This is a genomic window from Ramlibacter sp. AN1015, assembly GCF_037726105.1.
Classification (GTDB): domain Bacteria; phylum Pseudomonadota; class Gammaproteobacteria; order Burkholderiales; family Burkholderiaceae_C; genus Ramlibacter.
Window position 1 is genome coordinate 336,764 of record NZ_JBBJUM010000002.1, and the last position, 56,489, is coordinate 393,252.

Annotated in this window: 52 protein-coding genes (2 of these 52 running past the window's edge); 28 read left to right on the top strand and 24 right to left on the bottom strand. The window is 68.9% G+C overall.

Going from position 1 to position 56,489, the window contains the following annotated elements; translation table 11 throughout:
* A protein-coding gene (locus WG922_RS04285) for a hydantoinase/oxoprolinase family protein (RefSeq protein ID WP_340280921.1) crosses the window boundary here: on the bottom strand, positions 1–674 show its 5' portion. Its footprint begins 1,414 nt before the window's first position; the window shows 674 of its 2,088 coding nt (coding positions 1–674); the start codon lies at positions 672–674; its stop codon lies beyond the left edge, outside the window.
* Between the two features lie 129 nt (positions 675–803).
* Between WG922_RS04285 and WG922_RS04290 the strand changes: the two genes are divergently transcribed.
* The 3 genes from WG922_RS04290 (at position 804) to WG922_RS04300 (ending at position 3,087) form a co-directional block, all read left to right on the top strand.
* Positions 804–1,796: a LysR family transcriptional regulator gene (locus WG922_RS04290; protein WP_340280922.1), complete on the top strand. Its 993-nt coding sequence runs from the start codon at positions 804–806 to the stop codon at positions 1,794–1,796.
* A 226-nt stretch (positions 1,797–2,022) separates the two neighbouring features.
* Positions 2,023–2,424, top strand: coding sequence for a hypothetical protein (locus WG922_RS04295; protein ID WP_340280923.1), 402 nt, complete (start codon positions 2,023–2,025; stop codon positions 2,422–2,424).
* Between the two features lie 246 nt (positions 2,425–2,670).
* Entirely contained in the window at positions 2,671–3,087 is a 417-nt protein-coding gene (locus tag WG922_RS04300; RefSeq protein ID WP_340280924.1) for an RNA polymerase sigma factor, read from the top strand.
* Between the two features lie 126 nt (positions 3,088–3,213).
* On the opposite strand, the gene WG922_RS04305 is transcribed toward WG922_RS04300, so the two are convergent.
* Positions 3,214–3,723, bottom strand: coding sequence for a type III secretion system chaperone (locus WG922_RS04305; protein WP_340280925.1), 510 nt, complete (start codon positions 3,721–3,723; stop codon positions 3,214–3,216).
* A gap of 207 nt (positions 3,724–3,930) precedes the next feature.
* Between WG922_RS04305 and WG922_RS04310 the strand changes: the two genes are divergently transcribed.
* Both WG922_RS04310 and WG922_RS04315 read left to right on the top strand, forming a co-directional pair.
* Positions 3,931–4,107, top strand: a complete 177-nt coding sequence (locus tag WG922_RS04310) for a hypothetical protein (RefSeq protein WP_340280926.1) — start codon at positions 3,931–3,933, stop codon at positions 4,105–4,107.
* A gap of 10 nt (positions 4,108–4,117) precedes the next feature.
* Positions 4,118–5,830, top strand: a complete 1,713-nt coding sequence (locus WG922_RS04315; protein ID WP_340280927.1) for a hypothetical protein — start codon at positions 4,118–4,120, stop codon at positions 5,828–5,830.
* A 104-nt stretch (positions 5,831–5,934) separates the two neighbouring features.
* Here WG922_RS04315 and WG922_RS04320 read toward each other — a convergent pair whose 3' ends face one another.
* Complete coding sequence (locus WG922_RS04320) at positions 5,935–6,867, bottom strand: SDR family oxidoreductase (protein ID WP_340280928.1); 933 nt, start codon at positions 6,865–6,867, stop codon at positions 5,935–5,937.
* Positions 6,868–6,913: 46 nt separating this feature from the next.
* Between WG922_RS04320 and WG922_RS04325 the strand changes: the two genes are divergently transcribed.
* The gene (locus WG922_RS04325) at positions 6,914–7,996 is read left to right on the top strand and encodes a CDP-6-deoxy-delta-3,4-glucoseen reductase (RefSeq protein ID WP_340280929.1); all 1,083 of its coding nucleotides are present in this window, start codon (positions 6,914–6,916) and stop codon (positions 7,994–7,996) included.
* Between the two features lie 24 nt (positions 7,997–8,020).
* On the opposite strand, the gene WG922_RS04330 is transcribed toward WG922_RS04325, so the two are convergent.
* Positions 8,021–9,514: a tetratricopeptide repeat-containing glycosyltransferase family protein gene (locus tag WG922_RS04330; protein ID WP_340280930.1), complete on the bottom strand. Its 1,494-nt coding sequence runs from the start codon at positions 9,512–9,514 to the stop codon at positions 8,021–8,023.
* A 102-nt stretch (positions 9,515–9,616) separates the two neighbouring features.
* Here WG922_RS04330 and WG922_RS04335 point away from each other — a divergent pair, with 102 nt between their 5' ends.
* Entirely contained in the window at positions 9,617–10,588 is a 972-nt protein-coding gene (locus WG922_RS04335) for a Bug family tripartite tricarboxylate transporter substrate binding protein (protein ID WP_340280931.1), read from the top strand.
* 360 nt (positions 10,589–10,948) lie between these two features.
* Positions 10,949–11,545 carry an outer membrane beta-barrel protein gene (locus WG922_RS04340; protein ID WP_340280932.1) on the top strand — a complete coding sequence of 199 codons (597 nt, stop codon included), beginning with the start codon at positions 10,949–10,951 and terminating at the stop codon, positions 11,543–11,545.
* A gap of 112 nt (positions 11,546–11,657) precedes the next feature.
* On the opposite strand, the gene WG922_RS04345 is transcribed toward WG922_RS04340, so the two are convergent.
* From WG922_RS04345 to WG922_RS04380, 8 genes are all read right to left on the bottom strand, one after another.
* Positions 11,658–12,374 (bottom strand): ABC transporter ATP-binding protein, encoded by a 717-nt coding sequence (locus WG922_RS04345; protein WP_340280934.1) that lies wholly within the window; start codon positions 12,372–12,374, stop codon positions 11,658–11,660.
* 1 nt (position 12,375) lies between these two features.
* On the bottom strand, positions 12,376–13,176 hold the full coding sequence (locus WG922_RS04350) for an ABC transporter ATP-binding protein (RefSeq protein WP_340280935.1): 801 nt from the start codon (positions 13,174–13,176) through the stop codon (positions 12,376–12,378).
* A 14-nt stretch (positions 13,177–13,190) separates the two neighbouring features.
* Positions 13,191–14,279, bottom strand: a complete 1,089-nt coding sequence (locus WG922_RS04355) for an ABC transporter permease subunit (RefSeq protein ID WP_340280936.1) — start codon at positions 14,277–14,279, stop codon at positions 13,191–13,193.
* Positions 14,280–14,302: 23 nt separating this feature from the next.
* On the bottom strand, positions 14,303–15,232 hold the full coding sequence (locus WG922_RS04360; RefSeq protein WP_340280937.1) for a branched-chain amino acid ABC transporter permease: 930 nt from the start codon (positions 15,230–15,232) through the stop codon (positions 14,303–14,305).
* 225 nt (positions 15,233–15,457) lie between these two features.
* Entirely contained in the window at positions 15,458–16,780 is a 1,323-nt protein-coding gene (locus WG922_RS04365) for a replication-associated recombination protein A (RefSeq protein ID WP_340280939.1), read from the bottom strand.
* 43 nt (positions 16,781–16,823) lie between these two features.
* Positions 16,824–17,471 (bottom strand): outer membrane lipoprotein chaperone LolA, encoded by a 648-nt coding sequence (gene lolA, locus WG922_RS04370; RefSeq protein ID WP_340280941.1) that lies wholly within the window; start codon positions 17,469–17,471, stop codon positions 16,824–16,826.
* Between the two features lie 71 nt (positions 17,472–17,542).
* A complete protein-coding gene (locus WG922_RS04375) occupies positions 17,543–19,885 on the bottom strand; it encodes a DNA translocase FtsK (RefSeq protein WP_340280943.1) in 2,343 nt (780 codons plus the stop codon).
* Positions 19,886–19,931: 46 nt separating this feature from the next.
* Positions 19,932–20,606, bottom strand: coding sequence for a Crp/Fnr family transcriptional regulator (locus WG922_RS04380; RefSeq protein WP_340280944.1), 675 nt, complete (start codon positions 20,604–20,606; stop codon positions 19,932–19,934).
* A gap of 175 nt (positions 20,607–20,781) precedes the next feature.
* Here WG922_RS04380 and trxB point away from each other — a divergent pair, with 175 nt between their 5' ends.
* The 3 genes from trxB (at position 20,782) to rpmG (ending at position 22,349) form a co-directional block, all read left to right on the top strand.
* Complete coding sequence (gene trxB / locus WG922_RS04385; RefSeq protein ID WP_340280945.1) at positions 20,782–21,732, top strand: thioredoxin-disulfide reductase; 951 nt, start codon at positions 20,782–20,784, stop codon at positions 21,730–21,732.
* A gap of 194 nt (positions 21,733–21,926) precedes the next feature.
* A complete protein-coding gene (gene rpmB / locus WG922_RS04390; RefSeq protein ID WP_066704677.1) occupies positions 21,927–22,160 on the top strand; it encodes a 50S ribosomal protein L28 in 234 nt (77 codons plus the stop codon).
* An 18-nt stretch (positions 22,161–22,178) separates the two neighbouring features.
* Positions 22,179–22,349, top strand: coding sequence for a 50S ribosomal protein L33 (gene rpmG / locus WG922_RS04395; protein ID WP_180682613.1), 171 nt, complete (start codon positions 22,179–22,181; stop codon positions 22,347–22,349).
* Between the two features lie 103 nt (positions 22,350–22,452).
* Here rpmG and WG922_RS04400 read toward each other — a convergent pair whose 3' ends face one another.
* The 3 genes from WG922_RS04400 to purN form a co-directional block, all read right to left on the bottom strand.
* On the bottom strand, positions 22,453–23,667 hold the full coding sequence (locus WG922_RS04400) for a DesA family fatty acid desaturase (RefSeq protein ID WP_340280946.1): 1,215 nt from the start codon (positions 23,665–23,667) through the stop codon (positions 22,453–22,455).
* A 118-nt stretch (positions 23,668–23,785) separates the two neighbouring features.
* On the bottom strand, positions 23,786–25,051 hold the full coding sequence (locus WG922_RS04405; protein WP_340280947.1) for an RsmB/NOP family class I SAM-dependent RNA methyltransferase: 1,266 nt from the start codon (positions 25,049–25,051) through the stop codon (positions 23,786–23,788).
* Positions 25,052–25,057: 6 nt separating this feature from the next.
* Positions 25,058–25,639, bottom strand: coding sequence for a phosphoribosylglycinamide formyltransferase (purN, locus tag WG922_RS04410; RefSeq protein WP_340280948.1), 582 nt, complete (start codon positions 25,637–25,639; stop codon positions 25,058–25,060).
* A 93-nt stretch (positions 25,640–25,732) separates the two neighbouring features.
* Between purN and WG922_RS04415 the strand changes: the two genes are divergently transcribed.
* The 3 genes from WG922_RS04415 (at position 25,733) to WG922_RS04425 (ending at position 29,556) form a co-directional block, all read left to right on the top strand.
* Positions 25,733–26,914, top strand: coding sequence for an acyl-CoA dehydrogenase family protein (locus WG922_RS04415; protein WP_340280949.1), 1,182 nt, complete (start codon positions 25,733–25,735; stop codon positions 26,912–26,914).
* Positions 26,915–26,938: 24 nt separating this feature from the next.
* Positions 26,939–28,054: an acyl-CoA dehydrogenase family protein gene (locus WG922_RS04420; RefSeq protein WP_340280950.1), complete on the top strand. Its 1,116-nt coding sequence runs from the start codon at positions 26,939–26,941 to the stop codon at positions 28,052–28,054.
* A 110-nt stretch (positions 28,055–28,164) separates the two neighbouring features.
* Complete coding sequence (locus WG922_RS04425) at positions 28,165–29,556, top strand: alpha/beta fold hydrolase (RefSeq protein ID WP_340280951.1); 1,392 nt, start codon at positions 28,165–28,167, stop codon at positions 29,554–29,556.
* Between the two features lie 60 nt (positions 29,557–29,616).
* Here the strand turns inward: WG922_RS04425 and WG922_RS04430 are convergent, their stop codons facing one another.
* Positions 29,617–30,174 (bottom strand): HNH endonuclease, encoded by a 558-nt coding sequence (locus WG922_RS04430; RefSeq protein ID WP_340280953.1) that lies wholly within the window; start codon positions 30,172–30,174, stop codon positions 29,617–29,619.
* Between the two features lie 134 nt (positions 30,175–30,308).
* Here WG922_RS04430 and WG922_RS04435 point away from each other — a divergent pair, with 134 nt between their 5' ends.
* The 4 genes from WG922_RS04435 to WG922_RS04450 all read left to right on the top strand — a co-directional run bounded on the left by WG922_RS04435 (position 30,309) and on the right by WG922_RS04450 (position 36,539).
* Complete coding sequence (locus tag WG922_RS04435) at positions 30,309–31,307, top strand: bifunctional riboflavin kinase/FAD synthetase (protein ID WP_340280954.1); 999 nt, start codon at positions 30,309–30,311, stop codon at positions 31,305–31,307.
* Between the two features lie 127 nt (positions 31,308–31,434).
* Positions 31,435–34,287 (top strand): isoleucine--tRNA ligase, encoded by a 2,853-nt coding sequence (gene ileS, locus WG922_RS04440; RefSeq protein WP_340280955.1) that lies wholly within the window; start codon positions 31,435–31,437, stop codon positions 34,285–34,287.
* Between the two features lie 62 nt (positions 34,288–34,349).
* Positions 34,350–34,814: a signal peptidase II gene (gene lspA, locus WG922_RS04445; protein WP_445322792.1), complete on the top strand. Its 465-nt coding sequence runs from the start codon at positions 34,350–34,352 to the stop codon at positions 34,812–34,814.
* Between the two features lie 60 nt (positions 34,815–34,874).
* Positions 34,875–36,539, top strand: coding sequence for a Na/Pi cotransporter family protein (locus WG922_RS04450; protein ID WP_340280958.1), 1,665 nt, complete (start codon positions 34,875–34,877; stop codon positions 36,537–36,539).
* Between the two features lie 24 nt (positions 36,540–36,563).
* Here the strand turns inward: WG922_RS04450 and WG922_RS04455 are convergent, their stop codons facing one another.
* Together WG922_RS04455 and WG922_RS04460 are read right to left on the bottom strand one after the other, a co-directional pair.
* Entirely contained in the window at positions 36,564–36,938 is a 375-nt protein-coding gene (locus WG922_RS04455; RefSeq protein ID WP_340280959.1) for a response regulator, read from the bottom strand.
* Positions 36,939–37,165: 227 nt separating this feature from the next.
* Complete coding sequence (locus tag WG922_RS04460) at positions 37,166–38,149, bottom strand: quinone oxidoreductase family protein (RefSeq protein WP_340280961.1); 984 nt, start codon at positions 38,147–38,149, stop codon at positions 37,166–37,168.
* Between the two features lie 104 nt (positions 38,150–38,253).
* Between WG922_RS04460 and WG922_RS04465 the strand changes: the two genes are divergently transcribed.
* The 4 genes from WG922_RS04465 (at position 38,254) to WG922_RS04480 (ending at position 42,676) form a co-directional block, all read left to right on the top strand.
* The gene (locus tag WG922_RS04465) at positions 38,254–38,862 is read left to right on the top strand and encodes a CesT family type III secretion system chaperone (protein WP_340280962.1); all 609 of its coding nucleotides are present in this window, start codon (positions 38,254–38,256) and stop codon (positions 38,860–38,862) included.
* A gap of 351 nt (positions 38,863–39,213) precedes the next feature.
* Positions 39,214–40,182, top strand: coding sequence for a hypothetical protein (locus WG922_RS04470; RefSeq protein ID WP_340280963.1), 969 nt, complete (start codon positions 39,214–39,216; stop codon positions 40,180–40,182).
* A 248-nt stretch (positions 40,183–40,430) separates the two neighbouring features.
* Positions 40,431–41,378, top strand: a complete 948-nt coding sequence (locus tag WG922_RS04475; protein ID WP_340280964.1) for a DMT family transporter — start codon at positions 40,431–40,433, stop codon at positions 41,376–41,378.
* Positions 41,379–41,452: 74 nt separating this feature from the next.
* Positions 41,453–42,676, top strand: a complete 1,224-nt coding sequence (locus WG922_RS04480) for an ABC transporter substrate-binding protein (protein WP_340280965.1) — start codon at positions 41,453–41,455, stop codon at positions 42,674–42,676.
* A gap of 271 nt (positions 42,677–42,947) precedes the next feature.
* On the opposite strand, the gene WG922_RS04485 is transcribed toward WG922_RS04480, so the two are convergent.
* The 6 genes from WG922_RS04485 to WG922_RS04510 form a co-directional block, all read right to left on the bottom strand.
* The gene (locus tag WG922_RS04485) at positions 42,948–43,745 is read right to left on the bottom strand and encodes an SDR family oxidoreductase (protein WP_340280966.1); all 798 of its coding nucleotides are present in this window, start codon (positions 43,743–43,745) and stop codon (positions 42,948–42,950) included.
* A 280-nt stretch (positions 43,746–44,025) separates the two neighbouring features.
* Entirely contained in the window at positions 44,026–44,970 is a 945-nt protein-coding gene (locus WG922_RS04490) for a DMT family transporter (RefSeq protein ID WP_340280967.1), read from the bottom strand.
* A gap of 256 nt (positions 44,971–45,226) precedes the next feature.
* Entirely contained in the window at positions 45,227–46,741 is a 1,515-nt protein-coding gene (locus WG922_RS04495) for a tripartite tricarboxylate transporter permease (RefSeq protein ID WP_340280968.1), read from the bottom strand.
* Between the two features lie 22 nt (positions 46,742–46,763).
* Positions 46,764–47,252: a tripartite tricarboxylate transporter TctB family protein gene (locus WG922_RS04500; RefSeq protein WP_340281170.1), complete on the bottom strand. Its 489-nt coding sequence runs from the start codon at positions 47,250–47,252 to the stop codon at positions 46,764–46,766.
* A 149-nt stretch (positions 47,253–47,401) separates the two neighbouring features.
* Positions 47,402–48,163, bottom strand: a complete 762-nt coding sequence (locus WG922_RS04505) for a spermidine synthase (RefSeq protein ID WP_340280969.1) — start codon at positions 48,161–48,163, stop codon at positions 47,402–47,404.
* A 10-nt stretch (positions 48,164–48,173) separates the two neighbouring features.
* Complete coding sequence (locus WG922_RS04510; protein ID WP_340280970.1) at positions 48,174–49,004, bottom strand: TatD family hydrolase; 831 nt, start codon at positions 49,002–49,004, stop codon at positions 48,174–48,176.
* 99 nt (positions 49,005–49,103) lie between these two features.
* On the opposite strand from WG922_RS04510, the gene WG922_RS04515 reads away from it, so the two are divergent.
* The 6 genes from WG922_RS04515 to WG922_RS04540 all read left to right on the top strand — a co-directional run.
* The gene (locus WG922_RS04515) at positions 49,104–50,093 is read left to right on the top strand and encodes a S1C family serine protease (protein ID WP_340280971.1); all 990 of its coding nucleotides are present in this window, start codon (positions 49,104–49,106) and stop codon (positions 50,091–50,093) included.
* 59 nt (positions 50,094–50,152) lie between these two features.
* Entirely contained in the window at positions 50,153–51,172 is a 1,020-nt protein-coding gene (locus tag WG922_RS04520) for an AAA family ATPase (protein WP_340280972.1), read from the top strand.
* A complete protein-coding gene (locus WG922_RS04525) occupies positions 51,153–52,154 on the top strand; it encodes a DUF58 domain-containing protein (protein ID WP_340280973.1) in 1,002 nt (333 codons plus the stop codon). The genes WG922_RS04520 and WG922_RS04525 overlap by 20 nt, the downstream gene beginning before the upstream one ends.
* A 27-nt stretch (positions 52,155–52,181) precedes the next feature.
* Entirely contained in the window at positions 52,182–53,222 is a 1,041-nt protein-coding gene (locus WG922_RS04530; RefSeq protein ID WP_340280974.1) for a VWA domain-containing protein, read from the top strand.
* Between the two features lie 485 nt (positions 53,223–53,707).
* Complete coding sequence (locus WG922_RS04535; RefSeq protein WP_445322788.1) at positions 53,708–55,507, top strand: thiamine pyrophosphate-requiring protein; 1,800 nt, start codon at positions 53,708–53,710, stop codon at positions 55,505–55,507.
* Between the two features lie 3 nt (positions 55,508–55,510).
* Positions 55,511–56,489, top strand: the 5' portion of a protein-coding gene (locus WG922_RS04540) for an FAD-binding and (Fe-S)-binding domain-containing protein (RefSeq protein ID WP_340280975.1). Its footprint extends 1,946 nt past the window's final position; only the first 979 of its 2,925 coding nucleotides appear in the window; the start codon lies at positions 55,511–55,513; the stop codon falls past the right edge of the window.

Sequence of the window (56,489 nt, forward strand, 5' to 3'; positions counted from 1 at the left end):
TCCTCCAGGCGGCTGAGGTAGCGCGCGGTGACCGGCTTGGCGTAGGCGTTGAGCGTGGTGGTGGTGGTGCGCTCGTACTCCTTCATCTCCGGCAGCACGTCGCTCGACAGCGTCACCGCCATGGTGGGCGCGAGTTCGCGCACGATCTCCGCCACGCGGCGCTCGTGCGCCGGATTGGCATAGGAATGGATCAGGCAGATGGCCACCGATTCGCAGTCCTGCGCCAGCAGCGCCTGCACGGCCGCGCGGGCCGAGGCTTCATCCAGCGGCTGCAGCACCGCGCCCGTCGCGTGCAGGCGCTCGTCGACTTCCATGCGCAGGTGCCTGGGTACCAGCGGTTGTGGAAACTCGATCTGCAGGTCGTAGGCGTCGAAGCGCTTCTCGCGCCCGATCTCCAGCGCGTCCCGAAATCCCCGGGTGGTGATCAGCCCCGTGCGGGCGCCCTTGCGCTCGATGACGGCGTTGATGACCAGCGTGGTGCCGTGCACCATCACATCGATGTCCCGGGCCGTTGCGGCGCGGCGTGCGGTCAGTTGCCTGACCCCCTCGTCGATCGCCAGGGACGGATCGCCCGGCGTGGTGAGGCACTTGTATACCGCGACGCGGCCGGTGCTCTCATCGACCTCCACGAAATCGGTGAACGTGCCGCCGATGTCGCTGCCGAGCGTGATCATGGATGTCCTCCGCTGTGTTCCATGCAAATCAGTCTAGGCACCGCCACCCGGATCGGTAAGTCGTCGCCGATCAAAATGCGCTTTAACATTTGGTTGAAGCCCAGACCGACCGCATGTGGAGGACTCCCGGTGGACAAGCTCCGCGCCCTCGAATATTTCATCGCCACGGCCCAGGCCCGCAGCTTTTCGGGCGCGGCACGCGAGCTGGACGTCAGCGTCCCGGCGATTGCCCGGCTCGTCTCCGCGCTGGAGAAGAGCCTGGGGGTCAACCTGTTCGAGCGCACGCCGCAAGGCATCAAGCTCACGGCCGACGGCGCCGCCTACCTCGACATGTGCCAGCCGCTGCTGCGCCAGCTCACGGTGGCGGACGAGGCTTTGCGCGGCGCGGCCTCGCGCCCGCGCGGCACCCTGGTGGTGGGCTGCCCCACCATCCTGTCGCAGCGCTGCATCGTGCCGTGGCTGCCCGAGTTTCATGCGCTCTATCCCGACATCCACATCGACATGCGCACCGTCGATAAGCCCACGGCGGTCGATGCCGATGTGGCCGAGGTCCAGGTGCTCTACGGTTGGCCCGACCAGCCCGGACTCATCCGCAAGCGTCTCGCGAACACGCGCCTGCTCATCTGTGCTTCGCCGAGCTACTGGCGCACCCACGGGGTGCCCGCCCGCATCCGGGATCTCGAAGCGCACCAGTGCCTGCTGTTTCGGGACCACGAAGGGACGGTGATCGACTTCTGGGAGCATGAGCGCGACGGGCAGAAGGAGTCCGCCTCGGTCAGCGGCTGGCTCGTGAGCACCCACCGCGACGACATCCTCGATGCGGTGATGAACGGCCAGGGCGTGGCCCGCTTCACCGATCTCTCCATACGCGAGCCCCTGCGCAGGGGCCAGCTGGTCCCCGTGCTGCTGGAGTGGGAGTCGCGGCACTCACCGCCGGTGAACCTGCTCTACCGCAGCAGCCAGCGGCGGCTGCCTCGCGTGCGCCTTTTCATGGACTTTCTCGCCGCCAAGTTCCGGCGGATGGAAGAAGAGCGCGAACCCGAACTGGCCGTGCACATCACTCCCGAACGGCCTGACTGGTACCGTCGCCGGCATGGCAGGGCGTCTGCGACGCCGCGCTGAGCGCGGGCACGTCGAGTCCGCGCCTGCCTGAGGAGCGCGCAGACCTGTCGATGCCGCGCACCTGCTCGGCACCGGCGCGCGAGGCGTGATCGGGTCCTGCCGTTCTCGGTGGCGGGCGCACTGGCATCCTGCCGTGCAAGCAAACCGGAGGAACCGCGGACCCGTGGCCGCTACTCACGCAGGTCACCGTTTTTCGCGAGAGTGAACTCGTCGCCGCCACCCCCTCATGAGCCTCATCGAACGTCGCGCCTATGAAGGCTCCCCCGATCTCCGCGGTGTCGATGCGCTTCCGGCGCGCGCCGAGGTCGGCGCGCCCCACGAGAGCGCGAGCAGCAGTCATGGCGCCCAGCCCGGCGCCATGTCCGTACGCTGGATTCCCGGCGACAGCTGCGACACGCGCATGCTCCTCGGCGCGCTCGAGCAGGCCTTCGGCGGCGGCATCACCCAGGCCGTGGCCGACGAGTTCGGCCTCACGGCGCATCCTGACGTACCCCTGAGCGCGCGCAAGGTGCAACTGGCCCTCGATGCTGCAGAAGTCGGCGCGCAGGCCATGGCCGGGGTGCAGTTCGCCGCATCGCTACTGAACCTGCCCCCTGCGCAATCGGCCACCCGGGTCGCACACGGGTGACGGCGCGGCCGCACAAGCTGCTCCACGCATAGCGCCTCTGCCGTGCAGGCGGGAATCGATCACCCGCCGCTCCACGCTGCCCGCCGGGCGCAGCCATTGCACCCACGCCCTCCGCAACCACCGCGGCCACCGCAGCCAAAAGGACGAATGCCAATTCCTTACCGCAAGGTCAGATCACTACCACTATTGACTAATTAGCTACTCTGGTGCAACGTGGCGGCTCTACAGTAGTTCCTTGGAGCTCCCTTGATCGCCCAAACCACTGAAAACCAGACACGTTTTGCCGCATTTCCAGGCGCCGAAACACTCCAGGACCTCCCCTCCGTTGCTGACGAGGCCGACGCCGACGCTCCCACGGAACCGCGCACCTTCCGACCGGAAGACGAAGCGCTGTTTCGGCAGCTCGTCCTTGCACACCGCCACCGCCTCTACCGTTTCATCGTCAAGCACATCGGTTGGGGCTCCGATGCCGAAGAGCTGACGCAGCAGGCCTTCGTGCAGGCCGCGCACAGCTACGCGAGCTTCAGGGGCGCGTCGGAGCTCTCCACCTGGCTCTATGACCTGCTCGCCGGCCGCGACGGAGCCCCCCGCAATCAGGTCCGGTTCAGCAAGCGCCTGCTTCCGGTCCCGCCGGCCCGCGGGCCTGAACCTGTGCGGCCCTGATCGCGGCAAGCGCTCTGCGCCGTGGCTGCTGCTGCGCGCGCCCTGCGTGCCATGCCGGTGCCCCCGTGCGGCATTGCCGCGCGTGCGTCGCAGTCTTGGCTGCCCAGGTGCCGATGCCGATGCCGATCAGGCCAGCGAACGCCGGAAGGCGCTGGCGAGCGGAACATTCGGTGGGTGGGACCCCTCAGCGATGGGATCCATCGGGGCCGCAGAGGCCGCCCCGGCCTGCAACACCGAAAGTCGCAGGCGCTCGCGCCAGCTGGCCGCGGTGCTCACCAGTGCCTGCACCGCTGCGAGCAGGCTGCGCTCGTCGCTCTCCTGCACGGACAGCTCCCACTGCAGGCAGGCGCGCCGGTCGGGTCCGATGGCGAAGGTGGCACCGCCGGCGCCCCGCCCCATGAAGCTCGCCTCCAGCATCGCGCTCAATGCCGCCGCCGCGAGCGCCTGCGTTGCGCCGGCATCCGCCAGCGGGCAGTACAGCACGATGCGCTGCGGTCGCGGCTGGAACACCAGCGTCACACGCCATTCGTCGTCGATAAGCAGCTGGCAGCAGCCGTCGCGATCGGCGCAAAGTCCGTCGATGTCCAGCAGCGCACCCAGGCCGGACAGCAGCGCGTCGGGAAAAGGTCGGTTCATGCGGTTTCACCGCTCCGCGGCACAGGCGGAACACATCCCTAGGTTCACCAATGCGGCAGTCCAAGTCAACCATAGTCTTCGCGCGAAAGCACGGCGGGCGGCAGCGCGTGCAGTCCGGCTCCGACACCAGGAACGGCAGCACGCCGACGTGGCGCGACGGCATCGCCGATAGCCTTGCGCCAGAACTTCAGCCGCGCCCTCGACACCATGCACCACCGATCAATCCAGCGACGGCGTGGCCGGGTGGCTCGGCACCTGCGCCGCTTCGGCGTCTTCTGGCTCGTTGCGCTCGCCCTGCTGATCGCCTCCCAGATGCTGTGGCAGTGGCACACATGGCCGGTGCGCGACCTGATGGACGCCGTGAGCACGGGCGCGCAGCCATGAGGAGCAGGCCGTGAGCGAACGCCGTGCGTGGTTCGCCCGATTGCGCCTGCAGCACGTGCTGGCGGTCCTGCTGGCCGCCTGGGCATTGGGACTGGCGATCGCCGCGATTCGCCTGCAGCCCTGGCAGCAGGAGGTCTCGCGCGTGCTGATCCAGCTGCGCGCGGACGACTTGCTGCGCTCCAGCGTGCGGCAGTGGGACCAGGTCCATCCCGAGTGGTATCGCAAGCGTGCGCTGGCCTTGCTCTCGGCGGTGGAACGGCTGCGCCACGATACGGCCTGGTCGCTGGTGATGCCGGGCTCCTGGCGCCTGTTCGACGACCTCGAGGAACGCGCCGCCGAGCGCATCGACTCCGCCTTCGCGAGCGTCGTGGTCGAAACGATCCGGCGTGAGCTCGACAGCCGCGCCGCCTTGTTGGCGGGCCTGCCGCAACACCCGGCGACCGGAGAGATCGACACCGGTGCGCAGTGCAGCGCACCCACTCTGCGGGGGGCAGGCCCGCAGCGCACCGTCGCGTCCACCGAGGGCGACGCCGAAGATGCCGCTTTGCTGCAGCACCTGCAGGAGGTGCAGCAACTCGACCAGGCCGTGGCGGCGCTGCTGGCGCTGCGCGATCCGGCAACGGCCCGGGCCGAGGACATGCGCATGCTGGTGCGCTACAGCCTGCGCGCCGAGCTGTCGGGGCCGGCATCGCGCGGGCTGCGGCTGTTTCATGCGCACGCCGCGCTACCTGCGCCGCAGGCCGAGGCGCTGGTCGGGCGCTTGCGCTGGGCCGTGTGGTGCAGCGTCACCAAGGGCGCCGAGGCGGCGCAGGCCCGCTGGTTCGAGCGCAACGAGCTGCTCGCACTCGAGGAGCGCCTGAACGGCATCCGCGCGTCCACGCTCTTCGCACCCAGCAGCGCCGTCGGGCTGGCAGCGAGCCGTGAGCGCCTGCGCAGCACCGCCGCCCTGATCGCCCGCCAGCAGGCGTTGCTCGCTCGGGGCAGCCACCAATGGATGCGCAGCGACACGCTGCCGCCGTCTTCCGTGCACGTGGAGCTGGTTCGCCGGGTCGCGCAGACGCATCTTCTCGGACCAGACCTCGCGGCCCGTTTGCAGGCCCAGGCCCACGTCGGCCACGCGCAGTTCCGCAAGCGCTTCGACGCGCACTTCGCGCGGCCCGACGCCGGGCTGGCCTGGCATCCGCTCTCGGGCCGCTACGCACTCGCGCCGCAGCGCGCCGCGCTTGGCGAAGGCCTGGCCTTGCTGGTGGCGCAGCCCTTCATGGCCGATGCCGAGCCAACGAGCGCCGTCCTTCCTGCCGGCTACGGCAGCTTCGCGAGCGCTGCAGCAGCCGACACCACGCCATCCGAACTCTCGGAGCTGGCACAGCAGCGCAGGCGCTTCATGCGCGAGACGCTGCCGGTCTTCCCGAAGCCGTGGCACGCGCTGGTTACCCGCTATGTCGAAGACCGCGTGCTGCAGCGTGCCTATGAGCAATCGGCGCGCTTCGTAGCCGCGGGCGCCGCCGTCCCGCCGCCGTTCATGGCGCCGATGGACGTGGCATGGCAGCGTGTTCGCCAGGTGGAAGCCGCGCTGCAGGATGCCGGATCGCCCCGCATCGCGGGGCAGGTGCGCGAGCGGCTCGAGCGCGAGGTGCTCGCGCCGCTGGCGCTGGCCTCCGCCGCTGCGCGGCCGCCGACGCAGGTGCTGCTGCCCGCGCCCGTTCCGCTCTACGGCAACTAAGCGATCGCCAGGTCGCTGCGGACACCGGCGTTCGGCGCGTGACTGGCAGAGCGCGGGCAACTCGCGTCGCCCTCCGCACCGCAGATGTGCGCCGTCGCGCCGCATCAGCCCGTCGCCTGCAGGCCTTCGAGCACCGTCGGATAGCGCAGGCGCAGGCCCAATTCCCGGGTGAGCCGGTCGTTGCGCAGCCGGCGCGATTCACTCATGAAACTCAGAAGGACCAGCGGCAGCGCATCGGCCGCGCCGGTGCGTGCGATGCGCGGAGGTCTCGGCATCCCGTACAGATCGGCTGCCGCGTCGAAATAGTCGCCCATCTTCAGCGCGCTGTCGTCGCAGACGTTGTAGCTGCGCTGCGGGCGGCCGCGCCACAAGGCCAAGAGCACGGCGCGCGCGAGGTCATCGGCATGGATGTGGTTGGTGTAGACGTCGTCCTGCGCCCTCAGCACCGGCGTGCCGCGCTGCAGGCGTTCGCGTGGCGTGCCGCCCTTGCGGTCGGGTGCGTAGATGCCGGGGATGCGCAGCACGCAGGTGCGCACGCCCACCGCGCGGCCGAGGTGGCGCACCAGCGCTTCGGCATCGGCGCGTCGCTGCGCGCGCGGCGTGGACGGCGCGATCGGCCGGGTTTCCGCGACCCAGTCCCCGGCGCAATCGCCATACACGCCGCTGGTCGAGCCATACACCAGCGAGCGCGGCGCAGTGCGCCTGCGCAGCGCGCGCGTGAGCGCCAGGGTGCGCGTGTCGCGCCACCAGGCGCCGGGCGCGTCGGGGGGCGGCGGCGCAAGGTGCACCACGCGCGTCGCCAGGCCGGCAAGGCGCTCCAGCGTGCCTGGCCGGTCGAGGTCGCCGGGCAGCGGCGTGATGCCGCACGCGCGCAATTCGGCGACGCGCTCGGGCGAGGACGTCAGGGCCAGCAGGCGCACGCGGGCTCGCTGCTCGCGCGCGAGCCGCAGGCCTACGTCGCCGCAGCCGACGATCAGGAGGCGCTCACGGCGAAAGCGCGCCGGCAGCGCGCCGAGGGGGGTCTGGTTTGAAGGCAAAATCGCAGGAACCGAGCAGACGACACAACAGGCAAGGATAGCGAAGATGACGAGTGCCACGGCCCAGGCGGGCCCCTTCCAGGTGACCGTGCAGCCGAGCGGACGCAGCTTCAGCGTCGAGCCCGGCGAGACCATCCTGGCGGCCGGCATACGGCAGGGAGTGGGGCTGCCCTACGGGTGCAAGGACGGTGCCTGCGGCTCGTGCAAGTGCCGCAAGCTCGAAGGCGAGGTGACGCATCGTGCGCACCAGAGCAAGGCGCTCAACGCGGGCGAGGAAGCGGTCGGCTACGTGCTCACCTGCAGCGCCACCGCGCAGAGCGACGTGGTGCTCGAGTCGCGCCAGGTCACCGACGAGAGCGCGTTCCCGATCCGCAAGATGCCCTCGCGCGTGCAGTCGCTCGAGAAGAAATCTCACGACGTGATGATCGTGCGCATGCAGCTGCCGGCCAACGACGCGATGCGCTACCACGCCGGCCAGTACGTCGAATTCATCCTGCGCGACGGCGACCGGCGCAGCTACTCCATGGCAAACGCACCGCATACGCTGGTGCGAACCGACGGCCCCACGCCCGCCGCGCCCGTGATTGAACTGCACATCCGCCACATGCCGGGCGGCAAGTTCACCGACCACGTGTTCACCGCCATGAAGGAAAAGGAGATCCTGCGCCTCGAGGGCCCCTACGGCAGCTTCTTCCTGCGCGAGGACTCCGACAAGCCCGTGGTGCTGCTCGCCTCGGGCACCGGCTTCGCGCCCATCAAGGCGGTGATCGAGCACATGCAGTTCCAGGGCATCACCCGCCCGGCCGTGCTGTACTGGGGCGGCAGGCGCCCGCGTGACCTCTACCTCGACGACTGGGTGCGCGCGCGCTGCGCCGAGATGCCGAACCTGCGCTACGTGCCGGTGATCTCGCACGCCCTGCCCGAAGACAACTGGACCGGCCGCACCGGCTTCGTGCACAAGGCCGTAATGGAGGACCTGCCCGACCTGTCGGGCCATCAGGTCTATGCCTGCGGTGCGCCGGTGGTGGTCGATTCGGCGCGCGCCGATTATTCGGCGCACGCCAAGCTGCCTCCGGACGAGTTCTACGCCGACGCCTTTACCACCGAGGCCGACAAGCACCGCGACTGAGCACCTGGCGCGGATGCTCGCGGCTCACGCGGGCGTCCCTGCCCAGGCATGCGCCAGTTGCTGCAAGCCGCTGTGCACCTGCGCCAGCACCGGGGGCCACTCCCTCTCGGGTCCTTGGCGCAGCAGGCGGGCCGAGGCATACCAGGGGCAGCGCTCCCCGTGCATCAGCCATCGACAGTCGGGAGAATATGGAAGCAGGATCCACACCGGCTTGCCCAGCGCCCCCGCCAGGTGGGCCACGCTGGTGTCCACCGCGACCACGAGGTCCATCTGCGCGCACAAGGCGGCCGTATCGCTGAAGTCGCGCAGGCGGTCGCCGAAATATCGCACGCGGGGCGTTGCCGCAAGGGCGCCTTCGTCCGTCGTGCGCAGCTCCTTTTGCAGGCTGATGTACTCACAGCCCTCGGGCAGCGCCGTGAGGAATCGCTCGAGGGTAATGGAGCGCCTACGATCGCGGCTGTGCTCGGGATTGCCCGACCAGGCGAGACCCACGCGAGGACGGTCGGCTGGGCCCAGCTCCGCGGCCCAGGCAGCCGCGCGCGCAGCATCCGCGCGCAGGTAGCCCGAACGCCCCGGCACCGTCTCCACGGTGAGTTGCAGGGCGGCAGGCAGCGAGAAGAAAGGGCAGTGCACATCGAAATGCGGCAGCGGCTTTCCGTGCGCCACGACTTCCGTGACGCCTTCCACCCCCCGCGCCAGTTCCACCAGCGTAGGAGCGACCGCCAGGATCACGCGTGCGCCCTTGGCCGCGACTTCGGTGGCGAAACGCATGTTCATGATGCCGTCGCCCAGTGCCTGATCGTTGTGCAGCAGGATGGTTACCCACGAGGCGAAAGAATCGCCGCCTCGCCAGAGCGGCCGCCCGAACCGGTCCGGGGAGATGCCCAGCGCAGCGAATCGCTGCTCGTACAAGGGCCAGCCGCGCGCCCACTCGCCCTGCAGCAGCAGCAGTCCGGCCTTGCTGAACGCCGCCCGTGCATGCGCGGGCGACTGGGCCAGCACCGCGTCGCAGTCGGCGAGCGCGGCCTGCAGTTCCCCGCGGTCGCGCCGCAGTCTGCACCGATTGAGCAGGGCAACTTCGTGGCCCGGCGCGATCTCCAGGGCTTGGTCGAAGCATCGCGCCGCCTCGTCCGATCGATCCAGGGCGTGCAGCGCGGTAGCGCGGCCGGCGAGTGCGTCCGCGTTCATCGGCTCGAGCGACAGCGCGCCTTCGAAACAGGCCAGGACTTCGGGCCAACGCTCGAGATGCGCCATGGAGCCACCCAGAAGGACCCAGGCGCGCAGCTCCTGCGGCCGCAAACGCACGGCCTGCTCCAGCTGCCCGATGGCTGCCGCGTGGGCGCCCTGCGCGTGCAGCAGCGTGCCCAGCAGAAAAGGTACATGCGGCTGCCGGGGGTGCATCTGCAGGACCTGCTCGTAGAGGAGGCGGGCCCGCTCCAGGTCCTGGCCGGCGTGCGCCTCGACAGCCTGCGACAACAGCTGCGCGATGCGCTGTGGAGAAGCGACTTCTTCGGGCATGTCATGAGTCAATGCAAAGGATATAGCCGCATCCGGCGAGTAGGCCGGAAGAGTTAGAAAGCCGCATTTAGCCATGCTCAGCGGGTCGGCACAATAGCGGCCATGCAAAGACGATCCGCCCTCCTCCTGTCGGCCGCCGCCCTGGCAGCCCCCGTGTCCACGTTCGCGCAGTCGCCGGCCAAGCCGATCCGGCTCGTGGTGCCCTATGCGCCGGGAGGCCCGATCGACATCACCGCACGCGTGCTGGCCGAGCGGGTCAAGGACAGCCTGGGCACCATCATCATCGAGAACCGTCCTGGAGCGGGCGGCAATATCGGCGTGGATGCGGTGGCCAAGGCGGCCCCCGACGGGCTGACCATCGGCATCGCGGCGGTGGCCACGCACGCCATCAACCCGTGGCTGTTCTCCAAGATGCCTTTCGACGCGGGCCGCGACTTCGCCCCCATCACGCAGATGGTGCGGGTGCCCAACGTGCTGGTGATGAACGCCGAGACCGCCGCACGCCTGAAGATCAACACGCTGGCGGACATGATCGCGTACGCCAAGGCCAACCCGGCGCGCCTGAACTACGGCAGCGGCGGCAACGGCAGCGCGGGTCATCTGGCCGGCGAGCTGTTCAAGCGCGACGCCGGCATCTTCGCGGTGCACATTCCCTACAACGGCGGCAATCCAGCGCAGCTCGCGCTGCTGTCCGGGCAGGTCGATTTCAACTTCGACAACCTCGCGACGGCCGCGCCCAACATCCGTTCGGGCAAGCTCAAGGCGCTGGCGGTGACGACGCAGCAGCGCTCGCCGTACCTGCCCGAGATCCCGCCGGTCGCCGACACTCTCAAGGGTTTCGCGATCGATACCTGGTGGGGACTGGTTGCGCCGGCGGGCACGCCTCGCGAAGTGGTTCAGCGCCTGAACCAGGCCTTCGTCGCGGGGCTGCAGACGCCGGAGGCGCGTTCGCGCTTCGCCCAGCTGATGGCCGAGCCCGTCACCAACACGCCGGACGAGTTCGCCGCCTTCATGCGCGCCGAGCTCGCCAAATACGAGCGGGTGGTGAAGGCTTCGGGCGCGAAGGTCGATTGAGCTCCGAGGCCGGCTCGCCCGGATTGGGTGCGTAGGCCGACTCTCCGCGACGCCACATTCGAGTGTGGTGTCGGTTCGCGAGCACGGAGCGCTGGGCCCGCAGCAGTGTCTCGACCCAGGCGCTGACGCAGGCCGGCAGGGTCGGCGATGCCGGCGGTGGCAGCGGGTTTCTTGTCGCTGCCTCCGCGGCCCGGTGCTTCTGTCTGGCGGCACTCGCTGGCGCAGGCGCCCCCGAGTCATCTGCCAGGGCATGCGCTTGTTACGCCCTCGCCCGGTCCTACGGTCGTGTAAGCCGACGCCGACAAGCGCAAGGTCGGCAGTTCGCTAGATTGGAGCTTCGCACACCAGCTCCAAAAGACCATGAAAGCCCACCGCATCCCCACCACCCGGGCCGCCTTGGCAGCACTGGTGCTGGCCCTGCCTTCCATCGCGGCGGCGCAGGCGGACGGCGATGCGACGCTGCGGCCCGGCAAGGGGCGCCACGCGGTCGGCTTCAGTCTCGGACACACCGATTTCGGCGCCGCCTGCGGGCTGCTTCCCGGCTGCGACGACGGGGCGCGCTACACACGCCTGGTGGGGCGCGGCATGTTCAGCGAGCGCTGGGGCGCCGAACTCGGGCTGCTCGACACCGGGCGCATGGACCTCGGCGGCGGCAGCACGCGCGCGCACGGGGTCACGCTGAACGTGGTGCGGCAACTGCCGCTGTCGCAAGCCCTCTCCGCCTACGGGAAACTGGGGACGACCTACGGGCACACCGCCACGTCGGCCTTGCCGGGTTCGGCCCTGCAAGCCGGCGGCGGCCGCGGCTTCGGCCTGTCCTATGGAGCCGGCGTGCAGTGGCAGCTCTCGTCCGGGCTGTCGGCCGCACTCGAGTGGGACAGCCAGGGCTTTCGCCTTGCGAACGGCGGCACCGAGCCGATGCGGTCCACCCGGCTCGGGCTGCAGTGGCGGTATTGAAGTACGCGCCGGCACAAACACCTGCGCATGCCCGCGACGCTAGCTCTCGCGCAGGTCCTGCGACGCCAAGCCGCCCTTGCGCGCGCTCGCTCGCCACAATCCGCCCCGACCGCTACTCGCCGAGATAGGCGGCGCGCACCTTCGGGTCGCGCAGCATCTCGCGGCCCTCACCGCTCATGGTCACCAGGCCGGACTCCATGACGTAGCCGCGGTCGGCGATCTGGAGCGCACGGCTGGCGTTCTGCTCGACCAGCAGGATGGTGACGCCCTGGGCATGCACCTCGCGCACCACCTCGAAGATCTTGTCGACCATGATGGGCGACAGGCCCATGGAGGGCTCGTCCAGCAGCAGCACGCGGGGACGGCTCATGAGGGCGCGCCCCATCGCCAGCATCTGCTGCTCGCCGCCGGAGAGCGTGCCGGCAAGCTGGTCGCGGCGCTCGCGCAGGCGCGGGAAGATGGTGTAGACCTTCTCCAGGTCGGAAGCGATGCCGGCCTTGTCCCGGCGGATGTGGGCGCCCATCTGCAGGTTCTCGGCGATGGTCATGCGGGTGAACACGCCGCGCCCCTCGGGCACCATGGCCAGGCCACGGCGTACCAGGTCCCAGGCGCCCTGCCCCTTGACGCTGGCTCCCAGGTATTCGATGTCGCCGCCAGCCAGCGGCAGCGTGCCGGTGATGGCCTTCATGGTGGTGGTCTTGCCGGCGCCGTTGGAGCCGATCAGCGACACCAGCTCGCCTTCGCGCACTTCGAAGTCCACGCCCTTGACGGCCTGGATGCCGCCATAGGCCACCTGCAGGCCCCGCACCTTGAGCAGTACGTCCGCCATCTCAGTTTCCTTCCTGCGGCGCGCCGCCGTCGCTCGCATGCCCCTGACCGAGGTAGGCCTCGATCACCTTCTCGCTGCGCTGCACCTCGGCCGGGGTGCCCTCGGCGATGCGCTTGCCGTAGTCGAGCACGGTGACGCGGTCGCACAGGCCCATGACCAGCTTCACGTCGTGCTCGATCAGCAGGATGGTGCGGTTGTCGTTGCGGATGCGATCGATCAGCTCGCGCAGCTGCACCTTTTCGGTGGCATTCATGCCGGCCGCCGGCTCGTCGAGTGCGATCAGCTGCGGATCTGTCGCGAGCGCACGGGCGATCTCCAGGCGCCGCTGGTCGCCGTAGGAAAGCGTGCGCGCCTTGTAGTCGGCGTACTTGGCGATGCCGACGTATTCGAGCAATTCGTAGGCGCGCTGCGCGATGGCCGCCTCTTCCTCCTTGAAGCGGCGGGTGCGGAAGACGGCGCCGGCCAGCCCCGAGCCGGTGCGCACGTGGCGGCCGACCATCACGTTCTCGAGCGCGGTCATTTCGGAGAACAGGCGGATGTTCTGGAAGGTGCGCGCGATGCCGGCGCGGGCGACCTCGTGCACGGCGCTCGGCTTGTACGGCTTGCCGGCCAACTCGAAGCTGCCGCTGTCGGGCGCGTACAAGCCGGTGATGACGTTGAAGAACGTGGTCTTGCCGGCGCCGTTCGGCCCGATGAGGCCGTAGACCTGGCCACGGTGGATGGTGACATCGACGTCGGACAGTGCCTGCAGGCCGCCGAAACGCTTGGAAATGCCGCTGACGCGCAGGACGGGATCGGTCATGTGCTGCGCTCCGTTCACCGGTTGCCCAGCGCCTTGCCGTGTTCCGGCGCGGGCCACAGCCCCCGCGGGCGCATCAGCATGATGACGATCATGGCCAGCGCGATCAGCAACTGGCGCAGGATCGCCGGGTCGAGCCGGCCGCCGGTGAGCAGCTGGAGATCGAGCGCGCCGGACACCCACCGCAGCACCTCGGGCAGCGCAGACAGCAGCACGGCGCCCAGGATCACGCCCGGCAGGTGGCCGATGCCGCCCAGCACCACCATCGCGACGATCATGATCGACTCCATCAGCGCGAAGGATTCGGGCGAGACGAAGCCCTGGAACGCGGCGAACATCGCGCCCGAGACGCCACCGAAGGTGGCGCCCATCGCAAAGGCAAGCAGCTTCATGTTGCGCGTGTTGATGCCCATGGCCTTGGCCGCGATCTCGTCTTCGCGAATGGCCATCCAGGCGCGGCCGATGCGCGAGAGCTCGAGCCGGTGGCTGATGATCACCGCGAAGACGACCAGCACGAGGAACAGGTAGTAGTAGAGCGTGACCGAGGAGATGCTGTAGTCGCCGATGTCGAGGCGCCGCCCGAGGTTCAGCCCGAACAGGCTGATCGATTCGATCTGGCCCACGCCCTTGGGTCCGTTGGTGATGTTGACCGGATGGTCGAGGTTGTTCAGGAACACCCGGATGATCTCGCCGAAGCCCAGGGTGACGATGGCGAGATAGTCGCCCCGCAGGCGCAGCGTGGGCGCCCCCAGGAGCGCCCCGAGGACGGCGGCGAGCAGCGCCGCGAGCGGCACGATTAGCCAGATGGAAGAGTGCAGCCCGTCGGGGAAGGTCTGGGCGAACCACGCGAAGGTGTCGCTCAGGTGGGGCGAGGCCATCAGCGCGTACATGTAGGCGCCGATGGCGAAGAAGGCGACATAGCCCAGGTCGAGCAGGCCGGCGTAGCCCACCACGATGTTCAGGCCGAGCGCGAGCAGCACGTACAGCAGTGCGGTGTCGGCGATGCGCACCCAGAAGTTGCCCATGTACTGCAGCGCGAGCGGCAGCAGCAGCAGCAGCACGGCCGATGCGATGAGCGCGCCCTTGTGGTCCTTGAAGTTCGGCATGGTGTGGTCCGTTTCCCTGCGGGTCAGGCGCGGTCGGCCACGCGCTCACCGAGCAGGCCCGAGGGCCGCAGCGTGAGGATGACGATCAGGACGATGAAGGCGAAGATGTCGGTGTAGTGGCTGCCCAGCACGCCGCCGGTGAGCGCGCCGATGTAGCCCGAGCCGATGGCTTCGATCAGGCCGAGCAGGATGCCGCCGACCACCGCGCCGGCCAGGTTGCCGATGCCACCGAACACGGCCGCCGTGAAGGCCTTGAGGCCGGGCAGGAAGCCCATGGTGTGCTGCACGGTGCCGTAGTTCGACGCGTACATCACGCCCGCAATGGTGGCCAGCACGGCGCCGATGATGAAGGTGGCGGAGATGACGGTGTCGGGGCGCACGCCCATGAGCGCGGCGACCCGCGGGTTCTCGGCCGTGGCGCGCATCGCGCGGCCGAGGCGGGTGTAGTTCACCACGTACATCAGCACCGCGAGCGACACCGCGGTGAGGCTGAGGATCATGATCTGGGTCGGCGTGATCACGGCGCCGCCGATCTGCACCGGCGTGGTGGGCAGCAGCGAGGGATACGGCTTGTAGTTGGGCTTGAAGATGATCATCGCCAGCGTCTGCAGCAGGATGGACATGCCGATGGCGGTGATGAGGGGCGCGAGCTTGGGGCTGTTGCGCAGCGGCCGGTAGGCGACCTTCTCGATGGTGAAATTGAGCACCGCGGCCACCACGCACGAGATCACCAGCGCCAGTATCAGGATGATCCAGCCGGGCGTGCCCGGCATGGCCTCCTGCATCGCGACGATGATGGCCCAGCTCGTGAGAGCGCCCACCATGAGCACCTCGCCGTGCGCGAAGTTGATGAGGTTGATGATGCCGTACACCATGGTGTAGCCCAGGGCCACCAGGGCATACATGCTGCCCAGGACCAGACCGTTGATGATCTGCTGCAGCAGGATGTCCATACGCGCTCGCTCCGTTCCTTGGTTCCCGATGGTCTTGTGAACCGTCTGGCAATGCACTAGCAAAAAACCCGCCATGGCTCAGCGGGTTTGGTGGTGGCAAATTTTAGCGATGAGCTTGTGTTGCCCGAGTCGCGCCGACCCGGGGTTTTCCCGGGCGGAAGACACGCGGGCGACTGCATGGCGAGCCGCTTCGGGACAGCGCGCACTTGCAGCCGGCACGGCGCTTCAGCCTGGCTCGGGCGGCGCAGCCTGCGCGTCGAGCTGGCGCAGCGCCCGCAGCTTCTCGGCGATGCGGATTTCCAGGCCGCGCTCGACGGGCTCGTAGAAGCGCGTGCCGGCCAGGCCCTGCGGGAAGTAGTCCTCGCCGGCCGCGTAGCCGCCCGCTTCGTCGTGCGCGTAACGGTAGCCCTTGCCGTAGTCGAGCTCTTTCATGAGCTTGGTCGGTGCATTGCGCAGGTGCAGCGGCACCGGCCGGGTGCCGTCCTTGCGCACCAGCGCTCGGGCCTGGTTGTAGGCGGCGTACACCGCGTTCGACTTGGGCGCCACGGCCAGATAGACCACGCACTCGGCCAGCGCCAGTTCGCCCTCGGGCGAGCCCAGGCGCTCGTATACCTCGGTCGCGTCGAGCGCGAGCCGCAACGCCCGCGGATCGGCCAGGCCGATGTCCTCGGCGGCCATGCGCACCAGCCGCCGCGCGATGTAGCGCGGGTCGGCCCCGCCGTCGAGCATGCGCACGAGCCAATAGAGCGCGGCGTCGGGGTCGGAGCCGCGCACGCTCTTGTGCAGCGCGCTGATGGTGTCGTAGAACTGCTCGCCACCCTTGTCGTAGCGGCGCATGCGCTCGCCGAGCACCTTGAGCAGCCAGGCATCCGTGATCTCGCCGAGCTGCTGCGCGGCGGCCGCGACGCTGAGCGTCTCCAGCGTGTTCAGCAGCCGGCGCGCGTCGCCGTCGGCATAGGCCAGCAGGCGTTGCAAGGCCTCCTGTTCGAGCGCCGGCACCGCGCCGATGCCCTGCGCCCGCTCGACCAGCTGCTGGAGTTCGGGCTCGCCCAGCGGCTGCAGCACGTAGACGGCCGCGCGCGACAGCAGCGCCGAATTGACCTCGAACGAGGGGTTCTCGGTGGTGGCGCCGATGAAGGTGAAGAGCCCCGATTCGACATGCGGCAGGAAGGCGTCCTGCTGGCTCTTGTTGAAGCGGTGCACCTCATCGACGAAGACGATGGTGCGCTGGGCCTGCAGCCCCGAGACCGCGGCCTGGGCCTGTTCCACCGCCTCGCGGATGTCCTTGACGCCGCCGAGCACGGCGCTGATGGTGATGAACTGCGCGTCGAAGGCGTCCGCCATCAGGCGTGCGATGGTGGTCTTGCCCACGCCCGGGGGCCCCCACAGGATGCAGCTGTGCGGCTGCCCCGATTCGAACGCAATGCGCAGAGGCATGCCCTCTCCCAGCAGCTGCTGCTGGCCAATCACCTCGGACAGCGTACGCGGGCGCAGGCGCTCGGCCAGCGGGGCGTGGGCGGGTGCGTTCGAGGTGGTGCGTGGTCTCACGGGGGCAGTGTAGAAGGCCGGGCGCCCCGCGAGGCGGTGCGCGCTACTGGCGAATCACGTCGGCGCCGCGCGGCGGGGTGAACTGGAAGGTGGTCGGCGGCAGTGCGGGGTTGAGTTCCATGCGCTCGAAGCGGATCAGCGAGCGCTGGCCGAAGCTGTCGAGGATTTCCAGTGCCGCCAGCTGGTCGCCCTGGAAGCCCACCAGCACGCGGCTGAGCTGGCCATCCTTGTTGCGCGGCATGGCCTGCACCCAGGCCAGGCCGTCGCGGTCGGGCGCGGGCGAGAGGTCGAAGTCACGCTGCAGCGCCTGCAGATCAGGTGCGGCGGCGATGATCGCAGCCGGCGTGGAGCCCAGCACCTGCGCCTGGGACCGTGCGGTCACCTGGTTGAGGTCGGGGTCGTGCATCCACAGGGTCTGGCCGTCGGCCACCAGCGTCTGCTCGAACGGCTTGCGGTAGTCGAAGCGGAAGCGGCTCGGCCGCTGGAATTCGAAGGTGCCGGTGGAGGTGCGCGGGCGCACCGCCTGGCCGTCGCGCGCCGGCGGTGTGACCACCTGGGTGAAGTCGGCGCGGCCGCTGCGGGCGTTGCGCATGAAGGCTTCGAGGCTCTCGAGCCCGCCGGCCCAGGACGGCAGCGCGGAGGCGGCGAGTGCGGCAGCGCACAGCAGGGGTGGAAGGAAAGATCGGGTCATGGGTGCTTGGGTCCGGCCGAGCCGGCAAAGTTCGCGGGCGGCGCGGGGCCGCGCCTCGCGTGCCTCGGCCACTACTCGACCGCCCGATTGGGAGCGAGGATGTCGCGCTGGCCGGCGCCGTTCATGGCGCTCACCAGGCCCGCCTTCTCCATATCCTCGACCAGCCGCGCGGCCCGGTTGTAGCCGATCTTCAGGTGCCGCTGCACCAGGGAGATGCTGGCCTTGCGGTTCTTGAGCACGATCTCGACGGCCTGGTCGTACATCGGGTCCTTCTCGCCGCCCTCTCCATCGCCGTCGCCGCCGATGCTGCCGCCCTCGTCATCGACGGTGCCGCCTTCGAGCACCCCCTCGATGTAGTTGGGTTCGCCCCCCTGCTCCTTGAGGTAGGCCACCACGCGGTGCACCTCTTCGTCGCTCACGAAGGCACCGTGCACGCGCACCGGCAGGCCGGTGCCGCTGGCCATGTAGAGCATGTCGCCCATGCCCAGCAAGGCCTCGGCTCCCATCTGGTCGAGGATGGTGCGGCTGTCGATCTTGCTGGAGACCTGGAAGGCGATGCGCGTCGGGATGTTGGCCTTGATGAGGCCGGTGATCACATCGACACTGGGCCGCTGCGTCGCGAGGATCAGGTGGATGCCGGCGGCACGCGCCTTCTGGGCGAGCCGCGCGATCAGCTCTTCGATCTTCTTGCCCACCACCATCATCAGGTCGGCCAGCTCGTCGATCACGACCACGATGTGCGGCAGCCGCTGCAGCGGCTCGGGGCTGTCCGGCGTGAGGCTGAAGGGATTGCTGATGAACTGCTCGCGCGCGGCCGCCTCGTCGATCTTGACGTTGTAGCCGGCGAGGTTGCGCACGCCCAGCTTGGACATGAGCTTGTAGCGGCGCTCCATCTCGGCGACGCACCAGTTCAGGCCGTGCGCGGCCTGCTTCATGTCGGTGACCACCGGCGCCAGCAGGTGCGGAATGCCCTCGTACACCGACATCTCCAGCATCTTGGGGTCGATCATGAGCAGTCGCACGTCGCGCGCCTCTGCCTTGTACAGAAGCGACAGGATCATGGCGTTGATGCCGACCGACTTGCCCGAGCCGGTGGTGCCGGCGACCAGTACGTGCGGCATCTTGGCGAGATCGGCCACCACCGGGTTGCCCACGATGTCCTTGCCCAGGCCCATGGTCAGCATGGACCTGGCCTCGTTGTAGACCTGCGAGCCCAGGATCTCGGACAGCCGGATCGACTGCCGCTTGGCGTTGGGCAGCTCCAGCGCCATGTAGTTCTTGCCGGGAATGGTTTCGATCACACGGATCGACACCAGGGACAGCGACCGCGCGAGGTCCTTGGCAAGGTTGACCACCTGCGAGCCCTTCACGCCGGTGGCGGGCTCGATCTCGTAGCGCGTGATCACCGGGCCGGGCTGCGCCAGCACCACGCGCACCTCGACGCCGAAGTCCTTGAGCTTCTTCTCGATGAGGCGGGAGGTCATCTCCAGGGTGTCGGGCGAGACCGTTTCCTGGCGTGCCTGGGGGCCGTCGAGCAGATCGACCTGCGGCAGCTTGCTGTCGGGCAGCTCCTTGAACAGCGGCTTCTGGCGCTCCTTGACCACCCGCTCGCTCTTGGGCACCTCGGCCACGACCGGCTCGATGAGCACGGGCGTGGGATGCTGCTCCTCGATCTCGATCCGCTCTTCGAGCACGATCTCCTCGCGCTCGCGCGCGGCGCGCTGGCCAAGCGCCAGGTCTTGCTGGCGTTCGCGCTGCTCCCGGCGCGACACGAAGAAGCCGTCGATGTGGCCACCGATGGCTTCGGCCAGGCGCCCCCACGAGAAGCGGAACACCACGGCCACCGACAGCACCACGAGGGCGATGCCGACAAGCCCTGAGCCGGTAAAGCCCAGCCAGCGGACCGCCAGCGGCCCCACCAGGAAACCCAGGGCGCCCCCGGCATGGTCGGGCAGGCTGGTCTCGAAGCGATAGAGGCGGGACCACTCGAGCGCGCTGCTCGCGACCAGCAGCACCAGCAACGCTGCCCAGAAGGCCGTGCGGGTGGCGCTGAACTGGCTGCGGTCGATGTCGGGGTGAAGCTCGGCGCGCGTCCAGCGCGAGAGCGCCGACAGCCAGGCGCGCAGCCCGGCCGCCAGGCACCACCACACCGAGAACCCCAGAAGCATGTAGCTGCCGTCGGCCAGCCAGGCTCCCAGCCGGCCCGCCCAATTGGCGATGCCGTTGCCGGTGCCGGAGTTCGAGAACGCCGCATCCTGCGGGGAATAGCTCAGCAGGGCGATCAACCAGAACAGCCAGGCCACCGCGCCGATCGCCAGGCCGAACTCGTGGGTGAAGCGGCGCAGGCCCGAACGGACCGGCGATGTGCGGCCGGCGGCCGTGCTGCCGCGGAGGGTATTGAGGGAATAGGTCATGGAATCTCGCGCCGCCCCGGGGCGGCGCCGGGGTACGGACGAGATACTAGCCCAGGGTGCTGAGCCGATCCTTGATCAACATGGAGCCGTCGTCACGCGTCTCGATGAAGCCACGGTCTTCGAGGTCCTTCATCACGCGGCTGACCATCTCGCGCGACGCGCCGACCATCTTGGCGATGTCCTGCCGGGAGATGCGCTCGCGGATGCTCATCTGCCCTTCGCGGTCGGGCGAGGCGAACTCCAGCAGGGCCCGGGCCACCCGGCCGTACACGTCCATCAGTGCCAGCGATTCGATCTTGCGGTCGGCATTGCGAAGCCGCTGCACCAGTCCCTTCATGATGGCGTAGGCCATGGAGCTGTTCTCCGGCAGGCAGCGTGCGAACTCGGCGCGTCCGAGGCACAGCATGTCGGTCTGCACTTCGGCGCGCACGGTGGCCGAGTGCGCCTCGTTGTCGATCAGGCTCATCTCGCCGATGTAGTCGCCCGGCTGCAGCGTGGCGAGGATCACCTCGCGACCGCGCTTGTCCGCAGTGATGACTCGGGCGCGTCCGGTGAGGATGATGAACAGGGTGTTCGACTTGTCGCCCTGCTCCACGATCACTTCGCCGCGCTTGAAGCGGCGCTTGACCACGGCGTCGGCCACGGACTCGGCCTGGGCGGAGGTCAGCAGCGCGAACAGCGGCACGCGGCGGATCAGCTCCAGGTTGGAAAGCATCGACATTTCATCCCTCCGGGCGGGGCATGCCCCTGGGCCGCTGTGCTCAGCCCTCGGTTCTTACAATCACCTCGATTGATTTCCGGCGCGCACCGCGCCGGGGAACCCGGTGGATACTTCGCCGACGTGGCTCGGAATGTACACCGCGCGGAAATAGTGCCGCATCAGAAATAAGCGAAAGATGACTACCCAACACGCCCAGGTCCTGATCCTTGGTTCCGGCCCCGCCGGCTATACCGCCGCCGTCTACGCCGCGCGCGCCAACCTCCACCCGCTGCTGATCACGGGCATCGCTCAAGGCGGCCAGCTGATGACCACGACCGAGGTCGATAACTGGCCGGCAGACGTCAACGGCGTCCAGGGGCCCGAGCTGATGCAGCGCTTCATGGAGCATGCGGAGCGCTTCAAGACGCAGATCGTGTTCGACCATATCAACACCGTCGATCTCGGCAAGCGACCGTTCACCCTGGTCGGAGACAGCGGCCGCTACACCTGCGATGCGCTGATCATCGCGACCGGAGCCTCCGCGCGTTACCTCGGCCTGCCGTCCGAACAGCGCTACATGGGCAAGGGCGTGAGCGCCTGCGCGACCTGCGACGGCTTCTTCTATCGCGAGCAGGTCACCTGCGTGATCGGCGGTGGCAACACGGCCGTGGAAGAGGCGCTGTACCTCTCAAACATCGCCAGCAAGGTCTACCTGGTGCACCGGCGCGACAAGTTCCGGGCCGAACCGATCCTGGTGGACAAGGTGATGGAGAAGGTCAAGGCGGGCAAGATCGAGCTCAAGCTGTTCCAGACCCTCGACGAGGTGCTCGGCGACGAGGTCGGCGTGACCGGCGTGCGCCTGAAGGACACCCGCACCGGCGCCACCGAAGACCTGCAGCTGCAGGGCTGCTTCATCGCGATCGGCCACTCGCCCAACACCGAGATCTTCCAGAACCAGCTGGAGATGAAGGACGGCTACATCCTCACGCGATCCGGCCTCAACGGCTTTGCCACGATGACCAGCGTGCCGGGTGTGTTCGCCGCCGGCGACGTGCAGGACCACATCTACCGCCAGGCGATCACCAGCGCGGGCACAGGCTGCATGGCAGCGCTCGATGCCCAGCGCTTCCTGGAACAGCAGGAATAGGCCCGCCGCGGCTGCAGTGGCCCATGGCGCCACCAGCCGCGGCAGGCAGCGGGACCGGAGTCGGGGGCTATAATCGCGGGCTTTGCCGCCACCGCCTGGGAAGGTGCGGGCGTCGAAGGGGCTACCGCCACCCTGCCTGGCGAGGTGAGGCGCTCACGATGTGACCGCCGTTCTTACTATTCATGGAGTGCTTCATGGCACGCGTCTGCGAAGTCACGGGTAAAGGCCCGATGGTCGGGAACAACGTTTCCCACGCCAACAACAAAACCAAGCGCCGGTTCCTGCCGAACCTGCAATACCGCCGTTTCTGGGTCGAGAGCGAGAACCGCTGGGTTCGCCTGCGTGTGTCGAGCGCCGCGCTGCGCCTGATCGACAAGAACGGCATCGACAGCGTGCTCGCGGACCTGCGTGCCCGCGGCCAAGCCTAAACCCGAAGGAGCAGCATCATGGCGAGCAAAGGCGGACGCGAAAAGATCAAGCTGGAGTCCACTGCGGGCACCGGCCACTTCTACACCACCACCAAGAACAAGAAGACCATGCCCGAGAAGATGGCCATCATGAAATTCGACCCGAAGGCGCGCAAGCACGTCGAATACAAGGAAATCAAGCTCAAGTGACGCAGCCCGTCACTCCGCCTTCGGGCGGAGGAGCTGAAAAAAAAGCCCCGCGATGCGGGGCTTTTTGCTGGGCGCCCCGAACAGGCGACCTGCGCGACCTGACTCAGGCGTGCGCCGAGCGCAGGCCGACGGCGAACTGCTGAAGCCGCGCGATTCCGCTTTCCTCGGCGCGCCTGCACCACGCCTGCAACTCGGCAGTGAGCTGCTCGCGCGAGTGGGAGGTGTTCAGCCACATCTGGCGCAATTCCTCGCGCATGACGGCCATGGTGTCCAGCACCGGATGGGCTTCGCGCGCGGCGGCGAGCTGCGGGCGCGCGTCGGCCGGCACCCGCTCGACATCGCGGTGAAGCCAGCGGCGTGCGACCTTGAGCATCGAAAGGTCGTGCCCGCGATCGCGCAGCAGGGCGATCTCGTCCTTGCACGCGCGCCGCATCTCGCGGCCGTAGCGCGCCATCACTTCGTAGCGGTTGGCGATCAGGGCTTCGAGGGTCTTCTCGTCGGCCACCGGCCGCACGGCGCCCATGCGCAGCTTCGGCGGCACCTTCTTGACCTTGGCCCAGCCGATCTTCTGCATCAGGCTGATGTAGACCCAGCCGATGTCGAACTCGTACTTCTTGACCGAGAACTTGGCGGCCGTGGGATAGGTGTGGTGGTTGTTGTGCAGCTCTTCGCCACCGATCAGCACGCCCCAGGGGGAGATGTTGGTGCTGGCATCAGGCGCCTCGAAGTTGCGGTAGCCCCAGTAGTGGCCGATGCCGTTGATGACACCGGCGGCCGTCACGGGAATCCAGAGCATCTGCACCGCCCAGACCGACAGGCCGATGGCACCGAAGAGGGCGATGTTCAGGATCAGCATCAGGCCGACGCCCTGCCAGCTATACCGCGAGTACAGATTGCGCTCGATCCAGTCGTCGGGCGTGCCGTGGCCGAACTTGGCGACGGTGTCGCGGTTCTTGGCCTCTTCACGGTACAGCTCGGCGCCGCGCCAGAGCACGGTGTCGATGCCGCGGGTCTGGGGGCTGTGCGGGTCGTCCTCGGTTTCACACTTGGCGTGGTGCTTGCGGTGGATCGCGACCCACTCCTTGGTCACCATGCCGGTGCCGAGCCACAGCCAGAAGCGGAAGAAGTGCGACGGAATGGCACCCAGGTCCATGGCGCGGTGCGCCTGGGTGCGGTGCAGGAAGATCGTGACGCTGGCGATCGTGATGTGCGTGGTCACCAGCGTGTACAGCACGATCTGCCACCAGCTGAGGTCCCACAGGCCGTGGGCGAGGAGTTCGAGCGCCGCGTGCAGCACGGGCCATTCAGGAAGGAACATGGTGTCCAGAAGATGCAGGCAACGGCGCCTTGTCGGGTGAGACCGATTCTAGGCCCCGGGGTTCAGCTCATGCAGGGCATTTCGCTCACACCTTGGGCCTAACTTACAGCTTGTCGTACTACTTGCGAACCCAGGCCGCCGCGAAGAAGCCGTCGGTCGCGTGGCGGTGCGGCCACAACCGCAGGTACATGCCGCCCTCGCCGCTGCAGAGGTCTTCCGGCCGCTCGAGCTTGAGAGGCGCGAGCGCCTGCACCGCCGGCAAGGCGGCGAACGCGCCTTCGTGCGTGCCGAAAGCCTGTGCGATGGCCTCGTTCTCCTCGGGCATCAGACTGCAGGTGGCGTAGACCAGGCGCCCGCCTGGCTTGAGCAGCCGTGCGGCGCTGCGCAGGATCGACAACTGCAGCTGCGCCATTTCCTGGATCGACTCGGGCGACTGACGCCATTTCAGGTCGGGATTGCGGCGCAGGGTGCCCAGGCCGGAACAGGGCGCATCGACGATCACGCGGTCGATCTTGCCTGCCAGGCGCTTGATGCGCTCGTCGCGCTCATGCGCGATGGCCGCGGGGTGCACGTTCGACAAGCCGCTGCGCGCCAGCCGCGGCTTGAGCGCATCGAGCCTGTGCGCCGAGATGTCGAACGCGTACAGCCGCCCGGTGTTGCGCATGGCCGCCCCCAGGGCCAAGGTCTTGCCGCCCGCACCCGCACAGAAATCGACGACCATCTCGCCCCGGTGCGCGTCCAGCATGGCGCACAGCAGCTGTGAGCCTTCGTCCTGCACCTCGATCGCACCCCGGACGAACGCGTCCAGCCGCGTCAGCGCCGGCTTGTCCTCCAGGCGCAAGCCCCAGGGCGAGTAAGGCGTGGGCTCGCTGCGGATGCCGGCCTGCAGCAGCTCCTTGTGCATGTCCTCGCGCCGGGCACTCAGCGTGTTGACGCGCAGGTCCAACGGGGCCGGCCGGTTCAGGCTTTCGGCCAGCGCCATGAAGTCGCTGCCGAGCTGCGCCTGCAGCGGCTCGACCAGCCATTGCGGCAGGTTGTGCCGATGCCGCTCCAGCAGATCCTCCGTGCGCACCGCGTCGCACTGCTCGAGCCAGCGCCTTTCCTGCTCGGACAAGGCGCTCTTGAGGAAGTCACGCGGGCCGGCAAACCCGAGGATGGCCAGGCGGCGCTCGCGCGGGCCGCTGCCCGACGGAGCGAAGTGGTCGTAGAGCAGCTTGCGACGCAGCACGCCATAGGCCGTTTCCGCCAGGGTGGCGCGCTCGCGCGGGCCGAGGCTGCGGTGCTCGCGGAAATAGCGGGACACCACGGCGTCGGCCGGGTGTTCGAGGCGCAGCACCTGCGCCACCAGCTCGGCACAGGCGTCGAGCAATGCTTTGGGATGCATGGGAGTTCAGCCTTGCGCGAGCAGGCGCGCAATGGCGCGCGGATAGATCAGGTGTTCCTGGGTGAGCACGCGCGCGGCCAGGGTGTCGGCGCTGTCGTCGGCGAGCACCGGCACCACGGCCTGCTCGAGGATCGGGCCGAGGTCGAGCTCGGCGGTGACCTGGTGCACGGTGGCTCCGGCGACGCGGCAGCCCGCATCCAGCGCGCGCTGGTGCGTGTGCAGGCCCGGAAAGGCCGGCAGCAGCGAGGGATGGATGTTCAGAAGGCGGCCGGCATAACGCGCGACGAAGCCGGGCGTGAGGATGCGCATGAACCCCGCCAGCGCGACGAGGGTGGGGGCATGGGCGTCGATGGCCTGCGCCAGGCGCGCCTCGAAAGCTTCCCGGCTGTCGAAGCCGCGGTGATCGACCACCTCGGCCCGAATGCGCTGCTCGCGGGCGAACGCCAGCCCCCCGGCGTCCGGGCGGTTGCTGATGACCGCCGCAACGCGGGCGCCGTACCGGCCGAGCCAGTCTTCGCGGCCTGCCGCGCGCACAATGGCCGCCATGTTCGAGCCGCCGCCCGAGATCAGGATCACGATGTTCTTCATGGAACCGGCGATTATCCCCAGCGGCTTGTCGCCCCTTCGACACGCGCTTTAGCACGAGCGTGCTAGAACCGCGCCTGGCCTGGAGACCCTGATATGGATTTGGCATTCACCCCCGAAGAACAGACATTTCGCGAGGACATCCGCGCCTGGGTGCGCGAGAACCTGCCGCAGGACATTGCGCACAAGGTGCACAACAGCCTGCACCTCACGCGCGAGGACATGCAGCGCTGGGCGAAGATCCTCGGTGCCAAGGGCTGGCTCGGCTATGGCTGGCCCAAGCAATTCGGCGGCCCCGGCTGGAATGCGGTGCAGAAGCACCTGTTCGAGGAAGAGACCGCGCTGGCCGGCGCGCCGCGCATCGTGCCCTTCGGCCCCGTCATGGTGGCCCCGGTGATCATGGCCTTCGGCTCGCCCGAGCAGCACAAGCGCTTCCTGCCGGGCATCGCCTCCGGTGATGTCTGGTGGAGCCAGGGCTACTCCGAACCGGGCGCCGGCTCGGACCTGGCCTCGCTCAAGACCCGTGCCGAGCGGCGCGGCGACAAGTACATCGTCAACGGCCAGAAGACCTGGACCACGCTGGGCCAGTACGGCGAGTGGATCTTCTGCCTGGTGCGCACCGATACCTCCGGCAAACCGCAAACCGGCATCTCCTTCCTGCTGATCGACATGAAGTCGCCCGGCATCGAGGTGCGCCCGATCGTCATGCTCGATGGCGGGCGCGAGGTGAACGAGGTCTTCTTCGACAACGTCGAGGTGCCAGCCGAGAACCTGATCGGCGAGGAGAACAAGGGCTGGACCTATGCCAAGCACCTGCTCTCGCACGAGCGCACCAACATCGCCGACGTGAACCGCGCCAAGCGCGAACTCGAGCGCCTCAAGCGCATTGCCAAGGCCGAGGGCGTGTGGGACGACCTGCGCTTTCGCGACGAGATCGCGCGGCTCGAGGTCGATGTGGTCGCCCTGGAGATGCTCGTGCTGCGCGTGCTCTCGGCCGAGAAGTCGGGCAAGAACTCTCTGGACATTGCGGGCCTGCTCAAGATCCGGGGCAGCGAGATCCAGCAGCGCTACACCGAACTCATGATGCTCGCGGGCGGCGCGTTCTCCCTGCCCTTCATCCAGGAAGCCATGGAAGCCGGCTGGCAGGGCGACTTCCCCGGCGGCGCGCTCGGACTGGCTCCGCTGGCGGCGACCTACTTCAACATGCGCAAGACGACGATCTACGGCGGCTCCAACGAGGTGCAGCGCAACATCGTCGCCCAGACGGTTCTCGGCTGACGCAGCCACGCGAGGAACAGCAACATGGATTTCGATTTTTCCGACGACCAGCAACAGCTGCGCGACGCGGTGCGTCGTTGGGTGGAGCGCAGCTACACCTTCGAGCGCCGCCGCGCGGCGGTGCGTGCCGGCGGCTTCGACCGCAGCGCGTACAACGAACTCGCCGAGCTCGGTCTGGCCGGCCTGTACGTGCCTGAGGAGCACGCCGGCATGGGAATGGGCCCGGTCGAGGCGATGGTGGTGATGGAGGAGCTCGGGCGCGGCATCGTGCTGGAGCCGCTCGGCCAGACCCTGATCGCCAGCGGCGTGCTGGCCGGCTACGCGCCCGATGCGCTCAAGTCGGACTGGCTGCCCCGCATCGCGAGCGGCGAGGCCGTGGTCGTCCTCGCGCAGCAGGAGCGCGGAGCGCGCTGGCGGCTCGATGCCTGTCGCACCGAGGCCGTGCGCACCGGCGACGGCTGGGCGCTGAGCGGCACCAAGAGCATCGTCCCCGTGGGAGACCGCGCCGACGGCTATCTCGTGCCCGCGGTGACGGACGGGCGCATCGGCCTGTGGCTGGTGCCGCGAGAGGCTCCTGGCGTGCAGGCTTCGGGATACGTTACCCAGGACGGCAGCCGCGCCGGCGAACTGCAGCTGCAAGGCGCCCAGGGGATGCTGGTCGCCGAGGACGGCCTCGTGGCGCTGGAGCACGCGGTCGATATCGGCATCGCGGCGCTCTGCGCCGAGGCGGTGGGCGTGATCGACCAGACCATGCAGCTCACCGCCGAATACATGAACACGCGCAAGCAGTTCGGGGTGCCGATCGCGAGTTTCCAGGCGCTGCGCCACCGCATGGCCGACATGAAGATGCAGCAGGAGCTGGCCCGCTCGATGAGCTACTACGCCAGCCTGAAGCTCAATGCGCCGGCCGACGAGCGGCGCCGCGCGATGGCGCGCGCCAAATACCAGCTGGGTCTCGCGATGCGCTTCGTGGGCCAGAACTCGGTGCAGTTGCACGGCGGCATCGGCGTGACCGACGAATACATCGGCAGCCACTACTTCAAACGACTGACGCAGATGGAGATGACCTTCGGCGACACCCTCCACCACCTGGGTGAAGTCTCCGCCCGCATGCAGGACACCGCCGGCGTCTTCGCCTGACGGGCCCCGCGCACCCGCCCTTCGGCCGCCGTCGCTCGCCCATTGGCCGCCGTTTTCTCCACCCCCTACGAAGCCGGCCGCGTGCCGGCTTCGCCGCGAACGACACGCCCATGAACCTCCTCTCGCGTATGTCCCGCCGGCGCCTGCTGGCGGCCGCCGCTCCCCTGGTCCTTCTGGCCGCTTGCGCGACACCGGCGCTGCAAGACACCGCCCCTCCGCCGATCGTGTTCGTACACGGCAACGGCGACAGTGCCGCGCTATGGCAGACCACGCTGTGGCGCTTCGAGTCGAACGGCTGGCCGCGAGAGCGGCTGCACGCGATCGATCTGCCCTACCCGCTCGCCCGCAACGACGACACCAAGCCCCAGCCCGGGCGCACCTCCACCGCCGAGCACATGGCCTTCTTGCGTGCCGAAGTCGAGAAGGTGCTGAAGACCACTGGCGCTTCCCAGGTGGTGCTGGTGGGCAACTCGCGCGGCGGCAACGCGATACGCAACTACATCCAGAACGGCGGCGGCGCCGCCACCGTGAGCCATGCCATCCTCGGCGGCACGCCCAACCACGGCGTGCAGGCAATCAAGGGCTTCAACGAAGGCAGCGAGTTCTCGGGCACCGGCCCCTTCCTCACGGCGCTGAACGCGCCCAAGAACATGGCCGGCGACGAGGTCACGGGGCCCGTGCACTGGATGACCATCCGTTCGGATGCGAACGACAAGTTCGCGCAACCCGACGGCCGCTGGATCGGCTTGGCCGGCAAGCCCACCTTCGTCACCTCCGAAGGGCCCGCACTGTCGGGCGCGCTCAACGTGGTGATCCCGCGCATCGACCATCGGGAAACCTCCTTTTCTGCGCAGGCCTTCGACGCCACCTGGCTCTTCATCACGGGCCGCCCATCGACGACCCGGATCCGCCCCGAGGAGCGGCCGCGCCTGTCGGGAAAAGTGACCGGCCTGGGAGTCGATTCGCGCGATCCGGCCACCGGCAGTTTCAGCAACAACCTGCCCCTGCCCGGCGCCGAACTCGCCATCTACGCCGTCGATCCGCGCACGGGAGAGCGCCGCGGCGCCGCCCCGACCTACCGCACCACGGTCGGGGCCAACGGCCGTTGGGGACCCTTCGAAGCAGACTCGCAAACACCCTACGAATTCGTCGTTGCAGCCCCCGGCTACGCCACAACGCACATCTACCGCAGCCCTTTCCCGCGCGGCAGCGAGATCGTGCACCTGCGCCCCGAGCGGATCGCCGAGGCTGATCGCGGTGCGGCTGCGCTGGTCACGATGACGCGGCCGCGCGGATATCTCGACCCGGCGCGTGACCGCATGGCGCTGGACGGTGCGCCGCCGCCCGGCGTGCCGGCAGGCGCCGGCGTCGCGAGCGCCAAGCTGAAGCTGCCGACGGCGGCGCCCCGGCCGGTGGCCGCCGAGTTCAACGGCGAGCGCGTGGTCGGGCGGCCGTGGCCCGCGGCCGAGGGACACGTGACGGTGCTGGAACTGACCTACTGAACCGGACCGGAACGTCCATGAGCGCCCCGGCTGAAGCGACGGCCGGCGCCTGCCGATCCGTCAGGCGTGCAGGCGCGAGGACTTCGGCAGGTGCGCCATCAGGAACTCCATCTGGTCGGCCAGGATGCGCCGGTTGCGCAGGATGAAGTCTTCCCAGAGGCTGGGAACGTAGGGCGTGTACAGCAGCGGCATGCGCGCCTGCTCGGGCGTGCGGTTGCTCTTGCGGTGGTTGCAGGCGCGGCAGGCGGTCACCACGTTCATCCAGTGATCGCGCCCGCGCTGCGACAGCGGCACGATGTGCTCGCGCGTGAGGAAACTTTCCTCGAAGTGGCCGCCGCAGTAGGCGCAGACATTGCGGTCGCGCGCGAACAGCTTGCTGTTGGTGAGTCCGGGACGCAGGTCGAAGGGGTTGATGTTCGGCACGCCCTTAGTGCCGATGATGCTGCTCACGGCGATCACCGACTGCTCGCCGGTCATGGCGTTGTGGCCGCCACGGAAGCGCGCGATCTGCGCGCCGACTTCCCAGCGCACCTCATCGGCCGCGTAATGCAGCACGGCCTGTTCGAGCGAGATCCAGGACTGCGGAAGTCCCTGCGCCGACAGCTTCAAGACCTTCAATCAACGCCTCCTTTGCACGCGGGAGCCACTGAGCGGGATAGCGAGGACAATATACCCTGTTTCAAACACCATGCTCACACCCGGCGGCGCGGTGGGCGGGCCCTGCGCGCTATCAAAAACATATCGACACGCCGATGCAGATCTTCCGCGGCTTTCATCACCCCGGCGTCGCGCCGGCCTGTGCCCTGACCATCGGCAACTTCGACGGCGTGCACCGCGGCCACCAGGCCATGCTCGCCCTCCTCAACAGCGAAGCGCGCCACCGGGGCATCCCAAGCTGCGTGCTCACCTTCGAGCCGCACCCACGGGACTACTTCGCAGCCGCGCTGAGCCGTCCCGAGCTGGCACCTGCGCGCATCGCCACGCTGCGCGACAAGCTCACCGAGCTGGCGGCCTGCGGCGTGTCCCAGTGCGTGGTGCTGCCCTTCGACGCGAAACTCTCGAGCCAGGGCCCCCAGGAGTTCATCGAGCGGGTGCTGGTACGCGGGCTCGGCGCACGCTACGTGCTCGTAGGCGACGACTTCCGCTTCGGCGCGCGCCGCGCCGGCGACTACTCCATGCTCGACGCGGCCGGCGCCGCCTGCGGCTTCGACGTCGCTCGCATGAACAGCTACCAGGTTCACCAGCTGCGGGTGTCCAGCTCTGCCGTTCGAGAGGCCCTGGGCCGCGGCGACATGGATGCGGCAGCCGCCCTGCTCGGGCGCCCCTACAGCATCAGCGGCCACGTGGTGCACGGCCGCAAGCTCGGCCGCGAGCTCGGCTTTCGCACGCTCAACCTGCGCTTTTCCCACTGGAAACCCGCTGCGAGCGGCATCTTCGCCGTGCACGTGCACGGACTGGGCGAAGGGCCCCTGGAGGGCGTCGCCAACCTGGGCATCCGGCCCTCGCTGGACCCCCGCGACACCAATGGTGGACGCGTGCTGCTCGAAACCTTCTGCCTCGACTGGCCGCAACGGCTGGGCGACGAGGGGGCCTACGGTAAAATCGTGCGCGTGGACCTGCTGCACAAACTGCACGACGAACTCAAGTACGACGGCCTCGACCAGCTCCGGGCCGGCATCGCACGCGACTGCGTCGATGCCCGCGCGTACTTCGCGTCCACGCGCCGCCAGACCACCCGCGATCGAATTTAGCGGGCTCGGCCAGCGTTCGCCGCCCCTCGACAGGCTCAGGGCGAACGGAATCCGCGCTCGTCCACCCTGCCCCCGCCCGCCCCCCGTCTGCTCGGGCTGAGCTTGTCGAAGCCCCACGACGCCTGCCATGTCCGAATCCAAGACCGACTACCGCGCCACCCTCAATCTGCCGGATACGCCTTTCCCGATGCGCGGCGACCTGCCCCGCCGAGAGCCCGCCTGGGTCGCCGATTGGGAGGACAAGGGCCTGTACAAGCGGCTGCGCGACGCGCGCTGCGGGCGCGAGAAGTTCGTGCTGCACGACGGCCCGCCCTACGCCAACGGGCAGATCCACATGGGGCACGCGGTCAACAAGGTCCTCAAGGACATGATCGTCAAGTCGCGCCAGCTCAAGGGGCTGGACGCGGCCTACATCCCCGGCTGGGACTGCCACGGACTGCCCATCGAGAACGCCATCGAGAAGCAGTACGGGCGCAACCTGCCGCGCGACGAGATGCAGGCGAAGAGCCGCGCCTTCGCGACCGAGCAGATCGCGCTGCAGATGGCCGACTTCAAGCGCCTGGGCGTGCTCGGTGACTGGGACCACCCCTATCGCACCATGGACCCGAGCAACGAAGCCGACGAGATCCGCGCCTTCAAGCGCGTCGTCGAGCGCGGCTTCGTCTACCGCGGCCTCAAGCCGGTCTACTGGTGCTTCGACTGCGGCTCGTCGCTCGCAGAGTTTGAAATCGAGTACGCCGACAAGAAGTCCCAGACACTCGACGTGGGCTTCGAGGCCGAGGACCCTGCGGCGGTTGCCCAGGCCTTCGGGCTGGCTGCCGATGCTTCGCAGCCGTCACCGATCTACGCCGTCATCTGGACGACGACGGCCTGGACCATTCCAGCGAACCAGGCACTCAACCTCAACCCCGAAATCGTCTACGCGCTGGTCGAGACGCCGCGCGGCCGCCTGATCCTGGCCGAGTCACTGGTGGAGAAATGCCTGGCCCGCTACGGACTCGAGGGACGCGTGCTCGCGAGCGTGCCTGGCCAGCAGCTGGACGGACTGCGCTTTCGCCACCCGCTGTATGAGGTGCACGCCGGCTACCGCCGCACCGCGCCGGTCTACCTCGCCGACTACGCCACCGCAGAAGACGGCACCGGCATCGTCCATTCGTCGCCCGCCTACGGCCTGGACGACTTCAACAGCTGCGTCGCGCACGGTCTCTCGTACGACGACATCCTCAACCCGGTGCAGGGCAACGGCAGCTACGCGGCCGATTTCGCCCTCTTCGGCGGCAGCAACATCTGGAAGGCCGTTCCCGCCATCATCGACGCGCTGCGCGACGCAGGACGGCTTTTCGCCACCGAGGGCATCACCCACAGCTATCCGCATTGCTGGCGCCACAAGACGCCCGTGATCTACCGCGCTGCCGCCCAGTGGTTCATCCGCATGGACGAGGGCGAGGGCGTGTTCACCCGCGACAAGGCGCCCCAGACGCTGCGCCAGACCGCACTCGAGGCCATCGAGCAGACCAGCTTCTATCCGGAGAGCGGCAAGGCGCGCCTGCGCGACATGATCGCCGGCCGGCCTGATTGGTGCATCTCCCGCCAGCGCAGCTGGGGCGTGCCCCTGCCCTTCTTCCTGCACACGGACTCGGGCGAGCTGCACCCGCGCACCCTCGAACTCATGGACATCGCGGCCGAGATGGTGCAAGCCGGCGGCATCGAAGCGTGGAGCAAGGCGACGCCCGAGGACATCCTCGCGCGCGTCGGTGCCGCCGCCGACGCGGCCCAGTACCGCAAGAGCACGGACATCCTCGAGGTGTGGTTCGACTCCGGCACCACGCACACCACCGTGCTGCGCGGCTCGCACGCCGGCGCCGGACACGAGAACGGGCCCGAGGCCGACCTGTACCTCGAAGGCCACGACCAGCACCGCGGCTGGTTCCACTCGTCGCTGCTCACCGCCTGCGCCATGTACGGGCGCGCTCCCTACCGCGGGCTGCTCACGCACGGCTTCACGGTGGACAGCCAGGGCCGCAAGATGAGCAAGTCGCTGGGCAACGGGGTCGATCCGCAGGAGACCAGCAAGAAGCTGGGCGCCGAGATCATCCGCTTGTGGGTGGCCGCGTCCGACTACTCCGGCGACATCGCCGGGGACGACAAGATCCTCGCGCGCGTCGTGGACGCCTACCGGCGCATCCGCAACACGCTGCGCTTCCTGCTGGCCAACACCAGCGACTTCGACCCGGCACGCGACGCGGTGCCGCTGTCGGAGATGCTGGAGATCGACCGCTATGCCCTGAGCCGCGCGGCGCAGTTCCAGCTCGAGGTGCTGTCCCACTACGAGGTATACGAGTTCCACCCGGTGGTCGCGAAGCTGCAGGTGTATTGCTCGGAAGACCTGGGCGCGTTCTACCTGGACGTGCTGAAGGACCGCCTCTACACCACCGCACCCAAGTCGCACGCGCGGCGCAGCGCGCAGACGGCGCTGTGGAACATCACCCACGCCATGCTGCGCTGGATGGCTCCGTTCCTCAGCTTCACCGCCGAGGAAGCCTGGAAGCTGTTCGGCGACTCGGACTCGATCTTCTTCGAGACCTACGCCGAGATCGGCGCCCCGGACGAGGCCCTGCTCGCGCGCTGGAGCCGCCTGCGTGCGCTGCGTGAGCTGGCCAACAAGGAAGTCGAGGCCCTGCGCGAGCGCGGCGAGGTCGGCTCCTCCCTGCAGGCGCTGCTCACGATCACGGCCCCGCCGCAAGACCACGCGCTGCTCGCGAGCCTGGGCGAAGACCTGAAGTTCGTGTTCATCACCTCGGGCGTCACGCTGGCCGCGGGCGACGCGCTCGCCATCGAGGCCCGCCCCGCCACCGACGCCAAGTGCGAGCGCTGCTGGCACTGGCGCGAAGACGTCGGCCGCGACCCGGCGCACCCCACGATCTGCGGGCGCTGCGTCACCAACCTGTTCGGTGCCGGCGAGCGGCGGGAGCACGCGTGATGGCCGGCAAGAGCGCGCGCGTCGCACCCCGGGTCGGCGCCAGCCGCGGCGAAAGCAGCGGCATGCTGCCCTGGATCGGCCTGGCCGTGCTGCTGTTCATCCTCGACCAGCTCACCAAGGCCTTGATCCTCGGCAGCTACCGCCTGGGCGACTCCACCACCATCACCTCGTTCTTCAACATCGTGCGGGTGCACAACACCGGCGCTGCCTTCTCGTTCCTCGCCTCGGCGTCCGGCTGGCAACGCTGGTTCTTCACGGCGCTGGGAATCGGTGCGGCGCTGTTCATCATCTGGCTGCTGCGCTCGCATGCCGGCCAGCGCCTGTTCGCGTTCTCTCTGGCCTGCCTGCTGGGCGGCGCGATCGGCAACGTGGTGGACCGGCTGGTGCACGGCTACGTGGTCGATTTCCTCCAGCTGCACTACGGCGGCTGGTACTTTCCGGCCTTCAACATCGCAGACGCCGCAATCACCGCGGGGGCGGTGGGCCTGATACTCGACGAGATCCTGCGGGTGCGGCGCGCGCGCTGACAACATGACGGCCGAGGCAGCCGGCCGTGGCACGGCTGGGCGGCGTATGATGCTTCAAACATGAAGCATTTGCTGAACCTGCTGGCGGCAGTGGCGCTCCTGGTGTGGGGCACCTATCTCGTACGCACCGGCATCCTGCGCGTCTTCGGCGCCAATCTCCGGCGCATCCTCGCGCGCAGCCTGAGCACCCGCCCCACCGCGGCCCTGGCCGGACTAGGCGTCACGGCGCTGGTGCAGTCCAGCACCGCCACCGCGCTGATCGTCGCGTCCTTCGTGGGACAGGGGCTCGTCGCCTTGCCAATGGCGCTGGCGGTGATGCTCGGCGCCGACATCGGCAGCAGCCTGGTGGCCGTTCTGTTCTCGCTCGACCTGTCGTGGCTGTCGCCCCTTTTCATCTTCGTTGGCGTGGTGCTGTTCATCGCCCGCCAGGACACGCAGGTAGGCCGCTTCGGCCGCGTCCTGATCGGGCTGGGGCTGATGCTGCTCGCGTTGCGCCTGGTGGCGGAGTCCACGGCCATCATGGTGCAGTCGCAGGCGGTCAAGGCGCTGCTGCTCTCGCTGGCAAGCGACGTGCTGCTCGAGATCACCGTCGGTGCGGCGCTCGCCATCGCCGCCTACTCCAGCCTCGCGATCGTCCTGCTCACCGCCACCCTCGCCGCGACCGGCGCCGTTCCCCTCGAAACGGCGCTGGGCCTGGTGCTCGGCGCCAACATCGGCAGCGGCCTGCTGGGGGTCGTGCTGACGGCCCGCGCGGCCACCGACGTGCGCCACGTGCCGCTGGGCAACCTGGTCTTCAAGGTCGGTGGCGTCCTGCTGGCGGCGCCCTGCATCGGCTTGTGGCTGCGCCACGCCCCACCCTTCCTCGGCGACGTCGGCACGGTGGTGGGCTTCCACCTGGCGTTCAACACCGCACTCGCGCTCTTGTGCATGCCGGCGACCGCCACCGTGGCCCGGTGGGTGGAAGCCTGGATGCCCAAGCCGGACAAGAACCTCGTGGCAGGCAGACCGCACCACCTCGACCCCTCGGCGCTGAGCACGCCCTCGCTGGCCATCTCCTGTGCCGCGCGCGAGGCGCTGCACCAGGCCGACGTGGTCGAGACCATGATGCGCGGCATGCTGCGGGTCATCGAGACCAACGACCTGCGCCTCGCAGGCGAATTGCGGCGCATGGACGACACGGTCGACGAGCTCTACTCGGCCATCAAGTACTACCTGACCAAGATTTCCCGCGAGGCCCTGGGCGAGTCGGAGAGCCGCCGCTGGACCGACATCATCAGCTTCACCATCAACATGGAGCAGATCGGCGACATCATCGAGCGCATCCTGATCGACGTGGAAGACCGCAAGGTCAAGCACGGGCGCAGCTTCTCGGATGCGGGCGTCGCCGAGATCCGCGAACTGCACGCCCGGCTGGTCGATAACCTGCGCCTGGGCATGAGCGTGTTCCTCAACGGTTCGGTGCGCGACGCCCAGAAACTGCTGGAGGAAAAAGCGCGATTTCGCGACCTCGAGCGCAGCTATGCGAGTTCGCACCTGGCGCGCCTGAGCGACCAGACCATGCAGAGCATCGAGACCAGTTCGCTGCACCTGGACCTGATCAGCGACATGAAGCGGATCAATTCGCACATCTGCTCCATCGCCTACCCGATCCTCGATTCCGTCGGAGCACTGGCCCCCAGCCGGCTGCGCACCAGCTACCCCGAAGAGCAGGCGCCCAGCACCTGAATCCGGGCGTCGCGCGCCCGGTGTTCACGCGGTCGCATGCAGCAGGCAGTAATCGATCAGCGCATCGATTTCAGTGGACTTGTCGAACACGGCGTCCGCGCCCAGCTGGGCGCAGCGTTGCCGGATGTCGCGGCTGGCGTGGTTGCTCAGCACGACCAGCTTCTGTCCGTTGCGCCTGCTGCGGCATGCGGCCACGATGTTCAGGCCGTTGCCTTCGCGCAGGTACAGATCGACGATCGCCATGTCCCAGTCGCCGCCATGGGCGGTCAGCCAGCAGGCCCCGTCACGCTCGGTTTCGGCAACGCCTACCGCCTCGACATGGGCGAGCTCCTGAAGCGTCTCGATCAGGTTGTCGCGGATGGTCGGGCTGTCCTCGACGATGAAGGCGCGCAAGCTCATGCCGGGTCGTGGCCCTTCGAAACAAGGCCGTCTGGTTGGGGATGACCATACGGTAGGGCAGACCGCGCTCCGGGCGTGCAAGCAGCGCGACCGATCTGCTGTAGGAGGGGACACGACCTGTTGTCGGTGCCCTTCGTGGACAGGCAGGCGCCCATCCCACGCCAGGCTCGGTGCGCACGGCGACCTCCAGGCTCAGGCAGCCGGGCTCCAGGATGCCCGGCTGCCGATCAGGGCAGCAGGATCGTGCAGCCCGTGGTCTTGCGCGCCTCCAGCCCCCGGTGGGCCTGCTGCACCTCGGCCATCGGATAGCGCTGGTCGATGCGGATCCTGACCTGGCCGCCCGCGACCACCGCGAACAGCTCGTCGGCCATGGCCTGCGTCGATTCGCGCGTCGCGATGTGGGTAAAGAGCGTCTGCCGGGTCACGTACAGGGACCCCTTGGCCCCCAGGCTGCCCGGCGCGAATGGCGGGACCGGACCGGAGGCGTTGCCGAAGCTGGCCATCAGCCCGAAGGGCTGCAGGCACTCCAGCGACTTGTCCCATGTGTCCTTGCCGACCGAGTCGTACACCACCTTCACCCCACGTCCGCCGGTGATCTCGCGCACCCGCTGCACAAAATCCTCCTTGCTGTAGTTGATGGCGTGGGTCGCTCCGAGGGACAGCGCGAGCGCGCATTTCTCGTCGGTGCCGGCGGTGCCGATCAGCTGCAGGCCGAGCGCCTTGGCCCATTGCGCCGCGATCAGGCCGACGCCGCCGGCGATGGCATGGAACAGCACGTAGTCGCCCGGCTGCAGCCCGCCTTGCGGGAGCGTGCGCTTGAGGAGGTACTGCGCCGTGAGGCCCTTGAGCATCATGGCGGCACCCGTGTCGAAGTCGATCGCATCGGGCAGCCGGCACACGCAGCGCGCAGGCATCACCCGGCATTCGCTGTACGCGCCGGGCGGGTGGCTCGCGTAGGCCGCGCGGTCACCGGGCTTGAGGTGGGTCACGCCCTCGCCCACCGCCTCCACCACGCCCGCGCCTTCCATGCCCAGTCCGCCGGGCAGGGGCTGCTGGTACAGGCCGGTGCGGTAGTACACGTCGATGAAGTTCAGGCCGACCGCGTGGTGGCGGATGCGGATCTCGCCCGGCCCCGGGTCGCCGACCTCCACGTCTTCCAGAACCATCACCTCGGGACCGCCGGTGGCGTGCATGCGAACTGCTTTGCTCATCTCATCTCCTCGTGAAGGCGAGCATGCTGCCATGAAAGCGCTAAAGGCGCGGGGCCCTGGCATGCAGGGCACCGGCGGCGCCGAGTGGGCATCGTCCGCGTTCCATGCACCAGCCCCTGTCGGCGCGCGATGCGCTCCTGCTCGCATCGCCGCAGCAGCGGTGGCCGCGATGCGTTCACACAAATGAAGCATTTCGTTTTCACAATGCACCGCTCGAGATTCGTCGATTCCTCAGGAGAGCGTTCATGGCAGTTTCCAGTTTGTCCGCCTTGTGCGAGGGCGTGTGCGCGCTACTCGGCGTTCCCGCTGCCGTGCTGGCGCCAGACGCCCTTGGCCTGCTGGCTTTCTCGCTGACTATCGAAGAGACGTCGATCAGCGTGCTGCAGCGGCCCGCGGCCGACCCAGGCATGGCCACCATCGTCGTGGAACTCGGCGAGCCGCCAGCCGAGGCCGAGCTGGCTTTGCTGCGCCATCTCCTGAATGCCAACTTCGCGCTGTGTTTGCCTCACGGGCCCCTGTTCGCCCGCAATCCGGTCACCGGCCAGGCCCTGCTGCAACTGCCTTGCCCTCTGGACCTTGTCACCCCGGACAGCGTGTACCGCTCCCTGCTGCAGGCCACGGAATTCGCCGGGCAATGGCGGCAGCAGGCTCGCGAGATCGCCCAGCCGACCCAGCCTCTACTGGCAGGCACAGCCCTTACCGCGTTCGCCTGACGCGGCGTGCGCCCCGCCGCCACAAGCAAAGCCATGGAACCCGTTCGCTTCCACGTCCCGCGCTACCTGTCCGCCGGCGCCCTCGCCCGGCGCGATGCGCAGCAGGCGTCCGGGCCGGTCTGCTCCGGCGCGAGCACGGAAGGTCCGACGCGCGACCTCGAAGCCGGCCTTCAGGTGGCCTGCCCGCCCTCGCTCCGTGAATCCGCCTCCCATGCACTCCCTCCTGCAGGGGCCGTCGGACCCATCCCCAAGGGCGCCACCGCACAGCTACCCGAAGCCACCGATGCGGGCCGGCGCGCGCACTCCTGGTCAGCCGCCTGGCGCGCTGGCGCATGGGCCGCAAGCCGGGAGTTGTTCTCCCAGTCCACGGGCGTGGCCGTCGGCATGGCGGTGCGTCAGGGGCTGCTATCGGCTTCCGTCCCAGCGGCCGCGGCCTGCCACACGGTAGCTTGCATGGGCCTGGGTGTGGCTGTCCATCGCGCCAGCAGTCTGATCACGGCCGCGATCCTTCCACCAGAGCGGGCCGGCGCCCTTGCGTCGCGAATCGCGACAGCCGCTGTGCCCGTGGCTGCCGCCGCCATTACCGTCGCCTGGGCCACCGGCGCAGGCGCGCTGCCCGCCGCCGGCGCGTACCTGAGCAGCAAACTGGTGCAGCGTGGTACACGGTATCTGCTCAGCAATTCCCTGAGCAACGTGGCGCCCTCGTACGAAGTGATCGACCGCAAGGGGCACGTGGTCAGCAGACAGGCCCAGGAAGAAGCGGCCTGGGGCCGCGCGATCACCACCGCATTGCCCACCACCTTCTGCGTCGCAGCCCAGGAATTCCTGGCGCCAGCGCCCGACGACCTGGCGGGCGCGCATGCTCTGACCGACAGCCTGACCTACGTGGCAGCCGCTGGCCTGGTGGAGGCTGCGCGTGCGCTTTATGGCACGTTGACCGCGGCCGCGTTCGCGCACGCGCAGGAGCGCACCTTGCAGCCGCAGGCGGCGGGCGGCGGGCGGCAGTTGCTCGACAACATCACCTCCCTCAGGACGCTGCGCGAGAGTGGCGATGCCACGGCAATGCGCGAGTACTTCGGCATCATGGCGGACATGGTCGCCGTCTTGGCGGGCCAGCCCACCGTGCCTTTGCGCGCGGTCATCGTCGGCCTGCTGCGGGCCGAGCTCAAGGCGTTGGGGGATTTCCGCACGCCGCTGGTCACGTATGGACAGATCGCCCTGAGCCGGGCCGCAGAAGCGCGCGCACCAACACACCAGCCGTTGCGGGAAATGAAGGCCCTGGGGTCGGCGTCGAGCGCACCCACCGACGCCGCGCATTGACAGCACCCAGGAAACCTTGCGCCCTGCATCGCACCCTGCCGGCATCCCCGGTGCGGTAGTACACGTCGATGAAGCTCAGGCCGACTACGGACCATCCCGTCGGGACCGCGGTGGCGTGCAGGCGAACTGCTTTGCTCCACCGCATCTTCTCGCGACGGCGCGCCTGCACGCCATGGAGGCACGTAGGCCGCGGATGCCCTCGGATGCAGGGCACCAGCAGCGCCCACTGGGCTACAGTGGCCGCTTCCATGCATCAATCCCTGTCCGCGCGCAATGCGCTCCTGCTCGCATTGCCGCCGCTGCTGTGGGCCAGCAACGCCGTCGTAGGTCGTCTGGTAGCGCCCCTGGTGCCGCCCCTCACGTTGAACCTGCTGCGCTGGGCGGTCGCCTTCCTGGTGCTGCTGCCACTTGCGAGCTGGGCCCTGCGCCCGGGCAGCGGCTTGTGGTCCCGCTGGCGCCGCTACGGCCTGCTGGGCCTGCTGGGTGTGGGCCTCTACAACTCCCTGCAGTACCTGGCGCTCAAGACGTCCACGCCGGTCAACGTGACACTGGTGGCCTCCAGCATCCCGGTTTTCATGCTGTTGATCGGCATGCTCTTCTTCGGTCAACGCCCGACGCGGCGGCAGCTCGCGGGCGCCGGGCTGTCCATCGTGGGCGTGCTGCTGGTGCTCTCGCACGGAGACCTCGGGCGCCTGGCCAGCGTGCGCTTCGTTCCGGGCGACGTCTACATGCTGCTGGCCACGGCCTCGTGGGCCTGGTACAGCTGGCTGCTGACCCGCACCGCGGCCGACGACCCGGCGTTGCGCAGCCACTGGGCCGGGTTCCTGATGGCCCAGATCGCCTTCGGTCTGCTCTGGGCCAGCGCCTTCACGGCCGGTGAATGGCTGGTGCTGGCGCCGGCCCCGGTGCAGTGGGGCTGGCCGCTTGCCGCGGCGGTGCTCTTCGTCGCGCTCGGGCCGTCGCTGCTCGCCTACCGCCTGTGGGGGCTGGGCGTGCAGCGGGTCGGCCCCAACCTCGCGGGCCTGTTCAGCAATCTCGCGCCCCTGTTCGCCGCCCTGCTCTCGGCCACCTTCATCGGCGAGCGGCCGCAGGCGCACCACGCCGTTGCCTTCTCGCTGATCGTCGCCGGTATCGTGGTCTCGTCGCGACGGCCGGCCGCCCGGCCTGCGGAAGGTTCCCCCGAATCCGGCGCCTGAGCGGCATGCCCGGATTGTTCCTGGCTCATGCGGACGTTAGTATCAGTCGATCGATCGATAGGAGGGGGAGACCCATGCGCACATTCCTGATCGGGGCCTGCCTCGCGGCCCTGTCCATCACCAGCGCGGCACAGCAGGCGGCGCCTGCATCCGCTGCAGCGCCGTCGCCCGCCGCGCCCACGCTGCGACTGGGCGTGATCGGGCCCTTCACCGGCCCGTCGGCCGACTTCGGTGTCCCCATGCTCAATGGCGTGCGCATGGCGGTCGATGAGATCAACGCAGTGGGCGGCTACCTCGGCCGCCGGATCGAACTGGTGGTCAAGGACGACAAGGCCGATCCACCCGAGGGGCTGGCCCGCGCCCAGGAGCTTCGCACCGCCGGTGTCTTCGCCACCATCGGCTTCTGCAACACCGGCGTCGCCATGGCGGCGCTGGACGTGTTCCAGAAGAACCAGATGCCGCTGATCGTGCCCTGCGCCGCCGGAAGTCCGGTGACCGCCAAGTACCCGGCGCCCGAAAGCTACGTGTTCCGCACGTCCGCGCGCGATGGCATCCAGTCGGAGTTCGTGGTGGAAGACCTGGTGCGCCGCGGCCTCACCCGCGTGGCGATCTTCGCCGACACCACCGGCTACGGCGAGGCAGGGCTGGCCGACGTACGCAAGGCGCTCGCCGCGCGCAAGCTCGAGCCGGTGCACGTCGCGCGCTTCCCGCTGGGCGTGACCGACCTCACCGAACCGCTCAAGGCGGCGCGCCAGGCCGGAGCCAACGTGGTGTTCACCTACACGGTGGGCAAGGAGAACGCGGCCGTGGCGCTCGGACGCGAAGCCATCAAGTGGAACGTTCCGCTGGTGGGCGGCTGGCCGCTGTCGTTCCCCTTCTTCATTCAAGGCGGCGGCAAGGCCGCCGAGGGCGCGATGATGGCCCAGACCTTCATCGCCGAGCCCAGCAACGAGCGCCGCGCCGCGTTCCTCAGCTCGTACGCCCGCAAGTTCGACACCAACCGCATCCCCGTGCCCATGGCCGCGGCCCAGGCCTACGACGCGACCTACATCCTGCTGTACTCGATGTTCAACATCCGCAACGGCAAGCTCGATGGCCCGGCGCTCAAGGCTGCGCTCGAGAACATCGAGCGCACCTACTACGGCGTCGTCGCAACCTACGAGCGGCCCTTCAGCGTCGCCGACAAGGACGCCATCACCCAGAACATGATGGTGATGGGTCTCGTGAAGAACGGCGCCATCACCTTCGCCTACCCCGAAGACGCCAAGCGCAACCTGTTCGTGCAGCGCAAGCGATAGCGGTAGCCGGCAGCGGGAGCCCCGCCACAGCTGAAAGAAGCGAAGGCGGCACACCAGCAGCACGGCGCCGCGCCGCTGCAAGAACACCGTCCATCGACTCGGGCCCGCGAACACCAGAACGGCGCGGCTGAACTTAATGCCAGGCGCCGCAGGTAGCGCGCCGCACGCCCACGGCGCGAGCGCATCCGCCTGGCGCCAGCGTCAGCGCCTGGCGCGACCCTTCTCCTCGCCGTCCTGCGAGGAGACTCGGCGCGGCAGGACCACCGCCACCTCAGTACGTCCCCGGGTAAGCGCCGCCATCGATCAGCACGTTCTGGCCCGTGACATAGCTCGCGTGGGCGCTGCACAGAAAGGCGCAGGTCGCACCGAACTCGTCGGGCGTTCCGAAACGCCGCGCCGGGATGGTCTTGCGGCGGGCCTCGGCCACGGCGTCCATGGTCTGCCCGGTCTTCTTCACCGCACCTTCCATGGTCGCGCGCAGGCGGTCGGTGTCGAACGCGCCGGGCAGCAGGTTGTTGATGGTGACGTTGGCGGCGGCGAGGCGTTCTGTGCGGGCCGCTCCCGCGACGAAACCGGTCAGGCCGCTTCGCGCGCCGTTGGACAGGCCAAGGATGTCGATCGGCGCCTTGACGGCGCTCGACGTGATGTTCACGATGCGCCCGAAGCCGCGGGCGGCCATGCCGTCCACCGTGGCCTTGATCAACTCGATGGGCGTGAGCATGTTGGCATCGACCGCGCGGATCCAGGCCGCCCGGTCCCAATCCCGGAAATCGCCGGGCGGGGGGCCGCCGGCGTTGGTCACCACGATGTCGTAGTCGGCGCGCGCGGCGAAGGCCGCGGCGCGGCCTTCGGGCGTGGTGATGTCCGCAGCCACCGTGAGCACCTCGGTGCCGGCCGGCAGTTTCGCGTCCTCGCGCAGTGCCTGCGCGGCTTCCTCGAGCGCCTCGGCGCCGCGCGCCACCATGACCACGTGCACGCCTTCTCGGGCCAAGGCCCTGGCACAACCCAGCCCAAGACCTTTGCTCGCGCCGCACACCAGCGCCCAGCGACCCTTGATTCCCAGATCCATGTTCCCGTCTCTCCTGAATGGCCGGGGCCGGCGGCCCCGCAACCCGAAACTATAGGGGCCCGAGGCGATAGGAAGCGCCCGACCTGCGGAAACGACCACGCGCTGCAGGCAGTGGCAGCGTCGGGCAACTCGACTCGCCCGCGCGGCGCGTTCCGCGGCTGCAGGACCCGCAGAGGCACTGGATCGTGGTGCCTGCGTGGCGCGGCGGCGCGGCGGCCGCAGTCCATCCTCGCGGCAGGGCGCGCGGCCGGTCCGCGCAGGCGCGGCTCGGCATGGGGCCTCACCGGCCGCCGATGCGGGTGAACACGAAGATGCCGGCGATCACCAGCAGCGTGCCGGCCGCCACCCAGACGGTGAACGGCTCACCCAGCAGCCACACGCCCAGCAGGATGGTCGAGATCGGCCCCACCATGCCGGTCTGCGCGGCCAGCGCCGGTCCGATCCGCTCGATGGCCATCATGACCAGCAGCACCGGCACGACGGTGCACAGAGTGGCGTTGAGCACCGACAGCCACAGGACCTGAGGCGCAACGGCGAAGGCGACCCCGACCGGACGCAGCAGCAGAAACTGCACGATGCAGCACACGCAGGCGACCGTGGTCGCCAGCCCGACCAGGCGCAATGAGCCGAGCTGCTGCACCAGTTGCGCGCTGTGCACGAAATAGAAGGCGTAGCTCACGGCGCTCAGGAACACCAGCAGCGCGCCCCAGGCAGCCTGCGGCCCGAGCAGGCCCACCTCGTGGCCGAACACCAGCAGCACGCCCGCGTAGCTCAGGGCCACGCCGGCGAGGTGCCCGCGCGTGACCGGTCTGCGATGCAGCAGCCATGCGAGGAACAGCACGAGGGTCGGGTTGAGGTAGAGGATCAGCCGCTCGAAGGAGGCGGTGATGTACTGCAGTCCGACGAAGTCGAGGAAGCTGGCGAGGTAATAACCCGTCAAGCCCAAGCCGAGCACGCCCAGCCACTGGCCGCCGTTCAGCGGCGGCTTCCCGCGGCTGGCCCACCACGCCATGAGCGCGAAGAACGGCAGGGCGAACAGCATGCGCAGCATGATGAGCGTCACCGCGTCCACGCCCCAGCGGTAGGCGAGCTTGACGATGATGGCCTTGCCGCTGAAGGCGATAGCACCGGCCACGGCCAGGAAGAGGCCCGTCCCGAGGCCGGCACCCGGGCGGCCCGGCGCCTGCGCCGGCGGCGCCGTGGTGAGGTGGGAGGGAGCGCTCATCGGAAAAAATATCGCCGCATTGTGACAGCGCGGCCAGCGTGCGGCGGTGTCCTTGCGAGCGGTCTGCGGTCGGCAGCCTGCATTGCCGCTCGGAGCGGACGTGCCGCTCCGCGAAGGGCACCGCCGGTGCCAACTCCGAACGCCGCCACACGAAAGCAGCGCCACCAAGATCCCGAAATCACAAAAAAAAAAGCGCCTCGGAAAAGGCGCTGTGGGCGAGGCGACGGTGCCCGCAGGCACCGCCCCTGGCGTGCGTTCAGTCTTCTTCCTGGAACGCCTCTTCCCGCTTGCGCTTGATGGACGGCAGCGCAACGATGATCACCATGAGCGCGGCCATTCCGAGCAGGGTGGCCGACAGCGGGCGCGTCACCAGCACGCTCCAGTCGCCGCGCGACAGCAGCAGCGCACGGCGCAGGTTCTCTTCCATCATGGGACCCAGGATCAGCCCCAGCAGCAGCGGGGCCGGTTCGGCGCCGAGCTTGATGAAGGCATAGCCGATCACGCCGAACAGCGCCACCATCCAGATGTCCCAGGTGTTGTTGTTGGTCGAGTAGACGCCGATGGCGCAGAACAGCACGATCGACGGGAACAGCCAGCGGTAGGGAATCGTCAGCAGCTTGATCCACAGGCCGATCAGCGGCAGGTTCAGGATGATCAGCATGGCGTTGCCGATCCACATCGAGGCGATCAGGCCCCAGAACAGCTCGGGATTGCTGGTCATGACCTGCGGGCCCGGCTGGATGTTGTGGATGGTCATGGCGCCGACCATCAGCGCCATCACGGCGTTCGGCGGGATGCCCAGCGTCAGCAGCGGGATGAAGGAGGTCTGCGAGCCGGCGTTGTTGGCCGACTCCGGGCCAGCGACGCCGCGGATGTTGCCCTTGCCGAACGCGATCTCGCCCGGCTTGAGCTTGATCTTCTTCTCGATCGTGTAGGCGGCGAAAGCCGACAGCAGCGCGCCACCACCGGGCAGGATGCCCAGCGAGGAGCCGAGGGCGGTGCCGCGCAGCATGGCGGGGGCCATGTGCTTGAAGTCGGCGGCGGTGGGCATCAGGCCCTGCACCTTGCCGGTGAACACCTCACGCTCGCTCTCGTGCTTGGAGAGGTTCATGATGATCTCGCCGTAGCCGAACACGCCCATCGCGATCACGATGAAGCCGATGCCGTCGGTCAACTCGGGGATGTCGAAGGAATAGCGCGCGACACCGGAGTTCACGTCGGTGCCGACCAGGCCCAGCAGCAGGCCCAGCAGGATCATGCCGATGGCCTTGAGCAGCGAACCCGATGCCAGCACCACGGCGCCGATCAGGCCCAGGATCATCAGCGAAAAGTATTCGGCGGGGCCGAACTTGAAGGCCACTTCGGTCAGTGGCGCGGCGAACGCGGCCAGGATCAGCGTGCCGACGCAACCGGCGAAGAACGAGCCGATGCCGGCCGCCGCGAGTGCGGGTCCGGCCCTCCCCTGCCGGGCCATCTGGTAGCCGTCGATCACGGTCACCACCGAGGACGACTCGCCGGGCAGGTTCACCAGGATGGCGGTGGTGGAGCCGCCGTACTGCGCGCCGTAGTAGATGCCGGCCAGCATGATCAGCGCCGACACGGGCGGCAGCGCATAAGTGGCGGGCAGCAGCATGGCGATGGTCGCCACCGGGCCGACGCCGGGCAGCACGCCGATCAGCGTGCCGAGCAGGCAGCCGACGAAGGCGTAGAGCAGGTTGATCGGCGTGAACGCGACGCCGAAGCCCAGGGCGAGATTGCTAAACAGGTCCATGACGGTTCTTTCTTCGTGCCGCTCAGTACGCGATGAAGCTGGGCCACACGGGGAACTGCAGGCTCAGCATGTAGACGAATGCGAAGTAGCTGCCAATGGCCAGCACCGTGGCCAGGATCAGCACCTCTTTCCAGCGGAACTGGTCGCCCGCCATGGCCGCGACGATGGTCAGTGCGTAGATGCCGACGATCAGGCCCATCGCCGGGATGCCGATCCCCGGCAGCCCGCCGAGCGCTACGCCGAAGATGAGGTTGGACAGGATGATGAACACGAGCGGGCGCCACGCGATGCTGCCGATCGGGTTGCCGTCCTCGGTCTCGACGACCAGGCCCTGGAAAGCAACGATCAGTCCGAGGATCGCCAGCAACACCCCGATCAGCAGGGGAAAGTAGCCGGGGCCCATGCGGGCTCCCTCGCCGATGTTGTAGTTGGTGGCTCCCCACGCGAAAGCCACGCCCACCACGGTGAACATGAGCCCTGCGACGAAGTCCTTCTCGTTCTTTATGCGCACGATCGTCTCCTCATAGCTGGATACAACCGGCGGATTGTGGTGGTACTCGGATGCTCCGCCCATGTGGGTTCCACCTACATGGCCGAGCTAGAGCCAAGGTACGGACTCGACAGTTCGCACCAGTCCGGTGCGAGCACCAGCCCGGCGCTTCAGGCGACCGGCGCCAGCACGCGCGGCCACTTCTCCGCCGGCAAGCCCCAGCGGGAGCGCACGGCCTCGCCCTGTGCCTGCAAGTCGGCACGGGTCGGCCGATGCGGCGTGCGCAGCGCCAGCACCACGGTGTTGCCCTCGCGCGTGGGCTTGAACGCCCACACGGCGGCCGCGCCGAAGGCCGCGACGATCTGCTCCAGGCTGCGCTCGTAGCTGGAGGAGCGCCCGAAGAGGTTCACCGCCATGCAGCCCTCCCCGGTCAGGAGCTGGCGGCAGTCGGCATAGAACTGCGCACTGTCGAGCACGGGCGCGGCCGCCTCGTGGTCGTACAGATCGACCTGCAGCGCATCGATCTGGCCACGCCAATGCGGATGCGCGACCACCTCGGCTGCGTCGGCGAGGACCACCGAGAGCCGGGCGTCGTCGGCGGGCAGCTTGAACCACATGCGGCAGGCGGCCACCACCTGCGGATTCAGCTCGATCGCCGTGGTGCGCATGCGCAGCTTCTTGCGGCAGAACTTCGTCAGGGCCGCAGCGCCCAGCCCCAGCTGCATCGCGTGCCGCGTGGCCACCGAATCGAGGGGCACGAACAGCAGCCAGGCCATCATCCGCTGCACGTACTCGAGGTCGATGTCGAAGGGCGCATCCAGCCGCATCGAGCCCTGGATCCATTCGGTGCCCAGATGCAGGTAGCGCACACCGGCGTGCTCGGAGAAGTTGACCTCGGGCAGGTCGCTGGGGGAGGCGTCGCTTGTCGTCAAAGTGCGCGGATTATCCCGCCGGCAGCAGGGCCCGCAGCCGGGGCAGCGCCTCGCACGCGTTGTGCGCGGTCGCTCGCGCCAGCGCCTGCGGCGCCAGCTGGCGCAGCGCGGCCAGTTCGGCACCGATGCGGACAAGCTCGGCCGGTTCGTTGCGGCCCTGCGCGAGGCCACCTTCACGCTGCGCAGCGGTGCGATACAGCCAGCGCGGCGGGATGTCCGGAGCATCGGTCTCCAGCACCAGCGCAGACGTGGGCAACTCGATCGCGAGGCGCCTGATGTGCAGCGCGCGCTCGTAGGTCAGGGTTCCGCCGAAACCCAGCTTGAAGCCGAGCGCGACGAAGGCCCGCGCCTGCTGCACGCTGCCGTTGAACGCATGGGCGATGCCGCCGCACACGCGGGCGCGGCGCAATTCGCGCAGCAGCGCGTCGGCCGAGCGGCGCACGTGCAGGATCACCGGCAGGCCGTGCCGCGCGGCCAGGCGCAGCTGTTCGCGCAGATAGAAACTCTGCACCTCGGCGTCGAGGCCGGGCACGAAGAAGTCCAGCCCGATCTCGCCGACCGCGACCAGGCGCGGATCGCACGCGTGCGCTTGCAGCGCGTCCGACAGCACCGCAAGGTCGGCTTCGCGCGCGCGAGGCGTGAACAAGGGATGGATCCCCAGCGCATAGCTGTCGCCGTGGGCATGGGCCAACGCGCGCACGGTCCCGAAGGCCTCGGCGCAGACGGCCGGAACGATGCAATGCGCCACCCCCGCCTCGCGTGCCCGCTGGCGCACCGCGGCCCGGTCGCCGGCGAACTCTGCGGCATCGAGATGGCAGTGCGTGTCGATCCAGTAGGACATCGCTGCATGATGCCGGAGAGTGCAACGCCGGCAATCGATCCGTGCTACCGTGTGCTCCGGGTTTTTCCTTCACTCCCTCCGCTTTCCAAGAGGTGACGGATGCGCAGGCCAGCGTTCTACAGCTCCAGCCGCCCCGGCCAGCCGGCCGCAGGTTCTTCCGACGACGAGGCGTCCGCGGCCCCGCCCGAATCAACGCGCGCCGCCAGCCGATCCCGCCGCATCCGGCGCCCCTCGTCCACAGAACTGCTGTGGGTCGCGGTCCTGGTGATGGCGATGCTTCTGGCCTGGAGCTTCGCCGAGCGCCCCGCCCAGCGGCGCATCACCCAGGAAGACATCAACGCGGCGGTGCTCAAGACGCTCGAGACCCAGCAGATCCCCTCCGAGTACACGCGTGCCTACGAAGCCATCCGCCCCTCCGTCGTGCGCGTGGTGAGCTACGTCAAGCAGGACCGTGTCTCTGGCGAGCTGGCGGCCAAGCTGCGCAAGCGCACCGACAAGCCCAAGCCGCTGGGGCCGGCGCAAGGCGAGCCGCAGGCCGAGGACGGCACTATCGAGAGCGGTGTCGGCACCGGCGTGGTGATCGTCGATAAAGGCATCATCCTGACCAACCTGCACGTCGTGGCCGGCGCCGACCGCATCAAGGTCACCTTCCACGACGGCCTGGAAGCGACCGCCACGCTGGTGAACGTGCAGCCCGAGAACGACCTCGCCGTGCTGCAGGCCAGCAAGATTCCGGACGACATGATCGCCGCCACGATGCGCTCGACGGCCGACCTGCTGCCGGGTGACAAGGTCATGGCCGTGGGCTTCCCGTTCGGTATCGGCCCTTCCGGCTCGGCTGGCGTGGTCTCGGGACTCAAAAGGGTCTTCCGCTCGCCCGACGGCGGCCAGGAGCTGGGCAACCTGATCCAGTTCGACGCCGCTGCCAACCCGGGCAACTCCGGCGGGCCTTTGGTGACCATGGACGGCGAACTCGTCGGCATCGTCACGGCCATCCTCAACCCCACCTCGGCGCGCACCTTCCTGGGCATCGGCTTCGCCGTGCCGATCGAGAACGCCGCGCAAGCCGCCGGCCTGCCTCCGTTCTGACGCCCCGCGCCTGCCCCGGCCGTCTTCTTCCACACGACCATCCGCACGCACCACACACCATGAACGCAACGCCTCCCGACACCCCGCGCCAGGACAGCGCCACCGCGCGCCTGATGGAACAGATCCTCTACGAGGTCAAGCGCGTCGTGGTCGGCCAGGACCTGTTCCTCGAACGGGTCATGGTCGCCATGCTGGCGCAGGGTCACCTGCTGGTTGAGGGCGTTCCGGGGCTGGCCAAGACGCTGACCGTCAAGACGCTGGCCAGCACCGTGCGCGGGCACTTCAAGCGCATCCAGTTCACGCCCGACCTGGTCCCCGCCGATTTGGTGGGCACGCGCATCTACAGCCAGAAGACGGGCGAGTTCTCCACCTCGCTCGGCCCGGTCTTCACCAACCTGCTGCTCGCCGACGAGATCAACCGGGCGCCGGCCAAGGTGCAGAGCGCGCTGCTCGAGGTCATGCAGGAGCGGCAGGTCACCATTGCCGGCGAGACCCACCGCGTGCCCTCGCCGTTCCTGGTGATGGCCACGCAGAACCCGATCGAGACCGAAGGCACCTACCCGCTGCCCGAGGCCCAGGTGGACCGCTTCATGATGAAGGTCGTCGTCGGCTACCCCACGGACGAAGAGGAGTACGTGATCGTCGAGCGCGTCACCGGGCCGGCCATCGATGTCTCTCCGGTCGCCACCACCGAGCAGCTCGCGGCGCTGCAGCGCGAGTGCCGGCGTGTTTATGTCGATCCCTCCCTGGTGCAGTACGCGGTGAAGCTGGTGTCGGCCACGCGCGATCCGGCGCGCCAGGGCCTCAAGGACCTCGCGCGCTTCATCACCTTCGGCGCCAGTCCGCGCGCCACCATCAACTTGGTCGAGGGCGCGCGCGCCATGGCCATGCTGCGCGGGCGCACCTACGCGCTGCCCGAAGACATGAGCGACCTGGTGCCCGACGTGCTGCGCCACCGCCTGGTGCTGTCGTACGAAGCGCTCTCCGAAGGGCTGAGCTCGGACGGACTCATCGAGCGCATCATGGCCAAGACCCCGGCGCCTCCGCGTCCCCTGGAACATGAAAAGCTGGCTGCATAGATTCAGCGGTCGCGGCAGTCCCCCGCCGGCGGAGCCCGCAGCGACTGCAGGGCCGGCTCCGGCACGCGCCGAGCAGGTGATGCGGCGTCTAGAGTGGACGGCCATCCGCCGGCTCGACGGCCTGCTGCAGGGCGACTACCGCACCCTGATGCGCGGCGCCGGGCTCGACCTCGCCGACCTGCGCGAGTACCAGCACCACGATGACGTGCGGCACATCGACTGGAACGTCACCGCCCGGCAGGGCACGCCGCACGTGCGCGTGTTCACCGAAGACCGCGAAATGGCTGCCTGGTTCCTGCTCGACCTGAGCCCCTCCATCGACTTCGGCTCCGGTGAGCTGCGCAAGCGCAACGTCTCGGCCGAATTCGTGGCCGTGCTGGCGCGGCTGCTCACGCGCCACGGCAACCGCGTCGGCGCCATGCTCTACGGCAGCGGCGTGGACACCATCGTCCCCACCCGCGGCGGGCGCCGCCACGTGCTGCACCTGCTGCACGCGCTGCAGTCCCGCCCGGTGGCGCAGGGCGCCCAGACCACCAAGCTGCGCGACCTGCTCGACGCCGCCGCGAGCCTGCTCAAGCGTCGCTCGACCATCTTCGTGGTGTCCGACTTCATCAGCGAGCCCGGCTGGGAGCGTCCGCTCGCGCAGCTCGCCCAGCGCCACGAGGTGGTCGCGGTGCGCCTGCTCGATCCGCTCGAGCTGCAACTGCCCGACCTGGGCCTGCTGACCCTGCACGACGCCGAGAGCGGCGAGCAGGTCCTGGTGGACACGCACGACCCCGGATTCCGCACACGATTCGCCCGCATCGCCGCCCAGCGCGAGGCCGAGCTGCGCGAAGGCCTCGCCAAGGCGGGGGTCGATGCGCTCGAGCTGTCCACCGACGGCGACCTGGTCGATGCCCTGGTGCGCTTCATCGAGATGCGCAAGCGGCGCCTGCGCCTGGCTGCCGGAAGCCTGCCCGCCCATCTGAAGCACGCCGCCTGATCAGAGACCGAACGAAGACCCGCCGCCATGCAATTCCTCTGGCCCCAATACCTCTGGCTGCTGCTGCTGCTGCCGCTGCTCGTGCTCTCCTACGTTCTCCTGCTGCGCCGCAAGAAGAAGCTGGCGCTGCGCTACGCATCGCTGTCGATCGTGAAGGAGGCGATGTCCACCGGCTCGCGCGTGCGCCGGCACATTCCGCCGGCGCTGTTCCTGCTGTCGCTGGCGGCCATGCTGATCGCGGCGGCACGGCCCACCGCCGTCATCGCACTGCCTTCGGCCCAGCAGACCATCATCCTGGCCATGGACGTTTCGGGCAGCATGCGCGCGACGGATGTCGAGCCCAACCGGCTGGTCGCGTCGCAGCGAGCGGCCAAGAGCTTCCTGGCCGAGCTGCCGCGCCACGTGAAGGTGGGCATCGTGGCCTTTGCCGGGTCGGCGCAGGTGGCGCAGCTGCCCACCACCAACCGCGACGACCTCGCCACCGCCATCGACCGCTTCCAGCTGCAGCGCGCCACCGCCACCGGCAACGCCATCGTGATCTCCCTGGCCACGCTGTTCCCCGAGCAGGGCATCGACCTGCAGGCGATGCAGACCGGCCGCGAGCGCCAGCGCGGCTTTGCGATCGATGCGCAGCGGCCCGAGAAGAAGGAGTTCACCCCGGTGCCACCCGGCTCCTACACCTCGGCAGCCATCATCATGCTGACCGACGGCCAGCGCACCACCGGCGTCGATCCGCTCGAAGCGGCCAAGATGGCGGCCGACCGGGGCGTGCGGGTCTACACCGTGGGCGTGGGCACCGTCGATGGCGAGACCATCGGCTTCGAGGGCTGGTCCATGCGCGTGCGCCTGGACGAGGAGACCCTCAAGCAGATCGCCACCCGCACCGAGGGGGAGTACTACTACGCGGGCACGGCCCAGGACCTGAAGAAGGTCTATGAGTCGCTCAGCTCGCGCCTGACGGTGGAGAAGAAGGAGACCGAGATCTCGGCCCTCTTCGCGCTCGCGGCAGCCCTGCTGGCGATGCTCGCCGGTGGCTTGTCGCTGCTCTGGTTCAACCGCATCCTCTGACCCTGCGCCGGTGGTGGCCCCACGGGGTACCCGGCCGGGCTTCCCTTGCGCGCTTTCGGGGCCGGCCGGCACACGAACACCGGTGCCCTCCGTAGGATGCGGCGACCCATGTCGAAGACCCGCCCCGCCCGCAGCGAGGCGAGCGCGCCGCCGCAAGAACCCGCCATCGAGGACTACGCCGCCATCGGCATCAAGAGCGCGCGCGAGAGCAGCGGCTGAGGCTGCAGGGCGAGCGCCTGGAGCCGTCATACGCCTGTACCCGGCCGCCCAGCGGGCTTCGAACAAGCGCATCGATGCCGCACCACGGGCCGCACGGCGGCACCGGACCCGGCTGCCCAACCGCGCGTGTAAGTTTCGACAACTGTTTGGCAAGGTCGTTCGCGTCGCCCCATCGGGCAGGAGCCCGGCCCACAATGAATCGACCGAACCGACAGGGGCGCGTCCGGCTTGTGCGGCAGGAGGTGCTCCAGCACAGGGAGAACCGCATGAGCATGAACACCAGCGAACAGATCCTGGAGCGGTTGCACGCCTGGGGCGTGCGCCGCATCTTCGGCTACCCGGGCGACGGCATCAACGGCTTGCTGGGCGCGCTCGACCGCGCGAGCGACCGCATCGAATTCGTCCAGGCGCGCCATGAGGAACTGGCCGCCTTCATGGCCTGTGCCCACGCCAAGTTCACCGGAGAAGTCGGCGTGTGCCTGGCCACCTCGGGCCCCGGAGCCATCCACCTGCTCAACGGCCTGTACGACGCCAAGGCCGACCACCAGCCGGTGGTGGCCATCGTCGGCCAGGCCGCGCGCGCCGCCATGGGTGGGGACTACCAGCAGGAGGTGGACCTGCAGACGCTGTTCAAGGACGTGGCGCACGAATACGTGCAGACGGCGATGGTGCCCGAGCAGATTCGCCACCTGGTCGATCGGGCCGTGCGCATCGCCCGCGACCAGCGCACCGTGACCTGCATCATCCTGCCGCACGACCTGCAGGAACTCGACGCGGTGGAAACGCCGCCGCGCCAGCACGGCACTGTGCACAGCGGCATCGGGATGACTTCCAAGCGGGTGCTGCCCGACAACGACAGCCTGCGCGCGGCCGCCGACGTGCTCAATGCCGGCCAGCGCGTGGCCATCCTGGCCGGCGCCGGTGCGCTGCATGCGACCGACGAGCTGATCGAGCTCGCCGACCGCCTGGGCGCGGGCATCGCCAAGGCCCTGCTCGGCAAGGCCGCCGTTCCCGACGACCTGCCCTTCGTCACGGGCAGCATCGGCCTGCTGGGCACCCAGCCGAGCTGGGAGATGATGAGCAACTGCGACACCCTGCTGATGGTGGGCTCGAGCTTCCCGTACTCGGAGTACCTGCCCAAGGAGGGCCAGGCGCGCGGCGTGCAGATCGATCTCGACGGACGCAAGCTGAGCCTGCGCTATCCGATGGAGGTGAACCTGGTGGGCGACAGCCGGCTCACGCTGCAGGCGCTGCTGCCGCTGCTGCACCGCAAGGACGACCGCCAGTGGCAGGAAGGCCTGCAGGAGCAGGTGCGCGACTGGTGGGGCGTGCTGGAGGCGCGCGCGCAGAACACGGCTGACCCGATCAACCCGCAGCGGGTGTTCTGGGAGCTGTCCCCGCGCCTGCCGGACGACTGCATCGTGACCTGCGACTCCGGCAGCTCGGCCACCTGGTATGCGCGCGACCTCAAGTTCCGGCGCGGCATGATGGGCTCGCTCTCGGGCGGGCTGGCCACCATGTGCCCGGCCGTGCCCTATGCCATCGCCGCCAAGCTCGCCTATCCGCACCGGCCCGTGCTCGCCATCAGCGGCGATGGCGCCATGCAGATGCTGGGCATCAACGGCCTCATCACCATCGCTCACCGCTACAAGGACTGGGCCGATCCGCGCCTGATCGTGCTGGTGCTGGACAACGGCGACCTGAACATGGTCACCTGGGAGCAGCGCATCATGGGCGGCGACCGCAAGTTCGAGGGCTCGCAGGTGCTGCCGAACATGCCCTTCGCCGAGTTCGCGCGCTCGCTCGGGCTCGGAGGCATACGCGTGGACACGCCCGAGGCCATTGCGCCGGCGTGGGACGAAGCCCTGCGCGCCGACCGCCCGGTGCTGCTGCAGGTGATGACCGATCCGAAGGTGCCGCCGGTGCCGCCGCACGTGTCGGCCAAGCAGGCCACCTCGTACGTCAAGGCGCTGATGCAGGGCGACGCCGAAGCGGTCGGCATCGTGATCGCCAGCGCCAAGGAATGGTGGGACGGCCTGACCGCCGGCAAGAAGAAGCGGTCCTGAGCCGTGGGTGCCAGGGAAACGCCCGATCGGGTCGAGATCGACGTCGCACGGCTCGAAGCCGACCTGCGCGCACGCGTGCGCGGCGAGGTGCGCTTCGACGCCGGCAGCCGCGCGCTCTATGCGGCCGATGCCTCCAACTACCGCCACACGCCCATCGGCGTGGTGATCCCGCGCACGGTCGATGACGTGGTGGCGGCGGTGGCCGTGTGCCACGACCACGGTGCGCCGCTGCTCTCGCGCGGCGGCGGCACCAGCCTGTGCGGCCAGTGCTGCAACGTGGCCGTGGTGCTCGACTTTTCCAAGTACCTCAACCGCATCCTGGAGATCGACCCGGGCACCCGCACGGCGCTGGTCGAGCCGGGCGTGGTGCTGGACGACCTGCGCGATGCTGCGCGCGCGCACGGACTCACCTTCGCGCCCGACCCCGCCACGCACAATCACAACACCCTGGGCGGGATGATCGGCAACAACTCCTGCGGACCGCATTCGGTGATGGGCGGCGAGACGGTGCACAACGTACTCGAGCTCGACATCCTGACCTACGACGGCCTGCGCATGACGGTGGGCGCGACCGACGACGCGGCGTTCGAGCGGCTGTGCGCCGCGCCCGACCGCCGCGCCCAGATCGCGCGCCGGCTCAAGGACCTGGGCGAGCGCCACGCCGACGAGATCCGCGAACGCTTTCCGCGCATTCCGCGCCGCGTCTCCGGCTTCAACCTGCCGCAGCTGCTGCCGGAGAACGGCTTCGATCTCGCCAAGGCGCTGGTGGGCACCGAAGGCACCTGCGTGGTGGTGCTGCAGGCGCGCCTGCGCCTGCTGCCCGAGCCGCCCTGCCGCGCCCTGCTCGTGCTGGGCTACCCCTCGGTGTACGAGGCCGGCGACCACGTGCCGCAGGTGATGGAGGGCGGGCCGATCGCGCTCGAAGGCGTCGATGACCGGCTGGTCTCCGATATGGAGCGCAACCACCTGCACCCCCGCGGCG

What these genes read in the sequence shown, in the direction of transcription:
- WG922_RS04520 (WP_340280972.1), top strand. Translation starts at nt 50,153, where the DNA reads ATGAACGCAACGCCTCCCGACACCCCGCGCCAGGACAGCGCCACCGCG.
- WG922_RS04380 (WP_340280944.1), bottom strand. Translation starts at nt 20,606, where the DNA reads ATGTCGATGCTTTCCAACCTGGAGCTGATCCGCCGCGTGCCGCTGTTC.
- WG922_RS04450 (WP_340280958.1), top strand. Translation starts at nt 34,875, where the DNA reads ATGAAGCATTTGCTGAACCTGCTGGCGGCAGTGGCGCTCCTGGTGTGG.
- WG922_RS04420 (WP_340280950.1), top strand. Translation starts at nt 26,939, where the DNA reads ATGGATTTCGATTTTTCCGACGACCAGCAACAGCTGCGCGACGCGGTG.
- rpmG (WP_180682613.1), top strand. Translation starts at nt 22,179, where the DNA reads ATGGCGAGCAAAGGCGGACGCGAAAAGATCAAGCTGGAGTCCACTGCG.
- WG922_RS04360 (WP_340280937.1), bottom strand. Translation starts at nt 15,232, where the DNA reads ATGGACATCCTGCTGCAGCAGATCATCAACGGTCTGGTCCTGGGCAGC.
- rpmB (WP_066704677.1), top strand. Translation starts at nt 21,927, where the DNA reads ATGGCACGCGTCTGCGAAGTCACGGGTAAAGGCCCGATGGTCGGGAAC.
- WG922_RS04325 (WP_340280929.1), top strand. Translation starts at nt 6,914, where the DNA reads ATGACGAGTGCCACGGCCCAGGCGGGCCCCTTCCAGGTGACCGTGCAG.
- WG922_RS04415 (WP_340280949.1), top strand. Translation starts at nt 25,733, where the DNA reads ATGGATTTGGCATTCACCCCCGAAGAACAGACATTTCGCGAGGACATC.
- WG922_RS04495 (WP_340280968.1), bottom strand. Translation starts at nt 46,741, where the DNA reads ATGGACCTGTTTAGCAATCTCGCCCTGGGCTTCGGCGTCGCGTTCACG.
- WG922_RS04475 (WP_340280964.1), top strand. Translation starts at nt 40,431, where the DNA reads ATGCATCAATCCCTGTCCGCGCGCAATGCGCTCCTGCTCGCATTGCCG.
- WG922_RS04460 (WP_340280961.1), bottom strand. Translation starts at nt 38,149, where the DNA reads ATGAGCAAAGCAGTTCGCATGCACGCCACCGGCGGTCCCGAGGTGATG.
- WG922_RS04485 (WP_340280966.1), bottom strand. Translation starts at nt 43,745, where the DNA reads ATGGATCTGGGAATCAAGGGTCGCTGGGCGCTGGTGTGCGGCGCGAGC.
- lspA (WP_445322792.1), top strand. Translation starts at nt 34,350, where the DNA reads ATGCTGCCCTGGATCGGCCTGGCCGTGCTGCTGTTCATCCTCGACCAG.
- WG922_RS04530 (WP_340280974.1), top strand. Translation starts at nt 52,182, where the DNA reads ATGCAATTCCTCTGGCCCCAATACCTCTGGCTGCTGCTGCTGCTGCCG.
- WG922_RS04350 (WP_340280935.1), bottom strand. Translation starts at nt 13,176, where the DNA reads ATGACCGATCCCGTCCTGCGCGTCAGCGGCATTTCCAAGCGTTTCGGC.
- WG922_RS04525 (WP_340280973.1), top strand. Translation starts at nt 51,153, where the DNA reads ATGAAAAGCTGGCTGCATAGATTCAGCGGTCGCGGCAGTCCCCCGCCG.
- lolA (WP_340280941.1), bottom strand. Translation starts at nt 17,471, where the DNA reads ATGACCCGATCTTTCCTTCCACCCCTGCTGTGCGCTGCCGCACTCGCC.
- WG922_RS04400 (WP_340280946.1), bottom strand. Translation starts at nt 23,667, where the DNA reads ATGTTCCTTCCTGAATGGCCCGTGCTGCACGCGGCGCTCGAACTCCTC.
- WG922_RS04455 (WP_340280959.1), bottom strand. Translation starts at nt 36,938, where the DNA reads ATGAGCTTGCGCGCCTTCATCGTCGAGGACAGCCCGACCATCCGCGAC.
- WG922_RS04535 (WP_445322788.1), top strand. Translation starts at nt 53,708, where the DNA reads ATGAGCATGAACACCAGCGAACAGATCCTGGAGCGGTTGCACGCCTGG.
- trxB (WP_340280945.1), top strand. Translation starts at nt 20,782, where the DNA reads ATGACTACCCAACACGCCCAGGTCCTGATCCTTGGTTCCGGCCCCGCC.
- WG922_RS04510 (WP_340280970.1), bottom strand. Translation starts at nt 49,004, where the DNA reads ATGTCCTACTGGATCGACACGCACTGCCATCTCGATGCCGCAGAGTTC.
- WG922_RS04425 (WP_340280951.1), top strand. Translation starts at nt 28,165, where the DNA reads ATGAACCTCCTCTCGCGTATGTCCCGCCGGCGCCTGCTGGCGGCCGCC.
- WG922_RS04295 (WP_340280923.1), top strand. Translation starts at nt 2,023, where the DNA reads ATGAGCCTCATCGAACGTCGCGCCTATGAAGGCTCCCCCGATCTCCGC.
- WG922_RS04515 (WP_340280971.1), top strand. Translation starts at nt 49,104, where the DNA reads ATGCGCAGGCCAGCGTTCTACAGCTCCAGCCGCCCCGGCCAGCCGGCC.
- WG922_RS04435 (WP_340280954.1), top strand. Translation starts at nt 30,309, where the DNA reads ATGCAGATCTTCCGCGGCTTTCATCACCCCGGCGTCGCGCCGGCCTGT.
- WG922_RS04405 (WP_340280947.1), bottom strand. Translation starts at nt 25,051, where the DNA reads ATGCATCCCAAAGCATTGCTCGACGCCTGTGCCGAGCTGGTGGCGCAG.
- WG922_RS04465 (WP_340280962.1), top strand. Translation starts at nt 38,254, where the DNA reads ATGCACCAGCCCCTGTCGGCGCGCGATGCGCTCCTGCTCGCATCGCCG.
- WG922_RS04340 (WP_340280932.1), top strand. Translation starts at nt 10,949, where the DNA reads ATGAAAGCCCACCGCATCCCCACCACCCGGGCCGCCTTGGCAGCACTG.
- purN (WP_340280948.1), bottom strand. Translation starts at nt 25,639, where the DNA reads ATGAAGAACATCGTGATCCTGATCTCGGGCGGCGGCTCGAACATGGCG.
- WG922_RS04490 (WP_340280967.1), bottom strand. Translation starts at nt 44,970, where the DNA reads ATGAGCGCTCCCTCCCACCTCACCACGGCGCCGCCGGCGCAGGCGCCG.
- WG922_RS04335 (WP_340280931.1), top strand. Translation starts at nt 9,617, where the DNA reads ATGCAAAGACGATCCGCCCTCCTCCTGTCGGCCGCCGCCCTGGCAGCC.
- WG922_RS04480 (WP_340280965.1), top strand. Translation starts at nt 41,453, where the DNA reads ATGCGCACATTCCTGATCGGGGCCTGCCTCGCGGCCCTGTCCATCACC.
- WG922_RS04355 (WP_340280936.1), bottom strand. Translation starts at nt 14,279, where the DNA reads ATGCCGAACTTCAAGGACCACAAGGGCGCGCTCATCGCATCGGCCGTG.
- WG922_RS04375 (WP_340280943.1), bottom strand. Translation starts at nt 19,885, where the DNA reads ATGACCTATTCCCTCAATACCCTCCGCGGCAGCACGGCCGCCGGCCGC.
- ileS (WP_340280955.1), top strand. Translation starts at nt 31,435, where the DNA reads ATGTCCGAATCCAAGACCGACTACCGCGCCACCCTCAATCTGCCGGAT.
- WG922_RS04310 (WP_340280926.1), top strand. Translation starts at nt 3,931, where the DNA reads ATGCACCACCGATCAATCCAGCGACGGCGTGGCCGGGTGGCTCGGCAC.
- WG922_RS04330 (WP_340280930.1), bottom strand. Translation starts at nt 9,514, where the DNA reads ATGCCCGAAGAAGTCGCTTCTCCACAGCGCATCGCGCAGCTGTTGTCG.
- WG922_RS04305 (WP_340280925.1), bottom strand. Translation starts at nt 3,723, where the DNA reads ATGAACCGACCTTTTCCCGACGCGCTGCTGTCCGGCCTGGGTGCGCTG.
- WG922_RS04345 (WP_340280934.1), bottom strand. Translation starts at nt 12,374, where the DNA reads ATGGCGGACGTACTGCTCAAGGTGCGGGGCCTGCAGGTGGCCTATGGC.